At 47.3% G+C, this 57,671-nt stretch carries 41 protein-coding genes (1 of these 41 running past the window's edge); 35 read left to right on the forward strand and 6 right to left on the reverse strand.

Annotated elements, in window-relative coordinates:
• The first annotated feature begins 112 nt into the window (after positions 1–112).
• The 8 genes from GMA8713_RS27295 to secF all read left to right on the forward strand — a co-directional run bounded on the left by GMA8713_RS27295 (position 113) and on the right by secF (position 22,005).
• Positions 113–13,246, forward strand: a complete 13,134-nt coding sequence (locus GMA8713_RS27295; protein ID WP_062708348.1) for a tandem-95 repeat protein — start codon at positions 113–115, stop codon at positions 13,244–13,246.
• Between the two features lie 66 nt (positions 13,247–13,312).
• A complete protein-coding gene (locus GMA8713_RS09215; protein WP_062708351.1) occupies positions 13,313–14,989 on the forward strand; it encodes a type I secretion system permease/ATPase in 1,677 nt (558 codons plus the stop codon).
• 1 nt (position 14,990) lies between these two features.
• Entirely contained in the window at positions 14,991–16,289 is a 1,299-nt protein-coding gene (locus tag GMA8713_RS09220; RefSeq protein ID WP_062708353.1) for an HlyD family type I secretion periplasmic adaptor subunit, read from the forward strand.
• A 130-nt stretch (positions 16,290–16,419) separates the two neighbouring features.
• Positions 16,420–17,475, forward strand: a complete 1,056-nt coding sequence (gene queA, locus GMA8713_RS09225) for a tRNA preQ1(34) S-adenosylmethionine ribosyltransferase-isomerase QueA (RefSeq protein ID WP_062708356.1) — start codon at positions 16,420–16,422, stop codon at positions 17,473–17,475.
• Between the two features lie 148 nt (positions 17,476–17,623).
• Positions 17,624–18,751 carry a tRNA guanosine(34) transglycosylase Tgt gene (tgt, locus tag GMA8713_RS09230; RefSeq protein ID WP_062708359.1) on the forward strand — a complete coding sequence of 376 codons (1,128 nt, stop codon included), beginning with the start codon at positions 17,624–17,626 and terminating at the stop codon, positions 18,749–18,751.
• Between the two features lie 81 nt (positions 18,752–18,832).
• Positions 18,833–19,162: a preprotein translocase subunit YajC gene (gene yajC / locus GMA8713_RS09235; RefSeq protein WP_062708362.1), complete on the forward strand. Its 330-nt coding sequence runs from the start codon at positions 18,833–18,835 to the stop codon at positions 19,160–19,162.
• A gap of 26 nt (positions 19,163–19,188) precedes the next feature.
• Positions 19,189–21,042: a protein translocase subunit SecD gene (secD, locus tag GMA8713_RS09240; protein ID WP_083939838.1), complete on the forward strand. Its 1,854-nt coding sequence runs from the start codon at positions 19,189–19,191 to the stop codon at positions 21,040–21,042.
• A gap of 12 nt (positions 21,043–21,054) precedes the next feature.
• Positions 21,055–22,005 (forward strand): protein translocase subunit SecF, encoded by a 951-nt coding sequence (gene secF, locus GMA8713_RS09245; RefSeq protein ID WP_062708364.1) that lies wholly within the window; start codon positions 21,055–21,057, stop codon positions 22,003–22,005.
• A gap of 173 nt (positions 22,006–22,178) precedes the next feature.
• Here secF and suhB read toward each other — a convergent pair whose 3' ends face one another.
• Entirely contained in the window at positions 22,179–22,982 is an 804-nt protein-coding gene (gene suhB / locus GMA8713_RS09250) for an inositol-1-monophosphatase (protein ID WP_062708368.1), read from the reverse strand.
• A 184-nt stretch (positions 22,983–23,166) separates the two neighbouring features.
• Between suhB and trmJ the strand changes: the two genes are divergently transcribed.
• From trmJ to GMA8713_RS09350, 20 genes are all read left to right on the forward strand, one after another.
• Complete coding sequence (trmJ, locus tag GMA8713_RS09255) at positions 23,167–23,898, forward strand: tRNA (cytosine(32)/uridine(32)-2'-O)-methyltransferase TrmJ (protein WP_062708370.1); 732 nt, start codon at positions 23,167–23,169, stop codon at positions 23,896–23,898.
• A 110-nt stretch (positions 23,899–24,008) separates the two neighbouring features.
• Complete coding sequence (gene iscR / locus GMA8713_RS09260; protein WP_002536934.1) at positions 24,009–24,533, forward strand: Fe-S cluster assembly transcriptional regulator IscR; 525 nt, start codon at positions 24,009–24,011, stop codon at positions 24,531–24,533.
• Positions 24,534–24,563: 30 nt separating this feature from the next.
• A complete protein-coding gene (locus tag GMA8713_RS09265; protein WP_062708373.1) occupies positions 24,564–25,778 on the forward strand; it encodes an IscS subfamily cysteine desulfurase in 1,215 nt (404 codons plus the stop codon).
• A 27-nt stretch (positions 25,779–25,805) separates the two neighbouring features.
• On the forward strand, positions 25,806–26,189 hold the full coding sequence (iscU, locus tag GMA8713_RS09270) for a Fe-S cluster assembly scaffold IscU (RefSeq protein WP_062708375.1): 384 nt from the start codon (positions 25,806–25,808) through the stop codon (positions 26,187–26,189).
• A gap of 25 nt (positions 26,190–26,214) precedes the next feature.
• Complete coding sequence (gene iscA / locus GMA8713_RS09275; RefSeq protein ID WP_062708378.1) at positions 26,215–26,544, forward strand: iron-sulfur cluster assembly protein IscA; 330 nt, start codon at positions 26,215–26,217, stop codon at positions 26,542–26,544.
• Positions 26,545–26,557: 13 nt separating this feature from the next.
• The gene (gene hscB / locus GMA8713_RS09280; protein ID WP_062708381.1) at positions 26,558–27,073 is read left to right on the forward strand and encodes a co-chaperone HscB; all 516 of its coding nucleotides are present in this window, start codon (positions 26,558–26,560) and stop codon (positions 27,071–27,073) included.
• Positions 27,074–27,105: 32 nt separating this feature from the next.
• Positions 27,106–28,953: a Fe-S protein assembly chaperone HscA gene (hscA, locus tag GMA8713_RS09285; protein WP_062708383.1), complete on the forward strand. Its 1,848-nt coding sequence runs from the start codon at positions 27,106–27,108 to the stop codon at positions 28,951–28,953.
• 2 nt (positions 28,954–28,955) lie between these two features.
• On the forward strand, positions 28,956–29,294 hold the full coding sequence (gene fdx / locus GMA8713_RS09290; protein ID WP_062708386.1) for an ISC system 2Fe-2S type ferredoxin: 339 nt from the start codon (positions 28,956–28,958) through the stop codon (positions 29,292–29,294).
• 25 nt (positions 29,295–29,319) lie between these two features.
• Positions 29,320–29,514, forward strand: a complete 195-nt coding sequence (iscX, locus tag GMA8713_RS09295) for a Fe-S cluster assembly protein IscX (protein WP_198159482.1) — start codon at positions 29,320–29,322, stop codon at positions 29,512–29,514.
• A gap of 220 nt (positions 29,515–29,734) precedes the next feature.
• Positions 29,735–31,033, forward strand: coding sequence for an aminopeptidase PepB (pepB, locus tag GMA8713_RS09300; RefSeq protein ID WP_062708392.1), 1,299 nt, complete (start codon positions 29,735–29,737; stop codon positions 31,031–31,033).
• Between the two features lie 154 nt (positions 31,034–31,187).
• Positions 31,188–31,619, forward strand: coding sequence for a nucleoside-diphosphate kinase (gene ndk, locus GMA8713_RS09305; protein ID WP_062660584.1), 432 nt, complete (start codon positions 31,188–31,190; stop codon positions 31,617–31,619).
• 163 nt (positions 31,620–31,782) lie between these two features.
• Entirely contained in the window at positions 31,783–32,904 is a 1,122-nt protein-coding gene (gene rlmN / locus GMA8713_RS09310; protein ID WP_062708394.1) for a dual-specificity RNA methyltransferase RlmN, read from the forward strand.
• Between the two features lie 26 nt (positions 32,905–32,930).
• The gene (pilW, locus tag GMA8713_RS09315; protein WP_062708397.1) at positions 32,931–33,686 is read left to right on the forward strand and encodes a type IV pilus biogenesis/stability protein PilW; all 756 of its coding nucleotides are present in this window, start codon (positions 32,931–32,933) and stop codon (positions 33,684–33,686) included.
• Positions 33,676–34,638 carry a cytoskeleton protein RodZ gene (gene rodZ / locus GMA8713_RS09320; RefSeq protein ID WP_062708400.1) on the forward strand — a complete coding sequence of 321 codons (963 nt, stop codon included), beginning with the start codon at positions 33,676–33,678 and terminating at the stop codon, positions 34,636–34,638. Before pilW ends, rodZ begins: the two co-directional genes overlap by 11 nt.
• Positions 34,639–34,653: 15 nt before the next feature.
• Positions 34,654–35,772, forward strand: coding sequence for a flavodoxin-dependent (E)-4-hydroxy-3-methylbut-2-enyl-diphosphate synthase (gene ispG / locus GMA8713_RS09325; protein ID WP_062708404.1), 1,119 nt, complete (start codon positions 34,654–34,656; stop codon positions 35,770–35,772).
• A gap of 53 nt (positions 35,773–35,825) precedes the next feature.
• Entirely contained in the window at positions 35,826–37,094 is a 1,269-nt protein-coding gene (gene hisS / locus GMA8713_RS09330; RefSeq protein WP_046302740.1) for a histidine--tRNA ligase, read from the forward strand.
• A gap of 13 nt (positions 37,095–37,107) precedes the next feature.
• Positions 37,108–37,713: a YfgM family protein gene (locus GMA8713_RS09335; protein WP_046302739.1), complete on the forward strand. Its 606-nt coding sequence runs from the start codon at positions 37,108–37,110 to the stop codon at positions 37,711–37,713.
• Between the two features lie 12 nt (positions 37,714–37,725).
• Positions 37,726–38,883, forward strand: a complete 1,158-nt coding sequence (gene bamB, locus GMA8713_RS09340) for an outer membrane protein assembly factor BamB (protein WP_198159483.1) — start codon at positions 37,726–37,728, stop codon at positions 38,881–38,883.
• 88 nt (positions 38,884–38,971) lie between these two features.
• Positions 38,972–40,471, forward strand: a complete 1,500-nt coding sequence (gene der, locus GMA8713_RS09345) for a ribosome biogenesis GTPase Der (protein WP_062708409.1) — start codon at positions 38,972–38,974, stop codon at positions 40,469–40,471.
• 619 nt (positions 40,472–41,090) lie between these two features.
• Positions 41,091–41,324, forward strand: coding sequence for a zinc ribbon domain-containing protein (locus tag GMA8713_RS09350; protein ID WP_062708412.1), 234 nt, complete (start codon positions 41,091–41,093; stop codon positions 41,322–41,324).
• 34 nt (positions 41,325–41,358) lie between these two features.
• Here GMA8713_RS09350 and xseA read toward each other — a convergent pair whose 3' ends face one another.
• A complete protein-coding gene (xseA, locus tag GMA8713_RS09355; RefSeq protein WP_062708416.1) occupies positions 41,359–42,687 on the reverse strand; it encodes an exodeoxyribonuclease VII large subunit in 1,329 nt (442 codons plus the stop codon).
• Between the two features lie 165 nt (positions 42,688–42,852).
• On the opposite strand from xseA, the gene guaB reads away from it, so the two are divergent.
• The 4 genes from guaB (at position 42,853) to GMA8713_RS09375 (ending at position 49,848) form a co-directional block, all read left to right on the forward strand.
• Positions 42,853–44,319 carry an IMP dehydrogenase gene (guaB, locus tag GMA8713_RS09360; protein ID WP_062708419.1) on the forward strand — a complete coding sequence of 489 codons (1,467 nt, stop codon included), beginning with the start codon at positions 42,853–42,855 and terminating at the stop codon, positions 44,317–44,319.
• 82 nt (positions 44,320–44,401) lie between these two features.
• Positions 44,402–45,979, forward strand: coding sequence for a glutamine-hydrolyzing GMP synthase (gene guaA / locus GMA8713_RS09365; RefSeq protein ID WP_062708544.1), 1,578 nt, complete (start codon positions 44,402–44,404; stop codon positions 45,977–45,979).
• Positions 45,980–46,333: 354 nt separating this feature from the next.
• Positions 46,334–47,893, forward strand: coding sequence for an AbgT family transporter (locus GMA8713_RS09370; protein ID WP_046302734.1), 1,560 nt, complete (start codon positions 46,334–46,336; stop codon positions 47,891–47,893).
• Between the two features lie 398 nt (positions 47,894–48,291).
• Complete coding sequence (locus tag GMA8713_RS09375) at positions 48,292–49,848, forward strand: AbgT family transporter (RefSeq protein WP_062708422.1); 1,557 nt, start codon at positions 48,292–48,294, stop codon at positions 49,846–49,848.
• A gap of 57 nt (positions 49,849–49,905) precedes the next feature.
• On the opposite strand, the gene fghA is transcribed toward GMA8713_RS09375, so the two are convergent.
• Together fghA and GMA8713_RS09385 are read right to left on the reverse strand one after the other, a co-directional pair.
• Positions 49,906–50,748: an S-formylglutathione hydrolase gene (gene fghA, locus GMA8713_RS09380; RefSeq protein WP_062708425.1), complete on the reverse strand. Its 843-nt coding sequence runs from the start codon at positions 50,746–50,748 to the stop codon at positions 49,906–49,908.
• Between the two features lie 60 nt (positions 50,749–50,808).
• Entirely contained in the window at positions 50,809–51,939 is a 1,131-nt protein-coding gene (locus GMA8713_RS09385; protein ID WP_062708546.1) for an S-(hydroxymethyl)glutathione dehydrogenase/class III alcohol dehydrogenase, read from the reverse strand.
• 172 nt (positions 51,940–52,111) lie between these two features.
• Between GMA8713_RS09385 and GMA8713_RS09390 the strand changes: the two genes are divergently transcribed.
• Both GMA8713_RS09390 and tadA read left to right on the forward strand, forming a co-directional pair.
• Complete coding sequence (locus GMA8713_RS09390; protein ID WP_062708428.1) at positions 52,112–52,996, forward strand: LysR family transcriptional regulator; 885 nt, start codon at positions 52,112–52,114, stop codon at positions 52,994–52,996.
• A gap of 54 nt (positions 52,997–53,050) precedes the next feature.
• Positions 53,051–53,569 (forward strand): tRNA adenosine(34) deaminase TadA, encoded by a 519-nt coding sequence (gene tadA / locus GMA8713_RS09395; protein WP_062708430.1) that lies wholly within the window; start codon positions 53,051–53,053, stop codon positions 53,567–53,569.
• On the opposite strand, the gene GMA8713_RS27680 is transcribed toward tadA, so the two are convergent.
• A complete protein-coding gene (locus GMA8713_RS27680) occupies positions 53,566–53,727 on the reverse strand; it encodes a hypothetical protein (RefSeq protein ID WP_198159481.1) in 162 nt (53 codons plus the stop codon). The genes tadA and GMA8713_RS27680 overlap by 4 nt on opposite strands.
• A gap of 121 nt (positions 53,728–53,848) precedes the next feature.
• Positions 53,849–55,387, reverse strand: coding sequence for a membrane-bound lytic murein transglycosylase MltF (gene mltF, locus GMA8713_RS09400; protein ID WP_062708433.1), 1,539 nt, complete (start codon positions 55,385–55,387; stop codon positions 53,849–53,851).
• A 298-nt stretch (positions 55,388–55,685) separates the two neighbouring features.
• On the opposite strand from mltF, the gene purL reads away from it, so the two are divergent.
• Positions 55,686–57,671, forward strand: the 5' portion of a protein-coding gene (purL, locus tag GMA8713_RS09405) for a phosphoribosylformylglycinamidine synthase (protein ID WP_062708435.1). 1,923 nt of this gene lie beyond the right edge of the window; the window shows 1,986 of its 3,909 coding nt (coding positions 1–1,986); it begins with the start codon at positions 55,686–55,688; its stop codon lies beyond the right edge, outside the window.

A 57,671-nucleotide genomic window follows, 5' to 3' on the forward strand; every position in this document is an offset into this window, starting at 1 on the left:
CACCTTCGCTTTAAATTCGGGTGAGTGGTTTCTACGTTTTCTTGTCATCATCTGCTCCAGTCTTTCTGGGGACTATCAAAACAGATCAATCACTTAAAGTCATGTCCGAAAATTGGGGGCCACTTCTAAGCGAGGAGATGATGTTTATATTATTAGATATGAAGATGGTCACGACACGCTTTATGAGAGCGGTGGGAATGATCTTATAAGGTTTATAGATGCTTCACCTGAAGACATCGTTTTGAGTACCGATGGGAATCACATTTACTTTGACTTTTCGTTTGGTGGTAGTCTTACAGTTAAGAAGCAGCTATCTGAATACTATTGGTATTACATTGAGAGTTTTGAGTTTGCTAATGGTGTTGAGTGGGATAGAGAGGATTTACTTTCTAATTTAAGGACTCATCAATTAGAGAGTGGGGTTGTTACTGGATCTTCAGAAGATGATACTTACTCATACTCTTTAGGAGGTAAAGGTTATTCTATTTACGATCATAGCTACTACTCGAGTAGCAATGATACTCTGATCTTTGAAGATTTATTATCTGGTGACATTGAAATACGACGGTATGGTGATGATGCTGTTCTTATTACGCCTAATGATGAAAAAATTAGGATAGTTAATGCATTTTTAATTGATGACTATTATCAAATTGAAAATTTAGTTTTTTCTGATGGTCAGGTGTGGGATTTTCAAGCGTTTCTTGTTGAAATGCAAAACTTAAGAAAAAGTAGTGGTCTCGTTTTTTCTTCTCCATTGGGAAATATCCATGAGCACTATTCTAGCGATGGAAGCTACACTCTCTTAGATTACTCACGGTACTCAGGGATATCATCAACATACGATGATAGATTGATTTTCAAAGATCTTGTTAAGTCTCAAATAGCTATTTCTAGTGTCGGTGATCACTTTATCTATAAAACTGATAATGGGCATGAGCTAAAAATATATAATGCATTTGATTCAGATGACTATGGATTTGAATATTTGGAATTCTCTGATGGTGAAACACTTTCAGGTAAAGAGATATTACAGAAATACTATTCTGATTCAAAGGCAAGTAATGGGGTTATAGTCGGAACTAAGTATAAAGACTCAATAAATATTTTTAGATCTGATGGACGTGTAAAAATTATTGATAAGGCCTATATCGACTTCATAGATTCTAGATATAATGATTCAATTAACTTTTTTGATATTTCTTCTTCTGAAGTGAATTTATATCGTAAAGGCTTCTCTCTATTTATTGATGCTGGGAATGACTCTTTAGTTGAAGTCGATAATCATTACAAGGGAACTGACTTTAGAATTGAGGAGATAAATTTTAGTGATGGTGTTTCCTGGGATTTGGAAGATATAAATAGACTTTCTTCCAATAAAATTGCCAATAGTGAAATTTATGTTGGTTTAGGACATTACACTGGCAATACTTATAACTATTCAACTGATTTAGATAAGATCGTAATAATAGAAGAATCTAGCCCATATCATTCCATTGCTACTGATAAGATTATATTTTCTGACATTTCATCTATTAATATTTCCTACATTAGGAGAAAAAGTGATTTGATCATCAGGTCAGATGACTATGACATTATCTCTATACTCAACTTTTTTACAGATAGCAACCATCGAATTGAAGAGTTTCACTTTAGTGACGGGGTGGTTGTTAGTGATAACTATGTGTTGTCAAATTATATCATTGATGATGAGTCAGTCTATATTGGGACTTCGGATGTAGATGAATATCATCATACTTATGGAACTGGTTCTATTGTTATAGAAGACTATGACTATGATAGATACGCTAACCGTCAAGATGCACTCTATCTACATGGTGTTGATCCTTCAGATGTAGCGTTACTACGTTCAAGTGATTCGCTAGTTATACTCCTTTCTGGTGAAGAGCATATTGTTTTTGCTGACTACTTCTCAAGTGATCACTATAAAATAGAATCTATAAAGTTTGATAATAATGACGTTTGGACCAAAGGAGATATTTTCAATACCTATGTTAATACAGCGCAAGAGCTGGGTTATGTCGCTGGTAGTCATGTGGGTGAAACGTATATCATAGATAGTGATTTTACCTCACTAGAGATTGAGGATTATGATTATGATCAGAGTGAAAACGACCATCTAATATTTTCTGACTCACTTCTCTCTGATTTTAAGTTCTCAAGAGTAGAGGATGATTTAATACTTACATCTGCTACGAGTGAGGTTACGATTCATCGGTATTTCTATTCAAATAGCTATCGAGTTGAAGGTATAGAATTTGCTGATGGATTAGTTATTGATGAAAGTGAGATATGGGTAAAATATGTTACTGATTCCCTTGAAATGGGGTTAATTAGAGGAACTGAGGATTCAGAAGACTACATAATATCAGACCTTAGAAATGATGTGGTAATCAAAGATTATAATAATAGGTATAATTATAAAAAACATATGGATAAGGTGGTTTTTTCTGATAGCTTTGAAGACGATTTTACTTTGATAAGAATAGAAGATGATTTAGCTTTCATGGAGGCGGATGGTGGCAAAATTATCATAGATAACTTTTTTTATTCTAGTCGTTATGCCATCGAATTAGTCGAATTTTCAGACGGTGTGCTGTGGACATATACGGATATAATTGAACGTTATATTAATGATGCATCTGATACTGGTTATGTTAAAGGGACACGAGAAAATGATATTTATACTTTCACTTCTGGTCAGGGAAACCTTGACATTTTAGATTACTATAAATTCAACGAGTCACGTAACGACCAGTTAGTTTTTACGGACTTAGGTTTGAGTCAGGTAACCTTTATAAAAGAGGGTGAAAATTTACTAATTTCTACAAATACGAATGAGCAGGTTAGAATTCAAAACTATTTTTTAGGCAATAATTATTGGGTGGAAGAAATTGAGTTCTCTAGCGGTGAATCTCTAAATAATGATGAAATCTCTAAATTAGTCAATATTGAACGAACATCTTCTGATGTGTCGGATACTTCAACTGATGGTGACAACTACATCGAAGGCTCTTCAGGTGATGATATCTTAGAAGGTGGTCTAGGAAGAGATACTCTGATTGGTAACGGTGGTAATGACACCTATGTGTTCACTAAGGGTGATGGCCATGACATTATTCGTGATAGTGAGGGCTGGAATGACACCATTGAGCTATCCGGATATATCTTATCTGACCTTAAGATTACTAAAGTAAGTCGTAATACAAACGACTTGTTGCTTTCTTTTTATGATAATAATGACAGTATTAAAATTGTTAATGGGGCGAGTTCTAACTTTTTTTCATCGTATTGGAATCAGATCGAGTTTCTAAAGTTTGTAGACACAGATGAATCTGTTCGTCTATCAGAGATTCTGGGTGATGTTGTCTTAACATCTCCAAGTGAATTTAATGATGAAATAAGAGGGAATAGGTTTGGCAATACTTTAACTGGTGGTTTGGGTAGCGACCGTTTAATCGGTGGTGAAGGGGATGATATATACCTCTATCACAAAGGTGACGGTGACGACACCGTCATAGACTCAGGAAGACATGATACTGCTGATACTATCCAGTTTGTGGATTATTTGTCTTCAGATATTACTTACATCGCCGCTTCTGGAGAGGAAGGAAGAGACGCGATTATACGTTTTTCAGAAGGTAGTGATCGCGTAACACTCTACAATGCATTTGACCGAGATGACTCTTCTTGGTCAGTTCGAAACCTTGGCATAGAAAAACTTGTTTTTTCTGATGGAGTAGAGTGGGATCGCTCTAAGCTCACGGAGAAAGTTATACAATACAGCGCTACAGATGATAACGACTCAATTTATGGATACTTTGGCGCAGATATTCTACAGGGTGGTACCGGCGATGATCTTTTAGATGGTCGAGAGGGAGGAGACTCTTATATTATTTCCCGCTACGAAGGTAGTGACAGTATCAATGACAGCGGTACTAATGCTGGTGATATCGATAAACTTAAATTTATAGACATTATTTCTAGTGAGGTGCAAGCATCTCGCCTATTTAAGGGGAGTGAAACAGTTATTTTCTCTTATATTGGTAGTGAAGAAACAATAACTGTTACCAATGCTATCTCAGCTACTGAAGAGGGTATCGAATATTATGAGTTCAATGACGGTGTTATCTGGTCAAAAGAAAATATTAAGTCTCTGCTAAATAATAATACTCCCGTTGCTCAAGACGATGGTTTCTTTACAGTGACGACCGAAACCCCTCTGATTATACAGGCTGAAGAGTTACTTAAGAATGATTACGACCCGGATGGTGAAGACTTATCTATTGTTAGCGTACAGAGCGACGGTAATGGGGTAGCAGAAATAAATGCCGACGGAGATGTTGTTTTCTACTCTATTGGATTTTTCAGTGGTGCAACCCAATTTCAGTATACGGTTTCTGATGAACAAAATGGATTCTCAACTGCCTCAGTCAATGTTCGTGTGAGACCTTTTGCCCAGGCTAATGATGATATGGGAATATCTGTTAGTGAAGATTCTGAAGTCGCCATTGATGCATTGCAATTATTGTCTAACGATGCTGATGGTGACCGTATGGTCATCGGTGAAGTATTTAATGCGGTAAATGGGTCTGTGACGCTCTCCAGTAGTGGACAGATGTTGTTTACACCTGACACAGATTTTGTCGGGAAGGCTTATTTTGATTACGCGGCAAATACGCCAGAAGGTGGTCGTGCTGAAGCTACTGTGACAATAGACGTGCTGCCTGTTAATGATGCTCCTGTGGCGTTTCGTGACTATCTTGCTTCGGTTAATGAAGGTGATGTATTCCTAGTCAATATTGCGGAGCTGCTAAGCAACGATAGGGATATTGATGGAGATGACATCAGTCTTATTGACGTTACAAGTAGTGATAACGCCAATGTTTCTCTCATTGATGACAATACAATTGAAGTTCGTCTCTCACCAGATTTCTTTGGTTATGGCGATTTCCAATACTCGATTGAAGACAACAGTGGGGTTAGTGCATCGGCGAGTGTGAAATTCTCCGTTAAGCCAGTTAATGATGCTCCTGTTACTCAGGCTGATGATATCTCCACGTTAGAAGATTCACCAATATTGATACTGGTGGATGCGTTACTTCTTAACGACAGTGATGCTGATGGAGATTCACTTTCTATCTCTTCTGTATTTGGCGCTAAAAATGGAACGGTTTCTCTAAGGGATAATGGCACCATTCTATTTACGCCAGAAGAGAATTTCTCAGGCACTGCGCAGTTCCAGTACAAGGCGGATGATGGTCAAGGAGGCACATCTTTTGGGTATGTTAATGTTGCTGTCGAAGCAATAGAGGACAACCCAGAGGCTCAAGATGACACTTACATTGATTATGCTTTGTTGACGAGTAGTGAAAACCAATTCATTGAAGTCTCGGTATCTACGTTGTTAGCGAATGATTTTGATGTAGACGGAGATACTTTCGAGTTTGTTGATATTTTTGCTGCAGAAAATGGTGTTGTGGAGTGGGTAGATGCTGAAACAATCCGTTTCACTCCAAATCCAGGTTACTTTGGCGAAGCTTCATTTTACTACAACGTCAAAGACAATACAGGGGCAGTGGATGATGCCCAAGTCTTGATGATGTTTACGAATACTGGCGATGTCGCCCCATTTGCTGTGAAAGACTCAGTTGATGTTTATGAGGACACGCCAACCTTTATAGCTTTCAATGACCTACTAGCAAACGACTACGATGTAGATGGCGATCAACTACAAATTATCGACTGGTTTGTACTTCACTCCAATGTTGCACCCGAAGGCGTTGTTAGCATGTTGGCTGAAGGTTTTCTGTTCACCCCAGATGCTAACGTGACTGAAACATTTGGCTTTTATTATGTCGTGTCGGACGGCACTGGTAACACAAGCAACGCTTATATCGATCTCAATATAATCCCTGTCAATGATGAGCCAGTTGTGGTTGGGGATGATTTGGGTGAATACCACCTCGAAGCGCCAGTTGTTATCCGAATCACTGACTTACTTTCCAATGATGAAGATGTCGATGGCGACACATTGGCTTTTGTCAGTGCCGAAGATCCGGAAACTGGTTATTTCGAACGCTACGACGAAGATTTCCTGATTTTTTATCCGACCACTTCAGCCAACAGTGTTGTGCAGTTTAAGTATCATGTGGCTGATCCGTCAGGGTTACAGGACGAGGGTTACTCAGAATTTGCTCTGGTATCTGGCCAATACGACGGCCAGCTAAATGGAGCAATTGAACGCGATCTATTGATTGGTTCAGAGCAAAGCGATGTTATTGGTGGGCTTGCAGGACGCGACGATATTTATGGTGAAGCCGGTGACGACACGATTAATGGTGGTGATGGTTCCGATTATATCGACGGTGGCAGCGGTTTTGATACGGTTACGCTTGTTGGGTCAAACGTTGGTGTTCGCGTTGATTTAAATCTTGGCCTTGGTCAGGGCGGGTGGGCGCAAGGCGATCGCTACTACAACATTGAATCAGTAGAAGGCTCTGATTACAGCGACCAAATTTACGGTGATTTTGCTGGGAATACATTGCGCGGAAATGCTGGACATGATCTGTTGAGTGGAGAGCAAGGCAACGACTGGCTCTATGGTGACAAAGGCGATGATATCTTACGTGGTGGTTTGGGATCTGATTTTCTGGATGGCGGCGATGGGAAGGACACAGCTGACTACAGCGATGCAGAGCTTGCTCTCAACCTAGATTTGTCCTTGGATTCCCACATCAATGGTGGGGCTGCCGAAGGTGACCGACTCTCTAACATTGAAGGTATTATAGGCACAGACTTCGATGATGTGATTCGTGGTAATACCGAAAGTAATCACCTATCGGGAGGACGAGGCAACGATCTGCTAAGCGGTGGAGAAGGTGATGACACCTTGAATGGTGGTCGCGGTGCTGATGTGCTTGTTGGTGGGCTTGGTATTGATACGGCGGACTACTCGATCTCCTCTGAACGTATCGTAATTGACTTAAATAATGACACTCAAACTGGAGGGGATGCTGAAGGCGATAGCCTTGTCGGTATCGAAGTCATTCAGGGGTCGTATCATGATGACATTATCATTGGAGATGATGCCGACAACATATTCCGTGGTGGTCAAGGCGCTGATAAATTGCATGGCGGTATAGGTTTTGACACTGCTGACTACTCGGAATCAAACGAAGGGGTCCATGTAAATCTACTATCTGGGCAAGGCTTACATGGCGATGCCCAGGGGGACGTATTAGCAGGGATAGAGTCTATTGTTGGTTCTGCATTCAATGATGTTCTCGAAGGGAGTGAAGGCGAGGATACTTTTGAAGGTGGGTTTGGGGATGATGTTCTAAGTGGCGGTTTAGGCAGTGACAACTACCACTTTACTCAATTCATTGGCCTTGATCGTATCGAAGAAGGCGAAGATTTCGATGCTGTCGATGAAGTGCGGTTTGATACTTCTATACTTCCAAAGGATATTTCTCTGATTCAGCAGGGGAACGATTTGATTATTGAGGTGGAAAAATCCACTGATGTTGTGCTCCATGTCATTACCGTTGCTGACCATTTCCTTTCTACATCGACAGGTATTGAAGTCATCAGTTTTGCGTCAGGCATGTCGTGGGATAGAGACGGAATCCAAAGCATGCTGCGGGACGGTTCTTTCTCTGCAAATGATGATACCTACCTCCTTGCTAACGAAGATGAGACCACAACATTTACTCTGGATTGGTTGACCGATAATGATCAGTTCGCCGAAGGTGAAGTCGTTACCTTAGTCAATGCTGTTGCTGTGAGCGGTGGTGATGTCGCTATCATAGGCGGTGCCATCGAGTTTACAGGAACCGAGAACTACCATGGAGATGCCTATTTCAGCTATACCATTCAAGATCAATTTGGCCGCGAGTCCAGTGCAAAAGTTGAATTGAATCTCGCTCCTGTGAACGATGCGCCTAATGCTAACGATGATGGTGTGTTTGTTGGCGTTGAAGATAACGTGTTAGTGATACCTTTTGCAGATTTGTTGGGTAACGACACGGATATTGATGGGGATCAATTGACAATCAGTGATGCTTACTTCTCTGGGATATCGCAGTCAATGCTGGGGGGCGGGGTATTCATCAGAGATGGTGACGTTCACATTAAGCCTCCAATCGATCACTATGGCTATGCGGAATTTACCTACGAGGTAAGCGATAACTTGGGCGGTGTAGATACCGCGAAAGTAGAGCTGTTTTATGAGTCCGTGAATGATGCGCCTAAGAGTGGTGGTAATAACCTCTCATATAGAGGTGCCAGACTTGATAAGACAAATGTATACATTGCCAGTGACTTACTTAACAGCGTCCACGATCCTGAAGGTGATGATTACTATTTTGACGGATTAACCGGCGCTGCTGAAAATGGCATTGTTGAGCTTATTGATACAGGGTTGCCAGTTGAAATCGATGGTGTCGTCTATGAAGAGCCTATTGTTACCTTTGTCGCCAATTCCTTAGGCGATGCAACTTTCCAATATCTCGTTACGGATGAGCACGGCGCTACCAATACCATCACAGTGAATGTCGATGTTAAGCCATTGAATAGTAAGCCAATCGCCAAAGTAGATGAGTTTGAGATTGTTGAAGATGAGGTATTACTGATAGATGCTTCTATGCTTCTGGAAAATGATATCGATCATGATGATGACGTATTGCTTATTTCTGATGTGAATGAGTTCGCGAACAACGGCAAGGTTGAAATCCTGGACTCTGGAACTATTCAATTTACTCCTAAGGCTGATTTTAACGGCGAGGCTGGTTTTTCTTACACGGTTTCAGATGGTAGAGGCGGCTTAAGCCAAGCATACGTAAATGTGGTTGTGAAGCCGCAAAATGATGCACCAGTTCTGGTTAATGATCTTGTTATTAGACAAGAAGATGAACAGTCGCCAATCACGATTCTCGCGGGTGAAATATTTGGCAATGATTCGGACCGCCAAGGAGATGTCATTTTCCTAAATGATGTTGTCTTGCTTGGTGAGGCGGTTGACCTGGTGAGAGATGGCACCTCTGGCACTTTTCACCTGCAACGTTTAGATGATGCCATTGCTTACTCTGTTGATGTAAAGCTAGCATCTGGCGCGCTGTTGCCTGAATGGATTGACTATGATGAAGAGGCTGGTGCTTTCTCTATTTACTCAGAACTAGCTGATGGAAATGAACCAAAAACTGTTCATTTAAACATAGAGTTAAAAACTAGCGGTATAGAACCTGCTTTTGAGGCAAGAGACAACACCTACACCATTGAACTGGAGATATCTCCGCAGAGTGATGAAGCTCTAATTAACACCTTGGTGACGGAGCATTTAGGCTTGTTGGAAGGTTTGGTTTCCAGCATGCCTCCTTCAATTGATGGAGTGCTCCTTTCTTCTTTTATTAAGCCGATGGAAGGGATTACCGCCACTTTGTCAGGCGGCGATAGCCTACCCGAATGGTTGTCATTTGATCCAATGACTCTAACATTTGATGGTGTGCCACCGGAGCATCTCGTTGGTTCTATTCCTGTGCGCTTGAGCATCCCATCTTCCAATACTCAACCGACCTATCGTTTATTCGCTGAAGTCGTTATCGATGATGTTGGGTTTAAAGCTGTGCCAGATGTCACAGCTGACTGGAATGGTGAATCAATATCTGTAGATGTTCCCGAACACTATCATGGGAATCTTGTTCTTGCTTACAAAGCAGAGGATGAGAAGGGAGCCGTCTCGGTTCAGGGTGCGTTGATCGTCTTGAATATCCAACCGGAACGTGATCTTCCAATAGCAGAAACTGATTTCTTGCGGGCAAAAGAAAACACACCGTTGGAGATTTCGGTGATGTCTTTGTTGGAAAATGACAAGGATTTGGATGGAGACTCTATCCAGATTACTGATATCAAACTCCCACTGACCAATAGAATATCTATAGTCCCAACGGTACCTCCATTGGTAACGACCGACAAGGGCGTGATAGTCGAACGTTCATTTTCTGCGAAATTGTCTGATGGTGGTGAGTTACCAGATTGGATGTCTTTGAATGAAGTTACTGGGGAAATCATAGGGTATCCGCCATCTGACCTAGAAACTAGTGTCTACTCAATTACCTGGCGAATGACTGATGGTGCGGAAGTGTCGGAGTACGAGGAAGACATAGAAATTAGTGGTGAAACGAATACTTCAGGTGATGATCTCAATGGTCAGTTAGATATTACACTTGGTACTTTATCATTCTCGCCAAGCGTATCGATAGCTTCAGGAAGTGCCGTGACGGCATCGTTTGAAAGTGGCGAGGTATTACCTGAGTGGCTCTCTGTAAATACAGAAACCGGGGTACTTTCAGGTTTGATACCGTTAGGGTATTACTTCCAAGACACCATCGTTTGGGTTATTGATAATGGAGAGACAATAGAGAGCCACACCGAAGTGGTGACTATCAATGGTAATGAAGGTGCTGTAGTTACTTTTACTCCTCCTTTGGATACAACTGGTCATTTCAACGTCAATTATACATTGACAGATGCTGTGGATGGTGAGGTTATAGGTGTTGCAGTGGTTGATGTGCTCCCACAGCAAGTTGCCCCTTTAGCATTTAACGATGAGTTTAAGGGACAGGAAGACCAGCCGATCCTTATCAGTGTTTCTGATCTTTTGGCCAATGATGAAGATTATGATGACGATTTATTCGTTCTGACTGAATTCACCCAACCCGACCATGGCACTGTTAGTTTATCGGATGGAGTACTCACTTATACGCCTAATGTTAATCACTATGGTGATGATAGTTTCACCTACACCATCACTGATAATCTCCATGGAGAGGCGACAGCGATAGTTTACATCGACCTTGAAGAAGTCAATTTAGCCCCTGAGGCTAATAGAGACTCTTTTGTTGGCGTAGAAGACGAACCACTTGTCATTGATATTGCTAGTTTACTGGTCAATGACACCGACCCGAACGCTGAAGATACATTGGATGTGGTGGCGGTTTATCAAGACGACAATAATGGCCAAGGTTTTGTGCTGTCTGAGCAAGGTAAGATTCAACTGGTACCAAATCATGATGTTACAGGTGTCATTGAGTTTCGATATACTTTGAGTGATGGGAGACAAACAGACTTTGGTTACATTGATGTCGAGTTTGTTGCGAAGAATGACGCTCCCCATGTCGAGGATGATTATTTCGTTATTTCTCGGGATACGACGCTGCAAATTACGACTGCTGATCTCATTGATAACGATTTCGACGTCGAAGGGGATACCATTACTCTGGTCAATGCATTCGACGGAGACAATGGTAATGTTTCTGTCGACAATGGGATCATTACTTTCACACCTAATGCACATTACTTTGGTAATGCTGGATTCACATATCAAGTCACGGATGGACAGGAGGTAACAACGGGTTATGTGTCAGTTGATGTTCTCCCTTCTGAGACGACCATAACGCTAAAGGCTCCTCTATCTGATCGCTATGCGGTAGAAGAAAAAGCGTTCAATATTCAACTTCAGCGAGATTTGTTTGTTAGCACTCAAGGTGCGGTGCTTACATTTGACCTCAGCCGTGTTGATGGAGAACCGTTGCCTGATTGGTTGTTGTTCAATGACCAAGATTTAAGTCTATCGGGAACACCTCCAACGGACTTTGTAGGCGAATTTCTTCTCAGATTACATGCGTCAGATGGTGTTACGACAGTAGCAGATGATTTTGTTTTCTCAGTTGTTTCTGTTAATGATGCGCCAACTTTAGTCTCTCCGCTAAACGATATATTTGAAAACTCTGATGGCAGTGCAATTTCTGCAGGCGAGGCTTTCTCTTTCAATGTGGAAATTGACAAGTTCTCAGACATTGACGGCGATAGCTTGGCATACACTGTCCAATTGGCTTCTGGAGCACCTTTACCTAGTTGGATGGAGTTTGACGGTCAAACTCTGAGTGGTTATTCGCCAGCAAATGTACGTGAGTCAGTTGCTCTGGAGCTATTTGCAACAGATGGTATTGAGATTATCTCGGACCAGTTCATTGTTAACTTTGTGCCTCAAAATGCGATATGGGGTGCTGATAGCGACGATATAATTTCGGGGACTGGGGAGCCTGATATTATCTATGGCTTGGGCGGCAACGATACCTTATATGGCCAACTCGGCGATGACTATCTTGATGGAGGCGCAGGTGACGATCTGATTTATGGCATATCAGGCAGCAATGTACTTTTAGGAGGAGCTGGAAACGATGTGCTTGATTCTGGCGTTAATAGCTTTGATAACTACCTAGATGGGCAAGCAGGTGAAGACCGCATAACGGGCGGTACTGGTACTGACATTATTGCCTTTGATAGGGAGGATTTCTCTGGAAGCACCACTACTCTTAGTAGCGGTAAGGTTATCAACGAAAATGTATACAATGCTGGCTCGGGCTTTGATGTGCTCTCTATCAAAGGTAGTTGGCATGCTGACTTCACTGGTGTTAGCTATCAACCTGAAGCAGGAGTAACAGGTAATGTTATTTCTGGTATTGAAGCGATCGTAGGTGATGAGTATGACCAGAATGTGACGATCAACGCTTTTGCAATAAATGCTCAGTCTGACGATACCATCGGCGGAGATTGGCAAGGTTTTGTTGCAATTCTTGGTGGTGGTGAAGATACATTCAATCTTGAAGGTGCGGGTTGGAACTACGTTGCGGATGCAATGCCAGCGGCCGAATTTACCGCAGATATGGCTGAGACATTGGGTATCACCCTCGAACAGGTAGAGCTACTTGGGGCTTATAGCTTTAGGCATTTGAATTCAGACACATACATTACAGTTTGGACTGATGCCGAAAGAATATCTTTCGTTGGAAGTGATATAGAGCCGCTGTCTTCTGTCGGAGGGCTGAGCTCATCAGTGTCACCAGAGAGTAGCACCGAGAGCAATTTGTCCGATGATTCACTATCTGATAAATATCTTGATGAGCCAACGCAGACTGACTATTCGATGCTTGAGAGCTTTGAGTTCTCAGATGAAGTATTGAAGCCAATGACTACTGAAGATGCAGACTCAACCGCTTATCAATCGGTAGAAAGTTCAACTGAAAGCAATGTGGAAGCAATTTCAACAGACCCGCAACACACTGAAGAAAGCCAAGATGGGGCATTGTTGGGACTAACTGAGGAAGATTTCTTATCAGAGACACAACTTGCCTCTCTAGATAATGATACTTTCACTTTTAGTTAACCTTGCTGAGACAGAGCGCCTGGACAGGCGCTCTGTTTTATTTGGAATGTTGTATTCGGTGTTGCTATGGAAAGCAGAAATAAATATGAAAAGGTTACGGCGGAAACTAAACGTTCTTTAGTTTATGTTGCGCTGTTTGGTGCTTTAGTTAATATTTTGATGTTAACTGGCCCAATTTTTATGCTACAAGTTTATGATAGGGTGTTGACGAGTGGCTCTTTTTCCACCTTATTGGGCCTGTTCTTAATTGTTGTGGTTCTTTATTCATTTATGGCTGCATTCGATTTTATTCGAAGCCGTATGCTTTCAAGAATATCATTTAAATTTGATTTAGAGCTTAGCGAAGCATCTTTCTCTTTGTGGATGAATAACACTTCAAAGATGTTTCACTCATACAAACCTATTAATGATATATCTACAATTAGGAGTTTTATCTCTAGTCCAACAATGGCAAACCTTTACGATCTGCCCTGGGTTCCATTCTATTTACTCGTCGTGTTTCTCATTCACCCCTATTTAGGGGGACTAGCTATGATTGGTTCTTTGTTGATCTCTTTATTGGCTTTTACTAACCAATGGTTGACAAAAAAGAGTAACTTAAAATCTATTCAAGCAGACAGTGTTGAAAGCAGCCTTTTAGACCAATGTTTTAAGAACAAGCAGACGATTTCCTCGCTGGGCTTAGTCGGTAATATTCGTAGTAAGTGGAAAGAACTACGCAATGAGGGGCTAATTGTTCTACAAAGTGGTATTGAAAGGAATGAAGTATTCACCTCAATATCAAAGTCGCTCCGGCTTCTACTTCAGTCTTCGATACTTGCACTTGGTGCTTACTTGGCTTTGGTACAAGAAATCTCTCCTGGAATGATTGTTGCGGCCTCAATTATTGCTGGTCGTGCTCTGACACCGATTGATCAAGTTATCTCTCAATGGAAAGTGATTGTTAAATCGAAAGAAGCACACAAAAGATTAACAAGCATTTACTCTTCCCAGTCAATGATACAAGAAGACTACATGGACCTTCCTAGCCCTGAAGGTATCTTGGAAGTTTTGGGGGTGACTAAGTTTCGTGACTCGAGGGATAAGCCGCCAATATTAGACAAGGTTAGTTTTAAGGTGAATCCGGGAGAAGCTGTAGGCGTTATAGGTCCTTCAGCTTCTGGAAAGTCCACACTTGCAAGCATTGTATGTAATGCGCTAGCTCCTGAACTTGGAGAGGTTAAGTTTGACAGCACCAACAGCTTACAATTTGATCCGGAGAGAAGGTTAGTTGGCTATCTTCCTCAAAAAGTTGAGCTTTTTCCGGGAACAATAAGAGATAACATCTCTGGCTTTGATCAAGCAGAAACTGACGAAGATGTTATCTCTGCAGCCGTGATTGCTGGTGTGCATGATATGATCGTGGGCTTCAGTGACGGATATAATGCAAGAATTGACTCTGACTCAGTAAATTTTTCCGGTGGGCAAATTCAGCGAATAGCGCTTGCTCGCGCAGTATATAAACTTCCTAAATATTTAGTTTTAGACGAGCCGAATTCAAATCTTGACTCTGAAGGAGATGAAGCTCTTAAAAATGCCATTTCAAGTTTAAAGTCGATGGGACACACAATATTAGTTTTGACGCATAGACCAAGTGCCATAGCAGCCGTTGATAAGATATTGATTCTGAGTAATGGTAAAGTGGTTGAGTTTGGTGAAAAAGAGTTGGTATTGAAAAAAACACTTAAGATGGTGAGTCAATAAGATGCTTGATAAATTTGTAAAAACAGAGTTAACAAAAACGATGAGGCTAGGGGCTCTATCTATTGCTGCTTTGTTTTTTTCTCTAGTTTCTCTTTCATGGTTTATTGCAATTAATGGAGCGGTTGTTGCAGTTGGCAATATTGGCATAAATGGGAAGCCAAAAGTTGTTCAGCATATTGATGGTGGAGTTATCGACGACATTTTTGTTCAGGACGGACAACATGTGAATTCAGATAGCATATTAGCAGTATTAGACTCTTCCTTATTGGAAGCGAACTTGGAAATCTATAGATCTCGTCTTTCTGCGGCTCTCGCAACAAAGAGTCGATTGATCGCAGAGCAAGTAGGTGATGATAACATTGAATTTCAAAATGACAATAATCTACTTTATGGCTTTGATGACACATTAGACAAGAAAGGGCAGTTGGAAATTTTCAATGCCAGAAGAGAGTTAAATATAGGTAAAAAGCAACGAATCCAAGAGAAAATAAATCAATTCCAAAACCAAGTTAATGGTATTTCGGGGCAAATAACCTCTCTTTTACTACAAGAAAAACTTATCAAACAAGAGGTGTCTTCTCTTAATATCCTTGAAAATAAGGGACTGATTCCCGAAAATCAGTTATTGAGCGTCAAGAGAAGTTTGGCTGTAGTTCAAGGGGATCTGGCAGAGAGAAGAGCAGAGCTGTCACGAATTAGGAACTCTATCAATGATGCTGAAATAGAGCTATTACAGGAAGAGAGAACTCGTACGGAAGAAATCGTCAATCAGTTGAGAGAATCGAACAGCACTATTCATGAATTGACCCAGCAAATTGTATCAACAACAAACAAACTCAATCGTGTCGAGATCAAGTCTCCTATCGAAGGTATTGTTCATGAGTTAGCTATAACCACAATAGGTGGTGTTGTTCGTTCTGGTGAAATCATACTTCAAGTAATTCCGATAAATGCAAAGAAAGAAGTCATAGTCAGGGTCGATCCCGTTTCCATCGATCAGATATATAAAGATCAGAGGGTTAAAGTTAGGTTTTCATCTTTTAACCAGAATGTTGTTCCTGAACTTGAGGGCCGTGTTGAATATATTTCTGCAGATACATCGTTGGATGAGTCATCCGGCCAGACTTACTACTCTGTCAGGGTTGAAGTTCCAGAGCAGGAATTGAGAAAGCTAGGTAGTTTAGAACTCCTTCCGGGTATGCCAGTAGAAGCGTATATTCAAACAACCAAAAGAACGATAATTGGCTATTTAACCAAACCTTTAACAAATCATATACTCAGAGCATTCAACGAAGACTAGATTGCTCTTTTAACTTGTCATAACTCCTCACAAATTGCCCGCTGAATTTACAGTGGGTAAGCCCCATCCTGCTTGATATTGCAGCACAGCGGCCTATACTAGCGGGCTGCTGTAGAATGGGGCTTTTTCAATGCAAGTATCCGATTTTCATTTTGACCTTCCTGACTCACTGATCGCACGTTATCCGCAAGCTGATCGTACCGCGAGCCGTTTGCTGCAATTAAACGGCAATACCGGTGAGCTGAGTCATAAGCAATTCACTGACATTCTTGATCTTGTCGAGCCAGGTGACTTGATGGTGTTTAATAACACCCGGGTGATCCCTGCGCGTGTCTTCGGCCGCAAAGCGTCCGGTGGCAAGATTGAAGTGCTGGTGGAGCGTATGCTGGATGAAAAATCGATCCTTGCGCATGTCCGCGCTTCTAAGCCGCCAAAACCGGGTACACAATTGTTCCTGGGTGAGAACGATGAGTTCGAAGCGGAAATGGTTGCCCGTCACGATGCCCTTTTTGAAATTCACTTCAGCGGCGAGCAAGCTGTACTTGATATATTAAATCAGGTTGGTCACATGCCGTTGCCACCTTATATCGATCGCCCTGATGAAGAATCGGACAAAGAGCGTTACCAAACGGTTTACAATGAAAAACCGGGGGCAGTCGCAGCACCAACAGCAGGTCTGCACTTTGATGAAAATATTCTTGCGGCACTCAAAGAGAAAGGCGTAGAAACGGTATTTGTGACCCTTCACGTTGGTGCCGGTACCTTCCAGCCAGTGCGTGTTGATGATATCAATGATCACGTGATGCACTCTGAATATGCTGAAGTGCCACAAGAAGTGGTGGATGCGGTTCTGGCAACCAAAGCGCGCGGAAACCGCGTGATTGCGGTAGGTACCACGTCTGTGCGTTCGCTGGAAAGTGCGGCTCAGCATTCAAAGAATGAAGGCACTGACCTAGAGCCTTTCTTCAATGATACCCAAATCTTTATCTATCCGGGTTACGAATGGCAATTGGTGGATGCATTGGTGACCAACTTCCACTTGCCGGAATCAACCCTTATCATGCTGGTGTCTTCTTTTGCAGGCTATGAGCACGTGATGAATGCTTATAAAGAAGCCGTGAACAATGAATATCGTTTCTTCAGTTACGGAGATGCGATGTTTGTCACCCGCCAGACTGAGGTATAATCAGACGCTGGCTATTATGCCGCATTGCTTTCTGTGATGTGGCGACTCCAAATTCAACTGGCTGTCAGCAATTTTGCGACAGCCAGTTTTGTCTCTGTGCGACAGGCACATTAGCGCCAGACTGTTTCTCTGGCATTTCGGAGGTATTGTGAAATACGAACTGATTAAGAAAGAAGGCCGCGCGCGTCGTGGTCGTCTGGTTTTTGAACGCGGCACTGTTGAAACCCCGGCATTTATGCCAGTGGGTACTTACGGCACCGTAAAAGGGATGACACCGGAAGAAGTGGCTGATACTGGCGCACAAATTCTTCTGGGTAATACTTTCCACCTGTGGCTTCGCCCCGGTCAGGAAATCATGCGTGCCCACGGTGACTTGCACGATTTCATGAACTGGCAGGGTCCAATTCTGACCGATTCAGGCGGTTTCCAGGTATTCAGCTTGGGTGCAATGCGTAAAATCACCGAAGAAGGTGTGCATTTCCGTAACCCAGTGAATGGCGACAAGATTTTCATGGACGCAGAGAAGTCGATGGAAATCCAATACGATTTGGGTTCTGACATTGTAATGATCTTCGACGAATGTACGCCATACCCGGCGACACACGAAGAAGCAAAGAAATCGATGGAAATGAGCCTGCGTTGGGCACAACGCAGCCGCAACCATTTCGACAAAATGGGTAATAAAAATGCACTGTTTGGCATCGTTCAAGGGTCTGTTTACGAAGACCTGCGCGATGTGTCCGTCGAAGGCCTGACCAATATTGGTTTTGATGGCTATGCGGTGGGTGGTCTGGCGGTGGGTGAGCCAAAAGAAGACATGCATCGCGTTCTGGAACATACCTGTCCAAAACTGCCTGAAGATAAGCCACGTTACCTCATGGGCGTAGGTAAACCGGAAGACTTGGTGGAAGGTGTTCGCCGTGGTATCGACATGTTCGACTGTGTGATGCCAACGCGTAACGCGCGTAACGGCCACCTGTTTGTGACTGGCGGTGTGATCAAGATCCGTAATGCGAAGCATAAAAGTGACACAACTGCACTGGATCCAGAGTGCGACTGTTACACTTGCTGCAACTACAGCAAGGCGTATTTGCATCATCTTGATCGCTGTAACGAAATTCTGGGCGCTCGCCTGAATACTATCCACAACCTGCGTTACTACCAGCGTCTGATGGAGAGTTTGCGTAACGCTATTGACGAAGGTAGATTAGAGGCCTTTGTTAAGGAATTCTACGAACGCCGTGGCCGTGAAGTGCCACCGCTGAAAGAAGACTAGGAATTCTCGCCTTGCCGGAAGAGTGCTTTCGGTGAGGCGAAAGTCTAGAAAATGTTCATATTGATACGAGGACGTTACTGAATGTTTATTTCTCAAGCTCATGCAGCAGCAGAAGGCGCACCACAAGGCGGCGGTATGCAGCTATTTATCATGCTTGGCCTGTTTGCCGTTATTTTCTACTTCATGATTTACCGTCCACAGGCTAAACGTGTGAAAGAACACAAGAACCTGATGGCATCAATGGGCAAGGGCGATGAAGTTCTGACCGGTGGCGGCCTGGTGGGTAAAATTACCAAGATTTCTGATGAAAACGACTTCATCGTTATCGCACTGAGCGACAACAACGAAGTGACCATCAAAAAGGATTTTGTGACTGCTGTTCTGCCAAAAGGCACTATTCAGTCGCTGTAACCCCCTAGCCATAAAGGATCCTAGCAGTGCTAAACCGTTATCCTTTGTGGAAGTACATTATGGTGGTGTTGGTCATTTTTGTCGGCGCCCTTTATGCACTTCCCAATATCTACGGTGAAGATCCAGCGGTTCAAATCACCGGGGCGCGTGGCGCCTCGGTTGATCTCTCCACACTGGACACCGTCAAATCTTCCCTCGAAAAAGATAAAATCTCTTATAAATCCATTGCGCTAGAAAACGGCACTGTACTGGTTCGTTTCTCCGACACTGATAATCAGATTGAAGCTCGTGACGCTCTAAACAGCGAACTCAAAGAAGACGGTCTGATTGTTGCGCTTAACCTTGCTCCTGCAACGCCTGATTGGCTGGAAGCCATTGGTGCCAATCCAATGAAATTGGGTCTGGACCTCCGTGGTGGTGTGCATTTCCTGATGGAAGTGGACATGGACGCGGCAATGGAAAAACTGCTTACCCAGCAGGAAGACACCTTCCGTACTGAACTTCGTGAAGCCAAAATCCGCTATCGCGGTATCCGCGTGGGTGGTGAGGACAACATTGAAGTCATGCTGCGTAATGAAGCGGACATGGATGCTGCAGAAAGTGAACTCGCAAGACTGCACCCAGATATGGTGTTCACCACCGATAGTGCCCGTTTTGCTGTTTCTGCGAAGTTCACTGAAGAGCGCCTTCAGGAAATCCGTAACTACGCGGTTGAGCAGAACATTACTATCCTGCGTAACCGTGTTAACGAGCTGGGTGTTGCCGAGCCATTGGTGCAACGCCAAGGCGCAAGCCGCATCGTGGTTGAGTTACCGGGTGTTCAGGACACGGCACGTGCGAAAGAAATCTTGGGTGCGACTGCAACCCTGGAATTCCGTGAAGTGGATGACAGCGCCGATCTGGCTGCTGCGGCCGCAGGCCGTGTACCACCGGGTAGCGAAATCAAATACACCCGAGACGGTCGTCCGGTCGTGCTGAAAAAACGTGTGATTCTGGGCGGTTCAAGCATTACTGATGCGAGCTCAAGCTTCGATGAATACAGCCGTCCGCAGGTAAATATCTCGCTCGATAGCGACGGTGGCAGCAAAATGGCAGCGTTCAGTAAGAACAATGTCGGCAAGCTGATGGCTACTGTGTTTGCAGAATACAAAGACAGTGGCAAGCGCGATGAAAACGGAAAGGTTATCCTTTCCAAGCATGAGGAAGTGATCAACCAAGCGACGATTCAAACTGCACTGGGCCGTAACTTCCGTATCACGGGTATCGACTCTCAGGCAGAAGCGCATAACCTTGCACTGCTGCTGCGCGCAGGTGCTTTGATCGCGCCAATCTCCATTGTTGAAGAGCGCACTATCGGTCCATCTATGGGTCAACAGAACATCGATATGGGTATTAAAGCCTGTATCTGGGGTCTGCTGGCGGTCATGTTGTTCACGCTGGTTTACTACCGTCGTTTTGGCCTGTTTGCGAACTGTGCGCTGGCGGCAAACATCATCCTGATTATCGGTGTGATGTCGATGATTCCGGGCGCAACCATGACCCTGCCGGGTATCGCAGGTATCGTTCTGACGGTCGGTATGGCAGTTGATGCCAACGTCCTTATCTTTGAGCGTATCCGTGAGGAGCTCAATGAAGGGCGTAATCCTCAGCAAGCGATCCATCAGGGCTATGCGAACGCATTCAGTACCATTGCCGATGCGAACATCACCACACTGATCACAGCAATCATTCTGTTTGCTGTGGGTACAGGCGCGGTGAAAGGCTTCGCTGTGACACTGTCGATCGGTATTCTGACATCTATGTTTACTGCAATTATCGGTACCCGTTGCCTGGTCAACCTGGTTTACGGCGGTAAGCGCATTAACAAGCTGTCGATTTAAGGAGGCATTAAGATGTTTCAACTATTAAGGCCTGACTTTAGCATCGACTTTATGCGTTGGTCGAAGCCGGCGTTTTTCCTGTCACTTCTAATGATTGGCGCGTCAATTTTTAGTCTGTCTACCAAGTGGCTGAACTGGGGGCTGGACTTCACTGGCGGTACGTTGATTGAAGTGGGCTTTGAGCAGCCTGCAAACCTGCCACTGATTCGTGAGTCACTGGAAGCAAAAGGCTTTGGTGATGCTATCGTTCAGAACTTCGGTACTGCACGTGACGTGATGGTTCGCCTTCGTCCACGCGAAGATGCGCAGGGTGAGTTGCTGGGTAACCAGATTCTGGATGCCATTAAAGAAGGCACGGGTCAGGCAGTAGAAATGCGCCGTATCGAGTTTGTTGGCCCTAACGTGGGTGACGAACTGACAGAAGCGGGTGGTCTGGCGATACTGGTATCGCTAATCTGTATTCTGCTGTATGTCTCTTTGCGGTTCGAATGGCGTCTGGCGGCGGGTGCAGTTGTTTCTCTCGCACACGACGTGATTATCACGCTGGGTATCTTCTCGTTCCTGCAGATTGAAGTTGACCTGACTATTGTGGCAGCACTGTTGACGGTTGTCGGTTACTCGCTCAACGATACCATCGTTGTATACGACCGTATCCGTGAGAACTTCCGTAAGATGCGTAAAGGTGATGCGGATGAGGTCGTTAATGCCTCAGTGTCCCAGACTCTGAGCCGTACCTTGATCACATCTGGTACGACATTGTTTGTGGTTATCGCATTGTTCCTTCAGGGCGGTGCCATGATCCACGGCTTTGCGACCGCGTTGTTGATTGGTATTACCATCGGTACTTACTCGTCTATCTATGTTGCTTCTGCGCTGGCGCTCAAGTTGGGTATTACCCGCGAGCACCTGCTTCCACCGCCTCCGGTGGAAAAAGAAGGCGAAGAATTCGACGCTATGCCTTAACGAAAAACGGAGCCGATTGGCTCCGTTTTTTTATTAAAAGTCCTAGAGCCTAGGAAAAGCAGATCCTAGGAAGAGCAATAGCACTAGATATATGGTTCTAACAGCTTAAACTGCGCAGCCAACAAACAAAAACGGCGTCCCGAGGGACGCCGTTTTATTGATTCTAACGAATCTTATTTTTTCATCGCTTCGTTCGCGTTGTCGCGAATTTTCGCCAAAATACCTTTCAGTACTTTCGGGTTTGAGGTCACGATGTTGCCTGACTGAACGTAGTCAGTACCGCCAGCGAAGTCAGTGCAAATTGCACCAGCTTCACGGGCAATCAATTCACCTGCAGCGATATCCCAAGGTTTCAGGCCCAGCTCAAAGAAACCATCAACGCGGCCAGCAGCTACGTAGCAAAGGTCAAGAGCAGCAGAGCCAGTGCGGCGGAAGTCAGCACACTCAACAAACAGTGCACTAACGACTTTGATGAAGCCTTCAGAGTGTTGTTTAGCTTTGAACGGGAAGCCAGTTGCCAGAACGGTACCGTTCAGATCTTTCGCAACGCCTACACGGATACGCTTACTGTTCAGCTGCGCGCCTGCGCCACGCTGAGCAGAGAAAAGCTCGTTACGGATTGGATCGTAAACACACGCAACTTCGGTACGGCCTTTAATGCGCAGGGCAATAGACACAGAGAAGTGCGGGAAACTTTTAACGAAGTTAGTGGTGCCATCCAGTGGGTCGATGATCCATTGGTAATCAGTGTCTTTACCTGCAACCACACCGGCTTCTTCAGTCACGATGTTGTGTTCAGGGTAAGACTTCTTGATTACGTCGATAATGATTTGCTCAGCTGCTTTGTCGATATTAGTAACAAAGTCGTTAGAACCTTTCTGAGTGGTTTCAACGTTATCAGAGTTCTCTGCAGATTTAGCGATGAAGTCGCCCGCCTTTCGCGCAGCGCGAATGGCGATATTTAGCATAGGATGCATACGATTTTCCCAACGGATGTTAAAGAACGAAAAGCGGCGGCGAGTATATCAGAGCTGGACCAAAAGGGAAGCGGTTATTTTTTGCTCACTCGCCTTTTCTGGAAGGTCGTAAAAAGGGTAAAACAAAAGCGGTTGTGTTAGAATCCGGCGGTTTTTCTTCCTAAAATAATTCAGTGATAGCGAAATGTTAGAAAATATTCGAATTGTGCTGGTGGGTACCACGCATTCAGGCAACATTGGTTCGGCGGCTCGCGCAATGAAAGTGATGGGTCTGAAACACATGATACTGGTCGCTCCTGAATGTACAGTCGATGGGCAAGCGATAGCGCTTGCAGCCGGTGCCAGTGATATTGCTAACAACGCACGTATCGTTGATTCCGTTGAAGAGGCGGTTGCCGATTGTGGTCTGGTGATCGGAACCAGCGCCCGTAACCGTTCGCTAGAATGGCCAATGCTGGACTCCCGCGAGTGTGGCGTAAAAGCGATTGAAGAAGCAGCCCAATACCCAGTGGCATTTGTCTTTGGCCGTGAACGAACCGGCCTGACAAACGATGAGCTTCAGGCGTGTCACTTCCATGTGGCTATTCCTGCTAATCCGGATTACAGCTCGCTGAACCTTGCTATGGCGGTACAGACCCTTTGTTACGAAGCGCGTATGGCTTGGCTTGATAGTCAGGCTTATAAAGGGGAAGTGAAAGAACAACCTTATCCATTGGCTGAAGATCTAGAGCGCTTTTACGCTCACCTTGAACAGGTTTTAGAGACGACGGGCTTTATCAATAAATCCCACCCAGGCATGGTGATGACCAAATTACGCCGCCTGTTCAACCGTGCAAGACCGGAAAGTCAGGAACTGAATATTCTTCGCGGTGTGCTGTCATCAGTTGAAAAACAACACAAAGATAAGCAAAGATGACCACTTTAAAATTGTGGTTAAAAGCCTGACTAAAATGGTAGGTTAAATACTTGACCACTTTAGTCGGGTATGTCAGACTCATTTCATTACTCGCTCACAGGTAGGATGTTATGAGACTGACTTCGAAAGGCAGATATGCCGTCACAGCGATGCTCGATGTCGCGCTACACTCCGAGATGGGGCCTGTGCCTCTCGCCGATATTTCAGAGCGTCAAGGGATCTCTCTGTCATATCTGGAGCAACTTTTCTCCCGCCTTCGTAAAGCAGGCTTGGTGTCTAGTGTACGTGGTCCAGGTGGCGGTTATCGACTCGGTGTTAATGCAAATGAAATTGCAGTCGGCATGGTGATTGCCGCTGTTGATGAATCGGTAGATGCGACCAAGTGTCAGGGCAAAGGCGATTGCCAAGGCGGAACACGCTGCCTTACGCACACGCTATGGCGTGACCTTAGCTCCCGTATCAGCAGCTTTTTGAATGACATTACGCTTGGCGAACTTATGCAAGACAACGAAGTCAAGCATGTCGCGGATCGTCAGGACTCCTCACTTGAGTCCTCAACAATTGTTAGGCATGGTTTAAACTCCAGTGGCAGTGAAAAGCCAGCCACCACTTTGGGTGTGAATTTTCGCTCGTAGTTAGATGTGCCGGAGTACTTGGAGACACAAATGAAATTGCCAATCTATTTTGATTATTCAGCGACATGCCCAGTGGATCCGCGTGTTGCAGAAAAGATGATGCAGTACCTGACCCTTGATGGTTGTTTCGGTAACCCAGCATCCCGTTCGCACCGTTTTGGCTGGCAGGCGGAAGAGGCGGTAGATACTGCCCGTGAAAACATCGCCAACTACCTTAACGCTGACCCTCGAGAGATCGTGTTCACTTCTGGTGCAACAGAATCTGACAACCTGGCAATTAAGGGTGTGGCGCATTTCTATGGTAAGAAAGGTAAGCACATCATCACCTGTAAAACTGAGCACAAAGCTGTATTGGACCCATGCCGTCAGCTGGAGCGTGAAGGTTTTGAAGTGACATACCTTGAGCCAGAGTCAAACGGTATTGTCGATCTAAACAAGCTGGCTGACGCGATTCGCGAAGACACCATTCTTGTTTCTATTATGCACGTGAACAACGAAATCGGCGTGGTTCAGGATATTGCTGCGATCGGCGAGCTGTGTCGTGAGCGTAAAGTCGTATTCCACGTTGATGCGGCTCAATCTATCGGCAAACTGCCTCTGGACACTCAGGAAATCAAAGTTGACCTGATTTCGATGAGCGCGCACAAAGCATACGGTCCTAAAGGTATCGGTGCTCTGTATGTTCGTCGTAAGCCACGCATTCGTCTAGAAGCGCAAATGCACGGTGGTGGTCATGAGCGCGGTTTCCGTTCTGGTACTCTGCCAACTCACCAAATCGTAGGCATGGGTGAAGCTTTCCGTATCGCGAAAGAAGAACTTGAGAAGGACACGGCGCATTCTCTGGCATTACGTAACCGTTTCTACGACGGTGTGAAAGATCTGGAAGCTGTTTATGTGAATGGCGATCTGGATCAGCGCGTTGCATCAAACCTAAATGTGAGTTTTGCTTTCGTTGAAGGTGAATCATTGTTGATGGCGCTGAAAGATCTGGCTGTTTCTTCGGGTTCTGCATGTACATCTGCCAGCCTGGAACCTTCGTATGTACTTCGTGCACTGGGTCTTGATGACGAATTAGCACACAGCTCAATCCGTTTCTCATTCGGCCGTTTCACGACAGAGGAAGAAGTGGACTACGCGGTTGAACAAGTACGCCAAGCGGTGACCAAGCTACGCGAAATGTCACCACTGTGGGATATGTACAAAGAAGGTATTGATTTAAGCACTGTAGAGTGGGCACACCACTAAGCGGTTCAGGGTTTTGAGGATAAGATCATGGCTTACAGCGAAAAAGTAATCGATCATTATGAAAATCCACGTAACGTGGGTGGTTTTGACAAAAACGATCCAAACGTAGGTAGTGGTATGGTTGGTGCACCAGCGTGTGGTGACGTGATGAAACTGCAAATCAAGGTAAACGAGCAAGGCATCATTGAAGATGCGAAGTTTAAAACCTACGGTTGTGGTTCGGCGATCGCGTCGAGCTCACTTGTCACTGAGTGGGTGAAAGGCAAGTCTCTGGACGAAGCTGCGGCAATCAAGAATGCTGAAATTGCAGAAGAGCTGGAGCTTCCTCCTGTGAAGGTTCACTGCTCAATTCTCGCGGAAGATGCTATCAAAGCAGCAGTAAGCGATTATAAGAAAAAACACGAAGCTTAATACGATTTAAAGGGTTGTTGTACATATGGCCATTACTATGACTGACGCGGCGGCATTACGCGTTCGCACCTTCTTGGAAAACCGCGGAAAAGGCATCGGCCTTCGCTTGGGTGTTCGCACGTCAGGCTGCTCGGGAATGGCTTATGTACTGGAATTTGTTGATGAGCTCCAGGAAGAAGATGAAGTATTCGACTTTGAGCAATACGGCGTAAAAGTGATTGTCGACAGTAAAAGTCTCTTGTACTTAGATGGTACCGAGCTTGATTTTACTAAAGAAGGCTTAAACGAAGGCTTCCAGTTCAATAACCCTAACGTAAGCAGCGAGTGTGGTTGCGGCGAAAGCTTTAACGTTTAACTCGTGAGATGATATGAATCATTTCGAACTATTTGGGCTATCATCGCAGTTTGAACTAGATGGTAGCTCTCTTTCTTCGCAGTTTCGCGAACTCCAACGACGTTTCCATCCGGATAAATTTGCCACTGCATCCGAGCAGGATCGCTTGCTTGCTGTGCAGAAAGCTGCGCAAATCAACGACGCTTATCAAACGCTGATCGATCCGGTACGCCGTGCAGAATACCTTCTCTCTCTCAATGGCGTAGAACTGCGCGATGAGCAGCAGACCATGCAAGATCCTGAGTTCTTAATGCAGCAAATGGAGCTGCGAGAAGAGCTGGAAGAGATTGCAGACAGCGATGAGCCGGATGTATTGTTGTTTGACTTTGAACAAGGTGTTGAGAAACTCCATAAAGCCTTGCTGGCCGAATTGAAAGAACAATTAAATGGCGGGCGTTGGCAGGATGCGGCAACAAGTGTCCGCAAGCTGAAGTTCTTGGTCAAACTCAAACAAGAAATCGAACGAATCGAAGATCGGCTGCTGGGTTAACACAGTACGCTGATCAGGCTACAGGAACCAACATGGCACTGTTACAAATTGCAGAACCTGGTCAGAGTGCTGCACCGCATGAACACAAGCTTGCGGTGGGCATTGACCTAGGGACTACTAACACCCTCGTGGCCTCTGTTCGCAGCGGTACCGCGAGCACACTCAATGATTTAGACGGCCGAGCGCTGATCCCTTCTGTGGTTCATTATGGTGAAAATGTCACAGTCGGATACGCAGCGAAAGCGATGTCCGAAACTGATAGCGCAAACACGGTTTCTTCCGTCAAACGCATGATGGGCCGCTCACTGGCTGACGTTCAATCGCGTTATCCCAAACTTCCTTATGAACTGTCTGCCTCTGACAATGGTTTACCACTGATCAACACCCGTGCAGGGAAGAAAAACCCAATCGAAGTTTCTGCGGATATCCTCCGTGCCGTAAATGCGCGTGCAGAAGAAGCGTTGGGTGGCGAATTGGAAGGTGTGGTTATTACCGTTCCAGCTTACTTTGATGATGCGCAGCGCGCAGGAACCAAAGATGCCGCAAAGTTTGCTGGTCTAAAAGTACTTCGCCTTCTTAACGAGCCAACAGCTGCCGCGATTGCTTACGGTCTGGATTCCGGTCAGGAAGGTGTGATTGCGGTATACGATCTTGGCGGCGGTACCTTCGATATCTCTATTCTCCGTCTTTCAAAAGGCGTGTTTGAAGTGCTTTCTACGGGCGGTGATTCAGCACTGGGTGGTGACGATTTTGACCACCTGGTTGCAGATTGGATTTCCGATCAGGCAGGATTTGGGGCGCTTTCCGGTGATGACCGCGCGCGTTTGATGAATGCCGCAAACAGCACAAAAGTTGCTTTAAGCGCAAGCGATGTCGCAGATATTGATGTGCTGGATTGGAAAGGCACATTGAGTCGCGAACAGTTCGACGATCTTATTGGCGCTCTAGTAAAGAAAACTCTGTTGTCTTGTCGCCGCGCACTGAAAGATGCTGGCGTTTCTGCTGAAGAAGTGCTGGAAGTGGTGATGGTGGGGGGGTCTACCCGCGTACCACTGGTTCGCGAAAAAGTGGGAGAGTTTTTTGGCCGCACGCCGCTGACCAATATTGATCCGGACAAAGTGGTTGCCATTGGTGCTGCCACACAGGCAGACATTCTGGTCGGTAATAAGCCGGATGGTGAAATGCTGTTGCTGGACGTGATCCCACTGTCTTTGGGTATTGAAACTATGGGCGGCCTGGTAGAGAAAATCATTCCACGCAATACCACTATCCCTGTTGCGCGTGCGCAGGAGTTCACTACGTTCAAAGACGGTCAGACAGGCATGAAGGTACATGTGCTTCAGGGCGAACGCGAAATGGTTGACGATTGTCGTTCATTGGCCGATTTCACCCTGAAAGGCATTCCGCCTATGGCTGCTGGTGCGGCACATATCAGGGTGACTTATCAGGTTGATGCCGATGGCCTGCTGTCGGTCACCGCAATGGAAAAGAGCACCGAGGTGCAGGCGTCAATTCAGGTGAAACCATCGTACGGCCTGAGCGATACCGAAATTGCCGATATGATCAAATCATCGTTCACCCATGCTCAGGACGACAAAGATGCCCGTTATCTAGCGGAGCAACGTGTCGAAGCAGACCGCGTGATTGAAGGCCTTCTGGTTGCGATGCAAGCAGACGGAGAAGCCTTGCTGTCTGACGAAGAGCAGCAAGCGTTGGTGAAAGCGATTGAAGCGCTGATTGCGCTGCGCAACGGTGATGATGCTGCCGCGATTGAACAAGGCATCAAAGATACAGATAAAGCGAGTCAGGAGTTTGCCTCACGTCGTATGGACAAATCCATTCGTGAAGCACTGGCTGGCCATTCCATTGACGAGGTTTAAACATGCCAAAGATTGTTGTTCTACCACACCAGGATCTCTGCCCAGAAGGCGCGGTGTTGGAAGCAAAAGCCGGTGACACTGTGCTGGACGTTGCGCTGCGTAACGGTATTGCGATTGAACATGCCTGTGAAAAGTCGTGCGCTTGTACGACCTGCCACGTTGTGATCCGCGAAGGATTTGATTCTCTGGATGAGAGTGACGAGCTGGAAGATGATATGCTGGATAAGGCATGGGGTCTGGAACCTGAATCACGCTTGGGCTGTCAGGCAAAAGTGGCTGATGAAGATCTGGTGGTAGAAATTCCACGTTATACTCTGAACCACGCGGCAGAAAATCACTAATCTTATAAGGGGCAAGACTATGAGCCTGACATGGACTGATTCGCGAGATATCGCGATCGAGCTGGTAGAAAAATTCCCTGAAACCGATCCGAAAACGGTGCGCTTTACCGACTTGCACCGTTGGGTGACGGAGCTTGAAGACTTCTCAGACGACCCAAATCGCTCCAATGAGAAGATCTTAGAGGCAATCATCCTGTGCTGGATGGAAGAAATGGATTAAAGCCCTTGTTTTACGCCAGTAAAGCAGGCAGATTGAGACTATTCAAGCGGGCATGATGCCCGCTTTGTTTTATCTCCAAATTGAGCTGTTTCTCTGATGAACAGGCGATTTGGAGCGATTCAGATAAATCGTCATAAAGATGGCGTATTCTGAAAGAAAAATCAGCCCGAATTTTACGCTCCGCAACGATGCGTGGGGTGACAGTTAAAAGGAGTTCAGCATGACTGACAAAATGCGTATCACGCTATCACAAGAAGCAGCTGATGAAGCTTGGGGTGCCAATGCACTGGTTTCTTTCAATCAGCAAGGCGCTGTTGTCCACGCCTCAGGTGACGACAAACTCACGCCAGTACAGCAAGCGGCCCGTAAGCTTGATATGCAAGGTATTCGCAAAGTATCTCTGGTCGGTGATGGCTGGGATTTGGAAACCGCATGGGCTTTTTACCAAGGACTACGTGGTCCTAAGCCAGGTTTTGCTTTCGACGCAGAGTTGGAAGATGCTGATCAGAAAGTGCTGAACGATCGCATGGTGGCTACTGATTGGGTTCGCCAGATCATCAATGAAACCGCAGAAGAGGTAGGCCCTCAACAATTAGCAGTACGAGCCGGTGAGTTCATTAAATCTCAGGCACCTAACCCTGAGCATGTGAGTTACAAGATTGTTTCCGGCGCAGACCTGCTTGAGCAAGGTTGGGTGGGTACTCACACCGTAGGCCGTGGTTCAGCGCGCAAACCTGCGATGCTGCAGCTTGATTACAACCCAACCGGTGACAAAGACGCAGAAGTGTTTGCTTGTATTGTCGGCAAAGGCATTACCTTTGATTCCGGCGGCTACAGCATCAAGCAATCTGCCTTCATGGACTCAATGAAAGCAGACATGGGTGGCGCTGCCATGGCGACCGGTGGACTTGGACTGGCGGTTGCGCAAGGTCTGAACAAGCGAGTGAAATTAATTCTCTGCTGTGCAGAAAACATGATTTCCAGTAATGCTTACAAGCTGGGTGACATTATTACCTACAAAAACGGTGTGACGGTTGAGGTACTTAACTCAGATGCCGAAGGTCGTTTGGTGATGGCGGATGGCCTGCTTTACGCAAACAAATTCAGCCCGGCGCTGACTATTGATTGTGCTACCTTGACCGGCGCTGCTAAGGCTGCATTAGGAAATGACTACCACGCTCTGTTCAGCTTTGATAAGGCGCTTTCCCAGCGTTGTCTGTCCGCAGCAGAGTCAGAAAATGAAGGCATGTGGCAATTACCACTGGCAGAATTCCACCGCCAAATGTTGCCCTCCAACTTCGCCGATCTGGCAAACGTGGGCGGTGGTCAATACTCACCGGGTGCAAGCACAGCAGCGGCATTCCTGTCGTACTTCGTCGATAATTACAAAGAAGGTTGGATCCACTTGGATTGCTCCGGCACGTACCGCAAAACACCAAGTGACAAGTGGTCTGTGGGCGCAACGGGTATGGGGGTGAAAACCCTCGCGCGTATTCTGATGGATGAGTCAAGCCAGTAATCGCTACAAAAGTTAAGTGTTTTGACAACACAGTTAACGCTTCCGCAATGTCAGGGTGGGGTCTGGCATTGCGCTCTGGTAGGCTACTTTTGTAGATACAAACAGATACCGGTACTTAATGCCGCTATCTGAATAAATATAAAAGGAAGATAGAATGACTATTGAGCGCACTTTTTCAATCGTTAAGCCCGACGCAGTAAAACGCAATCTGATTGGCGCGATCTATCAGCGTATTGAAGCGGCTGGACTGCAAATTGTTGCAGCAAAAATGCTTCACCTGACTAAAGAGCAGGCACAAGGTTTTTATGCCGAGCACGAAGGCAAGCCATTTTATGACGGTTTGGTTGAGTTCATGACTTCAGGTCCGGTTACCGTGCAGGTTCTGGAAGGTGAAAACGCGATTACGCGATACCGTGAGCTGATGGGTAAAACAAACCCTGAAGAAGCAGCGTGTGGCACACTGCGTGCGGACTTTGCCGAGAGCATGCGTTTTAACTCAGTGCACGGTTCTGACAGCCCGGCTTCAGCAGAACGAGAAATTGCTTATTTTTTCGCCGGTGATGAGATTTGCCCTCGTACCCTATAATCGGTTCATAGATAAGACAAAAGGAGAGCCCAGGCTCTCCTTTTTTATTTCTGACGTAAAATAGTCCTACAAGTAACAGGTGGAATCCCGATCACAAAGACTGTACAATTTCGCGCCTTGATTTAAGGCTATACCTGTTTTTATTTGTTCACGAGGCAATCTGATGACAACAGAAAAAATCAATCTGCTGGATTTCGATCGACAGGCGCTACGCGCGTTTTTCGCCGAAGAATTAGGCGAAAAGGCGTTTCGAGCCGATCAGATCATGAAGTGGATGTACCATTTCGGTGTTGATGATTTTGATCAGATGAACAACATCAACAAAAAGCTTCGTGAAAAACTGAAAGCGCGCTGCGAAATCCGCGCGCCGGAAGTCAGCACGGCTCAGTATTCTTCTGATGGCACCATCAAATGGGCTATGCGTGTTGGTAATCAGGATGTAGAAACTGTTTATATCCCTGAAGACGATCGTGCGACCTTATGCGTGTCTTCTCAAGTTGGTTGTGCGTTGGATTGTAAATTCTGCTCGACCGCGCAGCAGGGCTTTAACCGCAACCTGAAAGTGTCTGAAATCATTGGACAGGTTTGGCGTGCAGCGAAAGAAATCGGTGTGGAAAAAGAGACTGGCCGACGTCCAATTACCAACGTGGTGATGATGGGCATGGGTGAGCCGCTTCTGAACATGAAAAACCTTATCCCTGCGCTGAATCTGATGCTGGATGATCTTGCTTACGGCCTGTCAAAACGCCGTGTCACCGTATCAACGTCAGGGGTGGTTTCTGGTCTGGATCAGATGGCAGGCAAGATCGATGTAGCGCTGGCAATCTCTCTTCATGCCCCGACAGATGAGCTACGCAGCCAAATCATGCCAATCAATGATCGCTATGATATTGATACGTTTTTGGCGTCTGTGCGTCGCTATATAGCGTCTTCAAATGCGAACCGCGGACGTGTCACCGTAGAATATATTCTCCTCGATCACGTTAACGATGATATGGAGCATGCGCGCCAACTCGCAGAGCTGCTAAAAGATACGCCTGCGAAGATAAACCTGATTCCTTTTAACCCTTATCCTGGGTCACCATATAAGAAGCCGAGTAACTCTCGCATCGACCGTTTCCAGAAAACACTGATGCAATACGACTACACGGTTATCGTTCGTAAAACCCGTGGCGATGACATTGACGCAGCTTGTGGTCAGCTTGTTGGCGATGTTATTGACCGTACCAAACGCACGCAGAGCAGACTGAACGTTGAGGAACAAATCCCAGTTAAATCAGTCTGATTTGTCAGACTGATTAGGATGGGATAATGGCAAGGACGCTTAGCGCTCTGTTCTTGATGGGATTATTAGCTGGTTGTGTCACAGTAACGGAGAAGCAAAATACCTCGAAGTTTGATAGCATTGAAGCAGCCGAGTCCAGAATTTCGCTTGGTCTCGCCTATTTAAAGGCAGGACAATGGGAGCGAGCGAGGCAAAATCTTGAAACAGCGGTGCAATTTGCACCTACTTACTATCGCTCTCTTATTAGTTTCGCCTACTATCTTCAGGAAGTCGGCGAGTATGACCAAGCAGAACAGCAATACAAAACAGCGTTACGTCACTCACCAAAAAATGGTGACGTTCAGAACAATTACGGCGTCTTCTTGTGCCGGCAGGAACGGTATAACGAAGCGCAACGGGCGTTTGCTAAGGCGATTGAGCAGCCATACTATTACAAGTTATCCGGTAGTTATGAAAATGCCGCACTCTGTGCAATGAAAGCGGGGAGTAGGGATAATGCGAAAGTATGGTTCGCTAAAGCCATTGACCATGAGCCGAACAGGCCTTTATCTTCTGTAAAACTCGCCCGTATGGAAGTGGAAGACGATGACCTGAATCAAGCGAGGATCCGTCTTTTTCATTTTCACAAACGCTATGGCTATAAGCCTGCAACGCTGTTAATAATGACTGACTTGGAAAACAAAGCTGGACGGCCAAAGGAAGTGGAGCGTTACGCAAACCTGTTGGCCAACAAGTTTCCGGAATCAAAAGAATATAGACAGTACATAACGAATGAATACTGAACAAAACGAAGAACAGCTGTTTGAGCTTGAGTCGAGACATCCGGGAACGGTATTGCGACAGGCTAGAGAGGCAATGGGGCTGTCCGATCAGGATGTGGCTGACCGCCTCAGACTTCGTGTTTCTGTCATTCAAGACTTAGAAGAAAATTGCTGCGATGAAGAAAAGATAACCACGTTTACACGTGGTTATATTCGTTCTTACGCCAAATTGGTTGGTGTGAATGCAGACGAGATCATGCACACGTTTAAGCCTGCACCCGAAGCAGAAGACAATGTGCAGAAGATGCAAAGCTTCTCGCGCAAAACACGTCGTGATCAGCATGACAGCCGCGTGATGGGGCTGACTTGGGTGATTCTGGCCGTCGTGGTTGGGCTAACAGCATTTTGGTGGTGGCAAAACCAACAAAACGATCCACTTCTCTCGCTACCACAAGGCAGCAGCTTGCTAGCCTCTCTCACAGAAGAAGCGCCTGCGGCTAATAATGTTGGAGAGAGTATTGAAGGCGAGCAGGTTCAGGATGTGACAGATAGCATTGCGCCGGCGCTGACAGATACCGAAGGCACAAATAATGTGGTGGAAGAAACGGTCTCTGATGCTTCACCAGAAGTTGTCGTGGCAGCGGTTACTGAGCCGGAAGCCACACCTCAGCAACCGCTAGTGGCTGGCACCGCGCCTGTGATTGAAGAAATTGTAGCGACACCTATTGTTACTGAACCTACATTATCCATGTCATTCAGTGGCGACTGCTGGGTCGATATCCGCGACGCTACTGGCAAACGTCTGTTGACAGGGATAAAATCTGCGGGCGAAACCGTTGAACTATCCGGTGAAGCTCCGTTTAAGTTGGTGCTGGGTGCACCAGCTACTGTGAGTCTTGCCTACAACGGCAAGAACGTTGATCTGAGTGGCTACCCATCAGGACGGGTAGCGCGTTTGAGCCTTCCGAAGTAATCCAGAGTACACCTAATGCATACCGAATCTCCTATTAAACGTCGTCCGTCTACGCGTATTTATGTGGGTGACGTGCCAATTGGCGATGGCGCTCCGATCGCAGTTCAATCAATGACAAATACTCGCACAACTGATGTGGAAGCGACGGTTGCGCAAATAAAAGCACTGGAGAAAGTCGGTGCAGACATCGTGCGTGTTTCTGTGCCGACAATGGACGCCGCTGAAGCGTTCAAACTCATCAAACAGCAGTGCTCCATCCCGTTGGTTGCTGATATTCACTTTGACTACCGTATTGCCCTCAAGGTGGCTGAATACGGCGTTGATTGCCTTCGTATTAATCCTGGCAACATTGGTAACGAACAGCGTATCCGCTCTGTGGTTGATGCGGTGCGTGACAAAAATATTCCTATCCGCATTGGCGTAAACGGTGGTTCGCTGGAGCGTGATATTCAAGAAAAATATGGCGAGCCAACACCAGAAGCACTGGTGGAATCGGCGATGCGCCATGTTGATATTCTGAATCGCCTCAACTTTGACCAGTTTAAAGTGAGTGTGAAGGCGTCTGATGTATTCCTAGCTGTTGAATCTTACCGTCAACTGGCAAAACGCATTGATCAACCTCTGCACCTTGGTATTACCGAGGCAGGTGGTGCGCGTGCAGGTTCAGTGAAATCTGCAGTTGGCCTTGGCATGCTGCTAAGCGAAGGCATTGGTGATACTCTGCGTATCTCATTGGCGGCTGATCCAGTAGAAGAAATCAAAGTCGGTTTCGATATTTTAAAATCGCTGCGTATCCGTTCACGCGGTGTGAATTTTATTGCTTGTCCTACCTGCTCCCGTCAGGAGTTTGATGTGATTGGTACCGTAAACGCACTGGAACAGCGTTTGGAAGATGTTGTTGTGCCTATGGATGTATCAGTAATTGGCTGTGTGGTTAACGGGCCGGGGGAGGCTGAAGTGTCACACATCGGTGTGGCAGGTGGTAACAAACGCAGCGCGTATTACGATGATGGCAAACGCCAGAAAGAACGTTTTGAAAATGACAACCTGATCGATCAGCTGGAAGCGAAGATCCGGGCGAAAGCGTCAATGTTGGATGAAAACAACCGCATCGACGTGAACACACAAGAGTAAGCGCAGCGCGCTCACTTACAGCTAGAACAAACAGATCGGTTACGAGAGTTAACGTGGCAAAAACTATTCAAGCAATCCGAGGCATGAACGACTGCCTCCCAACACAGTCTCCACTTTGGCAAAAAGTCGAAGGCACTGTTAAAGACGTTATCAGCGCATACGGTTACAGCGAAGTGCGTATGCCGATCGTGGAAATGACTCATCTGTTCAGCCGCGCTATTGGTGAAGTGACCGACGTGGTTGAGAAAGAAATGTACACCTTCGAGGACCGCAACGGCGACAGCCTGACTTTGCGTCCTGAAGGCACGGCGGGCTGCGTGCGCGCCGGTATCGAGAACGGTTTGCTTTACAACCAGGAACAACGTCTGTGGTACGTGGGTCCAATGTTCCGCCATGAGCGTCCACAAAAAGGCCGCTACCGTCAGTTCCACCAGTTTGGCGTGGAAGTGTTTGGCCTGAATGGTCCTGACGTTGACGCAGAACTTATCATGATGACTGCACGCCTTTGGCGTAAGCTGGGTATCCATGAACATGTGCGCCTGGAACTGAACTCTATCGGTTCACTGGAAGCGCGTGCGAATTATCGTGAGGCGCTAGTGGAATTCTTGATGCAGCATGAAGCGATCTTGGATGAAGATTGCAAACGCCGCATGCATACCAATCCACTGCGAGTTCTGGATACCAAGAATGCGGATATCCAAGCGGTATTGACTGATGCGCCGAAGCTTTCGGAGTATCTGGATGAAGAGTCAAAACAACATTTTGCAGGTCTTTGTGAACTGTTGGACGCCGCAGGTATCCAATACACGGTAAACGAGAAACTGGTCCGCGGTCTGGACTACTACAACCGCACCGTATTTGAGTGGATCACTGAAAGCCTGGGCTCTCAAGGTACAGTTTGTGGCGGTGGCCGCTACGACGGTCTGGTTGAGCAGCTGGGCGGTAAAGCTACTCCGGCAGTCGGCTTTGCGATGGGTGTTGAGCGTCTTGTGCTTCTGATGGAAACGCTGGAACTTGATGAAACCCGTCCTGCGGTTGACGTATACATGGTCACAGCAGGCGAAGGCACGCTGGTAGCGGGCATGCAACTGGCTGAGAAACTGCGTGAGCAGGTTCCTGGTCTGCGCGTGATGACCCACTTTGGCGGCGGTAACTTTAAGAAGCAATTCAAACGCGCTGACAAAGTTGGTGCGTCGGTGGCTCTGGTACTTGGCGAAGATGAAGTCGCTAACAACCAAGTGACCTTCAAAGATCTTAAAGGCGGCGAACAGCTGACCATTTCTCAGGATGAAGTAGCCGATAAACTGGCTCAACGAGTTTAAGAGAGGACAAAACGTGGACGTCTACACCACAGAAGAACAACAAGTCGAAGCGATTAAAAAGTGGTGGCGGGATAACGGCAAAGCCGTTGTCCTCGGCGCAGTAATCGGTTTGGGCGGCCTTTATGGATGGCGTTATTACCAATCGGAAATGGAAACCAGCCGTGAGCAGGCATCAGAAGCGTATACACAAGTAGTAAGCGCACTGGTTGCAGGCGATGCGCAGGCGGAAGAGAAAGCGACAGCTTTCATCGGTGATAATGAAGGCTCTTACGCGACTCTGCTTGAGCTGCAATTGGCGAAGTCGTTTGTTGATGCAGGCGATCTGACCAAAGCGGCCGAGCAACTGCGTAAAGTGCAGTCCTCGAAAGACGAAACGCTGAAAACACTGGCGACAGTTCGCTTGGCTCGTGTTGAAGCAGAGCTTGGTAACTACGACGCTGCGCTGACACAACTGAACAGCGTGACGGCGGAAAGCTGGAAAGCACAGGTTGAAGAGCTACGCGGTGATATCGAACTGCGTAAAGGCGATACAGCCGCAGCGCGTTCTGCTTATGCAGCTTCCATTGCAGCAGCGACCAACCCTGTTGTTCAGATGAAACTGGACAACCTGTCTCAATAAGGCCTGAGTATGATGCGTAAGGGATGGAAACGTGTTGGTGCAGTTGCCTTGCTGGGAACACTGCTGATTGGCTGTGCGGGTGAGGAAGATTCCATCCAGATGGTACCCGTGCCAGTGGTTGAGAGTGAATTCACCCCGACTCAAGTTTGGAAGTCCAGTGTGGGTAACGGTGTTGGAAACTATTTCAGCAATCTGTCTCCTGTACAGGCATATGGCAAAGTGTTTGCGGCTGATCGCCAAGGTGTGGTTAAAGCCATGGACACTGAAACCGGCTCGACCCTATGGAGTGTCGATCTGGGAGAAGATGCTGCCGCACTGATCTCCGGAGGTCTGACAGCTTCTTACAGTAAGATCTACTTGGGGACTGAAACCGGTGCGTTGATAGCGTTGGATGAAGAAACCGGAGAAACCGTTTGGCGTAGCAATGCAGGCGGCGAAATCCTTTCTAAGCCTTTGGCAGATGAAAGTCTGGTGATTGTTAACACCAGCCGTGGTGAACTGGCTGCGTTTGATGCAGAAACGGGTGAAGAACGCTGGCGTATTTCCAGTGACGTGCCAAACCTGACATTACGTGGCGATAGCTCTCCGGTATCAACGTCAGGAGGTGTGTTCTGGGGCATGGCAAACGGGCGTCTGGGTGCTGCATTCGTTGAGAATGGCAACATCATCTGGCAACAGCCTATTGCGAGCCCAAAAGGCGCCACTGAAATCGACCGCCTTGTTGATGTTGATGCGACACCTGTGATTGATGGCGCGCTGCTTTACGCGGTGGGTTATAATGGCCAATTGGTTGCGATTGACCTACGTTCAGGTCGCCCTGCGTGGAAACGCACTTACAGTTCATCGACTGACTTTTTGGTAGTGGGCAGCTATCTGTTCCTTATCACCGACAAAGATCATGTGGTGGCAGTAGATGCACGCAGTGGTACTGAGCTTTGGCAGAACCGTGATTTGGAGTACCGTCAGTTGACGGCACCAGTGGCTATTTCCGGTTACGTTGTGGTGGGTGATGCAGAAGGTTATCTGCATTGGATGGACCCGAACTCTGGCGAGTTTGTGGCGCAGCAACAGCTGGATGACAGCGGTTTTGCGGTGAGCCCATTAAGCGTAGATGGCGGTTATATCGTCACAACCCGTGATGGCACAATAAGTAAGAAGCAAGTACAGTAAATACAGTTGCTTATCAATTATTCGGCTCCTGATCTTGACCGGTCAGGAGCCGCTGTTATTAATGAATTTGAGATTTTAAGAGGTCAGTATGATTCCTGTAGTAGCCCTGGTAGGGCGTCCTAATGTGGGGAAGTCGACACTCTTTAACCGGCTAACAAGGACGCGCGATGCGCTCGTTGCCGATTTTCCGGGTTTGACCAGGGATCGTAAGTACGGAAAAGCTATGCTGGGTGAGCATGAGTTCATCGTGGTGGACACTGGTGGTATCGACGGTACCGAAGAGGGTGTAGAAACCAAGATGGCTGAACAGTCACTGGCAGCGATTGAAGAAGCCGATGTTGTGCTGTTTATGGTTGATGGCCGTGCGGGCCTGACCGTTGCTGATGAAGCGATTGCACATCATCTGCGTAGCCGTGAAAAGAAAACCTTCCTTGTCGTCAACAAAGTTGATGGCATCGATGCAGACGCAGCCAGTGCAGAGTTCTGGCAACTGGGCATGCCTGACATGTACCAGATTGCAGCCGCACATGGTCGTGGTGTACTCGGTTTGATCGACCGCGCACTGAAGCCGTTCGCAGAAGAACTGGCGAGTGAAGAAGGTGAAGATCAAGAAGGCTTGGTCGACTTGACTGGCGAACAAGATGCCGAAGACGAAGATAAAGATCTGACCCAAGAAGATGCAGAATCTGCATTGGAGCGTCTGCGTAACCTGCCAATCAAATTCGGTATCATCGGTCGTCCAAACGTCGGTAAATCGACCCTGACTAACCGTATCCTTGGCGAAGACCGCGTCGTGGTTTACGACATGCCAGGCACAACGCGCGATTCCATCTACATTCCAATGGAGCGTGATGGCCGTGAGTACGTCATTATTGATACTGCGGGTGTTCGCCGCCGTAAGCGTGTTAACGAGAAAGTTGAGAAGTTCTCCGTTATCCAGACACTGAAAGCGATCGAAGACTCGAACGTTGTGCTGCTGGTCATTGACGCGCGTGAGAACATTTCGGATCAGGACTTGAGCCTGTTGGGCTTTGCATTGAACGCAGGTCGTTCAATCGTTATCGCTGTAAACAAGTGGGATGGTCTGGACAGCGACGTGAAAGAGCGTGTGAAGTCAGAGCTTGACCGTCGTCTTGGCTTTGTTGATTTCGCCCGTATTCACTTTATCTCTGCATTGCATGGTACTGGTGTTGGCCACCTGTTTGAGTCGATTCAGGAAGCGTATGAGTCTGCGACCAAGCGAATCAGCACCGCGATGCTGACTCGCATCATGAGCATGGCTCAGGACGATCACCAGCCACCGATGATCCGTGGCCGTCGCGTGAAGCTGAAATATGCACACGCAGGTGGTTACAATCCACCGATTTTCGTAATTCACGGAAACCTGGTGAAAGAACTGCCTGATTCGTACAAGCGTTACCTGATGAACTACTACCGTAAGTCTCTGGAAATCATGGGTACACCTATCCGTATTCAGTTCCAGAACAGCGAGAACCCGTTCGAAGGTAAGAAAGAGAAGCTAACCATTTCTCAAGCGCGTCAACGTAAGCGTCTGATAGACATGGTGAAAACCCGCGGCAAGAAGTAATTTTCTGCTACTGAATACCAAGAGCCGACCTAAAGGTCGGCTTTTTTACGCCCGTAAAAAACGTATTGTATCCGGATACATGAAGGTTGAATGACAGCCCATGTAATTTAGACAAAAGTGTCATCTTTCCGTGTTTCCCGCCCGTAATTTGAGCCGTTAGCCTTAATACAGGCTTTCAGGTACGGCTGATTGACCGCTAATTCAGTCTGATCTGACCGTCGAATGATGCAATTTAGATGATCTTTGTCACAAAAAATAAGCAATTAGGCCTGAAATATCGTTCTAGGAAGGAAAGGCGAATTATTACGCGGCTACTATGACACCTATAATTTATAAAATATCAAATTTTATGGTTTTAAAATTTAATTTCGATATTTTATCCTTTCTTAAATCCATATGCAGAACATGTAACTTATGCTTTCGGGGGTTGTATTGATAAATATTTTTTTAGGGGGTGATCGCTGATCGGATCCCATAATCGCTGCGATCTGACGATCTTTATAGGATCCAGCACTAGGCTGCTCGTTTTGCCAGCATCTAAGGGGTAGAATAACGGCAAAAGGATCATTGTTCATCCTTTGACCAAAAAACTGCGAAGTCAAAAGTTAAGGAAACCTGAATGGGAAATCATTGCCCTGATTGCGAACGTGACTTGGTTTGGGACAACCGCACTTACCGTTGTGAAACCTGCGAGAAAAGTTTTGTAAAACAGGCTTTTTGTGCCACTTGCGACGCGCTATTGGAAAAGCTTCAGGCTTGTGGGGCGAACAGCTATTTCTGCAATAGCTGCAACGAGCTGAAATCGAAGTCGAGTGCGAGAATCGTTTTTGAAGAACAAAAAACGGTGTCCTGAGACACCGTTTCACCTTTCTGGTTAAAGATCCTTTCTAGTTCACTGTAGATTGGATCTCTCCATCTCCAAACGTTGACTTTATCTGATCGCCAGACTTAAGCGACGATGCTGAACGAATCACTTCGCCTTTATCGTTCCGGGTGATCGAATAACCGCGTGCGAGTGTTGCCAGCGGGCTTACCACATCCAGTGTTTCCATCTGTAATGCCAGTGCATGTTGTTGTTGTCGGAGTTGACGGCGCATGGACTCAATAAGACGCTGCTCCACATAGCCTAGTTGCGCTTTCTGGCCTGGAATTTGGTTCGCGGGTGAGTAGCGCTCAAGTTTTTGCGCAGCTCTATCCAGGCGCTGTGCTTCTGTTTGAAGTGTATAGCGCATAGATTGATGAAGACGCCTTTCAAGCTCATCAAACTGCTGAGATTGTTGCTGAAGCTGTGCTTTTGGGTGCTGCATCGCCAATCGGTGTTGCAAGCGTGTAAGCCATTCCTGAGAGCGGTTTAAATGACGGCTGAAAGCGTGTGCGAGTCTATCAGTACGCTGCAAGAGTTGCTGATCACGTACCGAGGTATCTCGGCTGATAAGCTCTGCTGCCGCTGATGGGGTAGGGGCGCGGACATCAGCGACGAAATCCGCGATGGTAACATCAACCTCATGGCCTACTGCACTGACGATCGGGATGGAGCTGGCGGCAATGGTACGGGCAACAATTTCTTCGTTGAAGCACCACAAGTCTCCCAGTGAACCACCACCACGGCCAACGATCAGCACATCACATTCATTGCGGCTGTTGGCGCGCCCAATAGCCTGCGCGATTTGAATCGCAGCATCTTTGCCCTGCACTTGGGTGGGATAAATCACCACAGGCAAGCTGGGATCTCGGCGTCTCAGAACATGCAAAATATCATGCAGCGCCGCGCCGGTGCTGGAAGTGATCACACCAACTCGCTTGGGTTGTTCTGGAAGTGGTTTTTTCAGGCTGGCTGCAAACAGACCTTCAGCAGAAAGCTGCATTTTCAGTTTTTCAAATTGCTGTTGAAGCAGACCGTCACCTTCTGGCTGCATGCTTTCGACAATGATTTGGTAGTCACCGCGGGGCTCATACAAAGAAAGCCTTGCGCGCACCAACACCTGATTACCGTTGGCAGGTTTAAAAGTCACACGTCGGTTATTGCCTTTGAACATGGCGCATTTGACCTGGGCCTGACGGTCTTTCAGGGTGAAATACCAGTGACCGGATGTTGCCATGGTGAGGTTTGAAATCTCGCCAACCAGCCAAACAATGCCCATTTCGTTTTCGAGCAATAAACGTACTTCAGCGTTTAATCTGGAGACGGTATAGATATTGTTGTTGGTGAGATTCATAGCGGAATGCGTCTTTGTTTTCAGCAAGATGAAACCATGTTAAAGAGGCGAAATCTGAAAGCCAAACGTTTTCGTAAAAATCTGTAGCCAAACGTTTGCGCCGTCAGTATAATGCGGCGGCAATATTTTGAACTCCCTCATATTATATTGGCGTGAGATATTGCAATGTTACGAATAGCTAAAGAAGCCCTTACTTTTGACGATGTACTGCTGGTTCCAGCACACTCCACAGTTCTTCCGAACACTGCCGACTTGCGCACTCAACTGACGAAAAAAATCTCTCTGAACATCCCACTGATCTCAGCGGCGATGGACACAGTGACCGAAGCGCGTCTTGCAATTGCGCTTGCTCAGGAAGGTGGCATCGGTTTTATCCACAAAAACATGTCTATTGAGCAACAAGCTGAACAAGTTCGCTTGGTGAAGATCTTCGAAGCCGGTGTGGTTTCAAATCCAGTCACTGTGACGCCTGATCAAACCATTGCTGATGTAAAAGCATTGACTGACACTCATGGCTTTGCCGGTTTCCCAGTAGTCACTGAAGCCAATGAGCTGGTGGGTATCATCACTGGTCGCGATGTTCGTTTCGTGACAGACCTGAGCCTGAAAGTGTCAGAAGCGATGACACCGAAAGAGCGTCTGGCGACAGTGAAAGAGGGCGCAAGCCCAGAAGAAGTTCAAAAGCTGATGCAAAAGCACCGCGTAGAAAAAATCCTTGTGGTGAATGATGATCACCACATCGCGGGCATGATCACTGCAAAAGACTTCCAAAAAGCTGAGCGCAAACCAAACGCATGTAAAGATGAGCAAGGCCGTCTGCGTGTTGGTGCTGCGGTTGGCGCAGGTGCAGGTAACGAAGAACGTGTTGCTGCACTGGTTGAAGCAGGCGTTGACGTACTGCTTATCGACTCTTCTCACGGTCACTCTGAAGGCGTACTTCAACGCATTCGCGAAACCCGTGAAAAATTCCCTGAATTGCAAATCATTGGCGGTAACGTCGCAACTGGCGCAGGTGCAAAAGCCCTGATTGAAGCGGGTGTAGATGCAGTGAAAGTGGGTATCGGCCCAGGCTCAATCTGTACAACCCGTATTGTTACCGGTGTGGGTGTTCCGCAAATCACTGCGATTTCAGACGCAGTAGAAGTAGCAGAACAATATGGCGTGCCATGTATCGCTGATGGCGGTATCCGTTTCTCTGGCGACATGTGTAAAGCAATCGTTGCCGGTGCATCTTGTGTCATGGTTGGTTCCATGCTGGCAGGTACGGAAGAATCTCCAGGTGAAGTTGAACTGTACCAAGGCCGTGCTTACAAATCTTACCGCGGCATGGGCTCGCTGGGTGCGATGTCTAAAGGTTCTTCTGACCGTTACTTCCAGACTGACAACGCAGCAGACAAGCTGGTACCTGAAGGTATCGAAGGTCGCGTGGCATACAAAGGCCGTCTGAAAGAAATCATTCATCAGCAAATGGGTGGCCTGCGTTCATGTATGGGCCTGACTGGCTCTGCAACGGTGGAAGATTTGCGCACTAAAGCTGAATTTGTTCGCATCACTGGCGCTGGTATGACGGAATCACACGCACACGACGTGACCATCACCAAAGAAGCGCCAAACTACCGTACTGGCCAGTAATTCACGCCCGTAAATTTAGGCTGAAATTTATAGCATGGGGGCGGAAGTCCCCTGTATCGATGACTTTTTGAGACAAGCTGAAATGACCCAAAATATTCATGACCAACGTATTCTGATCCTCGACTTTGGATCTCAGTACACCCAGTTGATTGCGCGTCGTATCCGTGAAATTGGTGTTTACTGTGAGCTGTGGGGCTGGGATGTTGAAGAGCAGGATATCCGTGACTTCAACCCGAACGGCATCATTCTCTCCGGTGGCCCGGAGAGTGTGACCGAATACGGTTCACCACGAGCGCCTGAATATGTGTTTAACGCGGGCGTTCCAGTACTGGGCGTGTGCTATGGCATGCAAACCATGTCCGAGCAGCTTGGCGGTAAAGTTGCAGGCTCTAACGAGCGTGAGTTCGGTTACGCGAAAGTAACGCTGGATAACCCAGGTAGCCTGTTTGAAGGTATCGAAGATGCCATTAACGAAGCGGGCAAAGGCGTTCTGGATGTATGGATGAGCCACGGCGACAAAGTGGTAGAAATTCCATCTGACTTCGTGAAAGTGGCATCGACTGACACTTGTCCGTTTGCAGCAATGGCCAACGAAGAGAAGCGTTTCTACGGCGTTCAGTTCCACCCTGAAGTGACGCACACCCGTCAGGGTCACCGCATGCTTGAGCGCTTTGTGATGGATATCTGTGGCTGTGAGAAGCTATGGACGCCAGCATCTATCATCGAAGATGCGATTGCACGTATCAAAGAACAAGTGGGTGATGACGAAGTGATCCTTGGCCTGTCAGGTGGTGTGGACTCTTCTGTTGTTGCCATGCTTATCCACCGCGCGATCGGTGACAAGCTGACCTGTGTATTCGTAGACAACGGTCTGCTGCGCTTGAACGAAGCTGAGCAGGTCATGGAAATGTTCGGTGACCACTTCGGTCTGAACATTGTTCACGTTGATGCAGAAGACCGTTTCCTGTCAGCGCTGGAAGGTATTGCGGATCCAGAAGCAAAACGTAAGAAGATTGGTCATGTGTTCGTTGACGTATTCGATGAAGAATCGAAGAAGCTGAAGAACGCGAAATGGCTGGCGCAAGGCACTATCTACCCAGATGTTATCGAGTCTGCTGCTTCTAAGACCGGTAAAGCGCACGTTATCAAATCTCACCACAACGTAGGTGGTCTGCCGGATGACATGGAAATGGGTCTGGTTGAGCCGCTGAAAGAGCTGTTCAAAGACGAAGTGCGTAAGATTGGTCTGGAGCTGGGTCTGCCGTACAACATGCTTTACCGCCACCCGTTCCCGGGACCAGGTCTGGGTGTACGTGTACTTGGCGAAGTGAAGAAAGAGTACTGTGATCTGCTACGCCGTGCAGATGCTATCTTCATCGAAGAGCTACACAAAGCAGACCTTTACAACAAGGTTTCTCAGGCATTTACTGTGTTCCTGCCAGTACGCTCTGTCGGCGTAATGGGTGACGGACGTAAATATGATTGGGTTGTCTCATTGCGTGCAGTAGAAACCATCGACTTCATGACCGCACACTGGGCACACTTGCCATACGACTTCCTGGGTCGCGTTTCAAACCGCATCATCAACGAAGTCGACGGTATCAGCCGCGTGGTTTACGACATCTCTGGTAAGCCACCTGCAACCATCGAGTGGGAATAATTCCCCTTCAAATACAGTCACTCAAAGGCACGCATCGCGTGCCTTTTTCTTTCTCTCTCACCAGCGATACGTCATTCATCTTCAGGGTGGCTGATACTCACCATTTCACGCCAAAAGTAGCCATTTTATCGTGGTTGTTGTTCATTTGGGTTGTCTTTGTTTGCTTTGTGTTTATCGCTTGTGTGCAAATTGAATTTATGTGCTTAAACCGTAATTTTAATTGAGATTAGTCACTACCAATTTGGTTTGTTACGTGTATTTTGTGCTGTTGAATAATTATGACGTCGTTGCGAATTCATCAAAGAATCCGCTCCTTACGATGCAAACACACACTGCAAAAACTCGGAGCTTTAAATGAGTAATCATGCCATGAGCAATACTCCAGACGCGCCAAGCGGCGGTATGGAAAAGTTCCTGAACTGGATTGAAAGGGCGGGTAACAAAATTCCTGATCCTGCGCTTCTGTTCTTTTATGGACTTTTGATTGTATGGGGTCTGTCCGCCGTTCTGTCTCAGGTTGATTTCGGCCTGATCCACCCTGTTACCGGCCAGGCTGTAGAAATTAATAACCTTCTGACTGGCGAAGCGCTTGCAAGCTTCCTGGCGAACATGGTGACCACTTTCACCAGCTTTGCACCTATGGGTATTGTGCTTGTAGCCATGCTGGGTGTGGGCGTCGCAGATGCATCTGGCTTTATCACCACTGGCCTGAAAAAAATGCTGAACGTGACACCTAAGAAGCTGCTAACTCCAGCGCTGATTCTGGTGGCGATTGTGTCGCACACGGCAGCAGATGCGGGTTACGTTCTGGTTATTCCTTTGGGCGGCATCATCTTCCACGCTGCGGGTCGTCACCCACTGGTGGGTATTGCTGCGGCGTTTGCGGGTGTGTCGGGCGGTTTCTCTGCTAACTTCATTCCAGCGGGTATTGACCCTCTGTTGGCTGGCTTTACCCAATCTGCAGCGCAGGTTCTGGATAAAGACTACGTGGTGAACCCACTGGCGAACCTGTATTTCACTGGCCTTTCTTCTTTCCTGATTGTGGCTATCGGCTGGTATGTGACTGAGAAAATCATCGAGCCACGCCTGAACAAATTGCCAATTGATGAAGATGCAGAAAAAGCACCGGATCTGGGCAGCTTCACCGCTATTGAAAGTAAAGCGTTCAACCGTGCAGGTTTTGCAATGCTGGCAGGTATCGTTCTGCTGGTGATTGCACTTATCCCTGAAACCTCAGCACTGCGTTCACCTGAAGGCGAACTGACTGCGTTCTCTGCGCCGCTGATGAAATCTATCGTACCGCTGATCTTTATCCTGTTTGTGATTCCAGGTGTGGTTTATGGTCGCGTGGCAGGTACCTTCAAAACGCAAGGCGATATCATTAAAGCAATGAGCGATACCATGGCGACCATGGGCGCATATTTGGTGATGTCATTCTTCTGTGCGCAGTTCCTGGCAGCATTCAGCCAGTCGAACATCGGCACCTTACTGGCATTGGAAGGCGCGGCATTCCTGAAAGCGCTGAACATGCCGGGTCAGCTGACCATCATCGGTATGATTCTGTTGACCGCGTGTGTGAACCTGCTGATCGGTTCTGCATCGGCAAAATGGGCGCTGATTGGTCCAATCCTTGTACCAATGCTGATGGCGCTGGGTATTTCTCCTGAGCTGTCTCAGGCGGCTTACCGCGTAGGTGACTCGGTATCTAACATCATTTCTCCACTGATGGTGTTCTTCCCACTGGTCGTGGTTTACTGCCAACGTTATGTGAAGAGCACAGGTATCGGCACATTGGCTTCAATGATGATGCCTTACTCCATTGCGATGCTGATCGGTTGGTCAATCTTCCTTCTAGCTTACTGGGCTCTGGGTATCCCACTGGGTATCCAAGCACCTTACACCTACCAGATGTAACAGCAATCTGTTGTAATCCAAGCCCTGCCTCCGTGCAGGGCTTTTTCTTGCGTTTGAATTCTTCTCCAATAATACGTGCTACATCAGCGCAACATTATCAAAACATACATCTATACACTAATGTATTTTTGATATTTTGTATAAAGGATGTATCTTCTGGGATGTTTACGTTATCTCACACTATTATCTGCAGTGCTGTCTTCAATCTGTCATAAGTCCTGACTCTTAATGTTGATTTGGCATTATCTCCTTTGTAATCTCATTTATTGGAGTTTTACTCCAAAAGTGGCATCTGCTAAGTTCTTGCGGCAAAAGTAACGGATATACCTGATTTCATCGCATGCTCGTTTCGGCGAATGGTCAATCAAGGTTAGAACTCATCGAAAAGGTGGTATGACATGAGTCAAGCTTCACAAGGAGCGCCGCAACAGAATGGCGCGATTGCGTTTATTGAACGCGTAGGTATAAAAATCCTCGATCCTGTGATCATTTTTATGTTCCTTTTTGTGGCTGCATTGGCCATTACAGGTTTGATCGGCGGAATGGAATTCCAAACCACAGGGGCAGATGGTAATCCTGTCAGCCACACTGTGAAGAGCATGCTGGCAACAGAAAACGTTCGCTGGATGTTTGATAATGCGATCCTTGAAAACTGGCTGTCGTTCGGCCATGGCGTACTCGGTGTCATCCTTGTGGTGATGCTTGGTGTCGGTATTGCTGAGAACTCTGGCCTTCTGGGGGCAGTGATTAAGCGTGTTGGCCTTCGCCTGAATGAGAAATGGCTGCCGATGCTGCTGGTATTCCTAGGTATCATGAGCTCCATCGCGACGGATGCCGGTTATCTGGTGCTTATCCCATTGGCGGGTATGTTGTACGCAGGTGTGGGTAAAAACCCACTGATCGGTATGGCTGCTGCGTTCGCAGGTGTCTCCGCGGGCTTTAGTGCAAACCTGATTCCTGCAACCCCGGTTGACGTCATTATTGGTCTGAATGCACGTGTGTTTGCAGAATCTCAAGGCGTGCCTTTTGAGACCGCAGCAGGTGAAGTGCTAAACCCTGCGACCATGCACTATTTCTTCATCTTTGTTTCCACCTTCATGCTGGCGATCCTAGGTGCTTGGGTCACCAAACGCTTTGTCGCACCTCGTTTGGAAAAGATGGAGTACACGCTACCTGAAGACTTGGATCAGAGCGATTTATCTGTCAGCGAGAGCGAACAAAAGGGTCTGCGCGCTGCTGGTCTCGGTCTGATTGCTTCTCTGGCTGCGATTGTTACGCTGGCAATGGGTCCCCTCGCGCCATACACCAACGAGGCTGGCCGCACAGTTACCCCTTACATGAACAATGTGATCCTGCTGATTGCGATGGTGTTTGCGGTAACGGGTATTTGCTTTGGTTACAGCACGGGCAAGTTCAAGTCTCTACAAGACGTAGTGAATGCCATGGTGAAGCAGATGAACACCTTTGGTTATGTTCTGGTTCTGACTTTCTTCAGCCATAACTTCCTGGCGGTACTGAGTTACTCAGGCTTGGGTGTTTACATCACTTACCTAGGTGCGACCACCTTGTCTTCACTGGGTCTGGAAAACTTCCCAATCCTTCTCATCATTGGCTTCATTCTTACCACTGCGCTGATCAACCTGTTTGTGGGTGGTTTGACATCGAAATGGATGCTGCTGGGGCCAATTTTCATCCCAATGCTGTATCAGGTTAACCCGAACATGACACCAGATATGGTTTCTGCGGCTTACCGTGTGGCGGATTCTTCCACCAACATCATCACGCCAATGATGACCTATGCAGGTGTTATCCTAGCCTTCATGCGTAAGTACAAATCTGATCTGACGTTTGGTGATGTGATTGCGATGATGGTGCCATACTCAGCAGCGTTCCTGACCGTATGGACAACCTTGCTGATTGTGTTCTTCAGCTTCAACATTCCTCTGGGCTTCTGATCAGGCGCAGCAAGAATAGAAAAACCCGGCTTCGGCCGGGTTTTTTTGTTTGAATCGTTACTTCAAATGCTCTCCATGGAACCGGAGGTGATCTTCGATAAAGCTCGAAATGAAGTAGTAGCTGTGGTCGTAGCCTTCCTGCATTCGAAGCTCCAGCGGATAACCTGCTTCTTCTGCAGCTTGGAGCAAGTTTCCTGGCTTCAGTTGCTCATGCAGGAACTGGTCACCATCACCTTGATCAATCAGCATTGGCAAGTGCTTATCTGCTTTTTTGATTAAGGCGCAACTGTCGTATTCCAGCCAGGTTTGGCGGTCTTCACCTAAATAATTGGTAAAAGCCTTTTCGCCCCAAGGGACAGCAGCGGGATTCACAATTGGGCTGAATGCAGAAACAGAACGGTAATCGTCACTGTTTTTCAGTGCGATTGTCAGGGCACCGTGTCCCCCCATGCTGTGACCGGAAATCGCCTTCACATCACTGACCGGGAAGTGCGCTTCGATAACAGCAGGAAGCTCTTTTACCACGTAATCGTACATGTGATAGAAACGGTTCCAAGGTGCTTCGGTCGCATTCAGGTAGAAGCCAGCACCGATACCAAAATCGTACGCACCTTCAGGATCATCAGGAATATTGTCGCCACGTGGGCTGGTGTCAGGGGCAACGATAGCAATACCCAGCTCGGCAGCGACACGGTGTGCGCCGGCTTTCTGCATAAAGTTTTCGTCACTGCAGGTCAGTCCTGACAACCAGTAGAGCACCGGCACTCGATTGGATTCTGATGCTTGAGGAGGCAGGAAAATGGCGAAACGCATGTTGCAGTGAACAGTACGTGAGGTATGAGTGTACTGCTTATGCCAACCGCCAAAACTGCGGTTACTGCTTATGTTTTCAAGACTCATGTTGGACTCCAAAGCAGGCGGTTTTTCACCGCCTGCGTGGGGTTTATTTTGTGGCGTTGTTTACTTGTCGTAATGGATAACAGAGCGGATGCTCTTGCCTTCGTGCATCAGGTCAAACGCTTCGTTGATACCATCAAGGCCCATGGTGTGGGTGATGAAGTCATCCAAAGCGAATTCACCTGCCATGTAACGCTCGACGATCTCTGGTAGCTCTGAACGACCTTTTACACCACCGAATGCAGAACCACGCCATACGCGACCGGTAACCAGTTGGAATGGACGAGTAGAGATTTCCTGACCAGCACCGGCAACACCGATGATCACAGACTCGCCCCAGCCTTTATGGCAGCACTCGAGTGCTGAACGCATGACATTGACGTTACCGATACATTCGAAGGAGTAATCCACTCCGCCGTCGGTCAGTTCAACAATGACGTCCTGAATTGGCTTGTCGTACTTGCTTGGGTTGATGCAGTCAGTCGCGCCCAGCTTTTGAGCCAGTTCGAACTTGCTCTCATTGATATCGACACCAATGATGCGGCTTGCACCTGCCATTGCTGCACCAATGATTGCTGAAAGACCGATGCCACCCAGACCAAACACAGCGACAGTGTCGCCTTTTTGGACCTTAGCGGTGTTGAGCACTGCGCCCATACCGGTGGTAACACCACAGCCGAGAAGACAGACTTCCTCGAGCGGCGCATCTTTGTTCACTTTGGCCAGAGAAATCTCAGGCAATACTGTGTACTCAGAGAAAGTTGAGCAGCCCATGTAGTGGTAGATTGGCTGACCATCTTTGTAAAAGCGGGTCGTGCCGTCTGGCATCAGGCCTTTGCCTTGAGTCTCACGGATTTTCTGACACAGGTTGGTTTTACCTGATTTACAGAACTTACATTCGCCACATTCTGGGGTGTAGAGAGGAATAACATGATCACCCACTTGAACGCTGGTGACACCTTCACCCACTTGTTCAACAATACCGCCGCCTTCGTGGCCCAGAATAGCTGGGAAGATACCTTCTGGGTCATCACCTGACAGGGTGAATGCATCGGTGTGGCAAACGCCGGTTGCGATAATACGCACCAGTACTTCGCCCGCTTTAGGCAGCATGACATCCACTTCTTCAATGCTGAGTGGTTTGCCTGCTTCCCAGGCAATCGCTGCGCGTGATTTGATAAATTGTTCTGCCATTGCAAGCATCCTCATTGGTAAAGGGCTAGTCCCTTAACGTCTAACCCTAGGCGATATAAGTTGAAGGAGCGAGTTCACTTTTGTGACACGCCGGAATTGAGTATTAGTCTATTTATTTCTAAACGTGTGATAATCCACTTGGATTGCAATTAACTTTTACTGGTGAGAAATAATGTCGGATTGGCAAGGGGTTTCAGAGTTTCTGGCTGTGGTCGAAACGGCCAGCTTTACCAAAGCAGCTAAGCGGTTAGGCGCATCGACCGCGCATGTCAGCAGACAGGTAGCATTGCTGGAGGAGAGGCTCAATACCCGCCTTTTATTTCGCACCACGCGAAAGGTTTCAACCACAGAAGAAGGTGATATTTACTATCAACATTGCCGCTTGTTAGCTGATGGCCTGAAAGAGGCAGAGAGTGCAGTGACTCAGTTGCACGAGACGCCGAATGGACACATTAAGCTAACAGCGCCTGTGACCTATGGGGAAAAAGTGGTGATGCCGCTGATCCTCGATTTCATGCAAGCCTACCCCGAAATTCAAATAGAGGTCGACCTGACCAATGCGACGCTAGACCTTGTCGACTCATCTTGTGATGTGGCGTTAAGGTTAGGGCGCTTGGTGGACTCCTCCATGGTGTGCAAGCGCCTGGCTACACGTCGTTTGATTGTTTGCGGTTCGCCAGATTACCTCTCCAAATTTGGTACCCCCCATACGCTTTCCGAACTGGCACAACATAATTGCCTCCGTGGTCAGCATGACTACTGGCGTTTTAGAGAGGAGGGTAAGGAGCGCTCTGTACGTGTTCGTGGCAACCTTCGATGCAACAGTGGTATTGCCTTGCTGGATGCCGCAATTCGCGGTAATGGGTTAATTCAGCTTCCGGATTATTACTTGCAGGAGGCGTTGGAAAGCGGTGAGGTCGTCAAGGTGCTGAATGCTTACGAGGATTTGGAAGAGGGGATTTGGGCGCTGTTCCCCCACCGCCGACTGCAGCCTCTTCGCGTTAAACTGCTGGTGGATTTTCTGGCGGCTAAACTGGCGAATCAGGCTAAGGATTGAGGAGCATGGAGTGATATACTCCGGCGCATAGCAAGATTGAAGTAAAGGCACACAGTGACAAAGAGCGAATTAGATCAGCAGTTTATGCGCCTGGCGATGGAGCTGGCAGGCAAAGCAGAATCCGAAGGTGAAGTTCCCGTCGGCGCAGTTGTCGTGCATGAAGGCGTGGTCATTGGAGAAGGCTGGAATCGCTTGATTGGCCAACATGATGCTACCGCCCATGCTGAAATGATTGCGTTGCGCCAAGCAGGAAAAGTATTGCAAAACTACCGCCTGTTGGATGCGGTGCTTTATGTCACCTTGGAGCCTTGCCCAATGTGTGCGTCCGCCATGGTGCATAGCAGGATTGGCAAAGTGGTGTTTGGCGCGCCCGATTATAAAACGGGAGCCGCAGGGAGTGTCATGAATTTGCTGAGCTATGAAGGCGTTAACCATCATGTTCAGTATCAGGGTGGGGTGTTGGAAGAGGAGTGTCGCGAGCAGTTGCAGGCATTTTTCCGCCGTCGTCGCTCAGAAAAGAAAGCGGAAAAAGAAGCGCGTAAAGCTGCGCAAAGCCCTTCTGACGAAAATTAAAAACTCTCGTCCATCATGGCGAATTCGCGGATAGCGAAAGTGCGTTGGCGCCATAGCACCTTCTTCAGTGCCACATTGCGTTGGCGTTTACGACGGTTCGACGCCGCACTGGAGTTACGGGCGAAGTTAGCCTGTACCTTTCGTTTTCTTGCAAACATCGTCGTTCCTTTTAAAAAATAAGCGCAGCCTCGCTGCGCTTATAGGTATTTATAATCATCTTTTATTAAAGCACGATGACAGCATGATTCTCTGATAAACCCCGTTCTTCCTGTTGGCTTATTATTGAGCTTCCGGCGTTTTTTCCGCACTCTCTGCTTCATCTGTTACGGGGGCCGATTCAAGCGTATCAATAACCTCACTTACCCCTTCACCGGGTACATCTTCTACTATGATGGTTTGCAATCCTTCAAGGTCGTCAGCGATATCACTGGTGATAGCCTCTGCTTTATCCTGATCATAGCCAACAATACTCTGGTAGTAGCGACGGATATTTTCTACATAGCTGAGTGCTTCGTAACCACGCGCATAACCGTAGCGGGTTTGCTTGTAGTACTGGCGTTTGGCCAATAGTGGCAGACGTTGTTTCACATCCGCCCAAGAGTCTGGGTTTCCACCCTGTGCCTTGGTCAGACGGCGAGCGTCCATCATATGGCCGAAGCCAATGTTGTAGGAAGCCAACGCAAACCAGATTTTCTCGTGCTCGTTAACGCTGTCTGGCACACGGTGCAGCATTTTGCGCAAGTACTCGGCGCCGCCTCGGATGCTTTGCTCCGGGTCGAGTCGGTTTTTAACACCTACAGATTTGGCTGTTGGCAGCGTCAACATCATCATGCCGCGAACGCCAGTTGGAGAGACGGCGCGTGGGTTCCAGTGAGATTCCTGATAAGAAAGAGCGGCAAGCAAGCGCCAGTCAAACTCGTCGGCATATTTCTTAAACAATGGTTCCCATTTCGGCAACTTGGTATCGATAGCGCGCAGAAAGGCGCGGGTATCCACAAAGTCGAAGCTGTCTACATGGCCGAAGTATTTCTCTTCAAGTGCTGCCAGTTCACCGCTTTGGGTTTTCTTGCCGAAAAACTCAATCATTAAAGCGTAAACACTGTCGTCCTGTGATTTTTTCATGAACCAGGCAACAGGCTCATCTTCAGTTAAATCCAATGCAACTGTGATGGTTGGGTGGGTGCGTTGTACCAATGCAATATCGACAGAGTCAGCGATAGTGAAGTCCAGCTTGCCATCGGCAACTTGTTTGAGAAGCTCATCGTCATCTATGTCTTTGACACTTTCCCAGACAAGCTCTGGGTATTCGCGCTGAATCGCCTTTAGGGTAAGGGCATGACTTGAGCCTTCAACGACAGCAACGCGAGCCCCATCTTTGTTTAACTCAGTGAGGTGCCGTGGACGCCAATGGCCATTTTTGTAAACCAGTTGTTGGCTAACATAGTAGTAAGCTGGTCCCGGACGGAAATGTTCGAGGCGGTCTTTGGTGATGGTTAAACCTGCGGCTATGATGTCAACATCACCACGTTCAAGGGCAGGGAAAAGCCCAGACAGGGTATAGGCTGGTTGCATCTCAAGCTTAACGCCCAGACTTTGGGCAAATTGGGAGGCGAGTTCATAGTCGAGGCCTGTCGGGCCATCGGGGCCGATGTAGTATGAAAGCTGGTTGTTCAGGGTGCCTACACGCAATACGCCGCGATCGCGGATTTTTTCCAGCGCCGTTCTGTCGTCGTACTTCCACTCGCAGCCAGCGAGAAAAAGTATCAGAAAAAAGCCAGTGAGTAGTGTGTAGGTTCGTTTTACAGCGTTCTGGTTCAAAAAATTATGCTCACTCGTATTTCGTAGGACTGTTATATCAAAGCTGGCTGGACGCGGAAAGTTAAGCAGCAACCGTTACTTGGCGAATACTCAGAATAGTGACAATAAACGCCAGTCAAAAAAAGTTACGCAAACGGTTGCGTCAAGTGTTACGTCGCTCACCTTTTTACCCTATAATACCGCCCCGAAGCCTTTAGAAGTGGTATCGACATGGCTCTCCAATCTCATTTGCGCAATGTAAATCATGGGGTTAGGTCAATATCACTTTAATTCACTGCTAACCGAGAGACGTACGCACATGGAAATTTTGCGTGGTTCCCCCGCTCTGTCCGAATTTCGAGTCCAAAAACTGCTGGAAAGCTGCAAAGCAAATGATTTGCCTGTCACCAGCCTCTATGCAGAGTATATCCACTTTGCTGATCTCAGCGCGCCTTTGGGTGAGGACGAAAAGCAAAAACTGGATCGCTTGCTCACTTATGGTCCAACGATCGCAGAGCACGCACCTACAGGAACTCTCTTCCTTGTAACACCACGCCCCGGCACCATCTCCCCTTGGTCCTCTAAAGCGACCGACATCGCCCGCAACTGTGGCCTAGCCCAAATCAAACGCCTTGAACGTGGCACTGCTTACTATGTCGAGTTGTCTGGTGAGCTGTCAGAAACACAGAAAAAGACGCTGACTGGCCTGCTTCACGATCGCATGATGGAAGTGGTATTCGGACAGTTCGAAGAAGCTTCTGCATTGTTCCAAGCGGCAACACCTGCACCAATGACGGCAGTTGATGTCTTGGGTGGCGGACGCGAAGCGCTGGAAAGGGCCAACGTTGAGTTGGGTCTGGCACTGGCGGAAGACGAAATTGATTATCTGGTGGAAAGCTTCACCAAGCTGGGTCGTAACCCGAACGACATCGAACTGATGATGTTTGCACAAGCAAACTCAGAGCATTGTCGTCACAAGATCTTCAACGCAGACTGGACCATCGATGGTGTTGAACAGCGAAAGAGCCTGTTCAAGATGATCAAAAACACTTTCGAACACAACAGTGACTACGTGTTGTCAGCGTACAAAGACAACGCAGCTGTGATGACGGGTTCTAATGTGGGTCGATTCTTCCCGAATCCAGAGTCACGCCAATATGATTACCATCAGGAAGACGCACATATCTTGATGAAAGTGGAAACCCACAACCACCCAACGGCGATTTCTCCATGGCCAGGTGCTTCAACCGGCTCTGGTGGTGAAATCCGCGACGAAGGCGCAACCGGTATCGGCGGTAAGCCAAAAGCGGGATTGGTTGGTTTTACAGTATCTAACCTGCGTATCCCGGGCTTTGAGCAGCCTTGGGAAACTGATTTCGGCAAGCCAAACCGCATTGTGAACGCGCTGGATATTATGCTGGAAGGTCCTCTGGGTGGCGCCGCTTTTAACAACGAATTTGGCCGTCCGAACCTGCTGGGTTACTTCCGTACTTACGAGGAAAAAGTGACCTCGCACAACGGTGAAGAAGTACGTGGTTACCACAAGCCAATCATGATTGCGGGCGGCATGGGCAATATCCGTGATCAGCACGTGCAGAAAAAAGAAATCCCAGTCGGCGCGAAGTTGATTGTTCTTGGCGGCCCTGCGATGAATATCGGTCTGGGCGGTGGTGCTGCGTCGTCAATGGCGTCTGGCCAGTCGACCGAAGACCTGGATTTTGCTTCTGTTCAGCGTGAAAACCCTGAGATGGAACGACGCTGTCAGGAAGTCATTGACCGCTGTTGGCAGCTTGGCGAGCAAAACCCAATTGCGTTTATCCACGACGTGGGCGCGGGTGGTATTTCGAATGCCTTGCCTGAGCTGGTGGATGACGGCGAGCGCGGCGGTAAATTCCAGCTGCGTGACGTACCGAATGACGAGCCGGGTATGAGCCCACTGGCAATTTGGTGTAACGAATCTCAAGAACGCTATGTGATGGCGGTTGCGCCAGAAAACATGGACGTGTTCGATGCTATCTGTAAGCGCGAACGTGCACCTTACGCGGTGGTAGGTGAAGCGACTGAAGAGCGTCACCTGACGCTGGAAGACAGCCACTTTGACAGCACGCCTATAGACATGCCGATGGACATTCTGCTTGGCAAGCCACCGAAAATGCATCGTGACGTGACCTCTCTGAAAGTGGAGGGTCAGACGATTGTCCGTGACGGTATCAACATCGAAGAAGCGACCCAGCGTGTGCTGCGTTTGCCTTCGGTGGCAGAGAAAACCTTCCTTATCACCATCGGTGACCGCACCGTGACGGGT

This window comes from Grimontia marina (assembly GCF_900060185.1).
Classification (GTDB): Bacteria; Pseudomonadota; Gammaproteobacteria; order Enterobacterales; family Vibrionaceae; genus Enterovibrio; species Enterovibrio marinus.

Bases quoted from the DNA above. Each gene is read 5' to 3' on its own strand.
- GMA8713_RS09215 (WP_062708351.1), top strand. From the start codon at position 13,313: ATGGAAAGCAGAAATAAATATGAAAAGGTTACGGCGGAAACTAAACGT.
- GMA8713_RS09220 (WP_062708353.1), top strand. From the start codon at position 14,991: ATGCTTGATAAATTTGTAAAAACAGAGTTAACAAAAACGATGAGGCTA.
- queA (WP_062708356.1), top strand. From the start codon at position 16,420: ATGCAAGTATCCGATTTTCATTTTGACCTTCCTGACTCACTGATCGCA.
- yajC (WP_062708362.1), top strand. From the start codon at position 18,833: ATGTTTATTTCTCAAGCTCATGCAGCAGCAGAAGGCGCACCACAAGGC.
- secF (WP_062708364.1), top strand. From the start codon at position 21,055: ATGTTTCAACTATTAAGGCCTGACTTTAGCATCGACTTTATGCGTTGG.
- suhB (WP_062708368.1), bottom strand. From the start codon at position 22,982: ATGCATCCTATGCTAAATATCGCCATTCGCGCTGCGCGAAAGGCGGGC.
- trmJ (WP_062708370.1), top strand. From the start codon at position 23,167: ATGTTAGAAAATATTCGAATTGTGCTGGTGGGTACCACGCATTCAGGC.
- iscR (WP_002536934.1), top strand. From the start codon at position 24,009: ATGAGACTGACTTCGAAAGGCAGATATGCCGTCACAGCGATGCTCGAT.
- GMA8713_RS09265 (WP_062708373.1), top strand. From the start codon at position 24,564: ATGAAATTGCCAATCTATTTTGATTATTCAGCGACATGCCCAGTGGAT.
- iscU (WP_062708375.1), top strand. From the start codon at position 25,806: ATGGCTTACAGCGAAAAAGTAATCGATCATTATGAAAATCCACGTAAC.
- iscA (WP_062708378.1), top strand. From the start codon at position 26,215: ATGGCCATTACTATGACTGACGCGGCGGCATTACGCGTTCGCACCTTC.
- hscB (WP_062708381.1), top strand. From the start codon at position 26,558: ATGAATCATTTCGAACTATTTGGGCTATCATCGCAGTTTGAACTAGAT.
- hscA (WP_062708383.1), top strand. From the start codon at position 27,106: ATGGCACTGTTACAAATTGCAGAACCTGGTCAGAGTGCTGCACCGCAT.
- fdx (WP_062708386.1), top strand. From the start codon at position 28,956: ATGCCAAAGATTGTTGTTCTACCACACCAGGATCTCTGCCCAGAAGGC.
- pepB (WP_062708392.1), top strand. From the start codon at position 29,735: ATGACTGACAAAATGCGTATCACGCTATCACAAGAAGCAGCTGATGAA.
- ndk (WP_062660584.1), top strand. From the start codon at position 31,188: ATGACTATTGAGCGCACTTTTTCAATCGTTAAGCCCGACGCAGTAAAA.
- rlmN (WP_062708394.1), top strand. From the start codon at position 31,783: ATGACAACAGAAAAAATCAATCTGCTGGATTTCGATCGACAGGCGCTA.
- pilW (WP_062708397.1), top strand. From the start codon at position 32,931: ATGGCAAGGACGCTTAGCGCTCTGTTCTTGATGGGATTATTAGCTGGT.
- rodZ (WP_062708400.1), top strand. From the start codon at position 33,676: ATGAATACTGAACAAAACGAAGAACAGCTGTTTGAGCTTGAGTCGAGA.
- ispG (WP_062708404.1), top strand. From the start codon at position 34,654: ATGCATACCGAATCTCCTATTAAACGTCGTCCGTCTACGCGTATTTAT.
- bamB (WP_198159483.1), top strand. From the start codon at position 37,726: ATGCGTAAGGGATGGAAACGTGTTGGTGCAGTTGCCTTGCTGGGAACA.
- der (WP_062708409.1), top strand. From the start codon at position 38,972: ATGATTCCTGTAGTAGCCCTGGTAGGGCGTCCTAATGTGGGGAAGTCG.
- GMA8713_RS09350 (WP_062708412.1), top strand. From the start codon at position 41,091: ATGGGAAATCATTGCCCTGATTGCGAACGTGACTTGGTTTGGGACAAC.
- xseA (WP_062708416.1), bottom strand. From the start codon at position 42,687: ATGAATCTCACCAACAACAATATCTATACCGTCTCCAGATTAAACGCT.
- guaB (WP_062708419.1), top strand. From the start codon at position 42,853: ATGTTACGAATAGCTAAAGAAGCCCTTACTTTTGACGATGTACTGCTG.
- guaA (WP_062708544.1), top strand. From the start codon at position 44,402: ATGACCCAAAATATTCATGACCAACGTATTCTGATCCTCGACTTTGGA.
- GMA8713_RS09370 (WP_046302734.1), top strand. From the start codon at position 46,334: ATGAGTAATCATGCCATGAGCAATACTCCAGACGCGCCAAGCGGCGGT.
- GMA8713_RS09375 (WP_062708422.1), top strand. From the start codon at position 48,292: ATGAGTCAAGCTTCACAAGGAGCGCCGCAACAGAATGGCGCGATTGCG.
- fghA (WP_062708425.1), bottom strand. From the start codon at position 50,748: ATGAGTCTTGAAAACATAAGCAGTAACCGCAGTTTTGGCGGTTGGCAT.
- GMA8713_RS09385 (WP_062708546.1), bottom strand. From the start codon at position 51,939: ATGGCAGAACAATTTATCAAATCACGCGCAGCGATTGCCTGGGAAGCA.
- GMA8713_RS09390 (WP_062708428.1), top strand. From the start codon at position 52,112: ATGTCGGATTGGCAAGGGGTTTCAGAGTTTCTGGCTGTGGTCGAAACG.
- GMA8713_RS27680 (WP_198159481.1), bottom strand. From the start codon at position 53,727: ATGTTTGCAAGAAAACGAAAGGTACAGGCTAACTTCGCCCGTAACTCC.